The 43,682-nt window shown below is 71.7% G+C and carries 34 protein-coding genes (1 of these 34 running past the window's edge); 10 read left to right on the top strand and 24 right to left on the bottom strand.

Going from position 1 to position 43,682, the window contains the following annotated elements; all coding sequences use genetic code 11:
• Positions 1–776, bottom strand: a 776-nt coding sequence (locus IE207_RS09575) for an acyl-CoA carboxylase subunit beta (RefSeq protein ID WP_308433571.1), incomplete at its 3' end; no start/stop codon positions are given.
• A 274-nt stretch (positions 777–1,050) separates the two neighbouring features.
• On the opposite strand from IE207_RS09575, the gene IE207_RS09570 reads away from it, so the two are divergent.
• Positions 1,051–1,674 carry a YceI family protein gene (locus IE207_RS09570; RefSeq protein WP_190183574.1) on the top strand — a complete coding sequence of 208 codons (624 nt, stop codon included), beginning with the start codon at positions 1,051–1,053 and terminating at the stop codon, positions 1,672–1,674.
• An 80-nt stretch (positions 1,675–1,754) separates the two neighbouring features.
• On the opposite strand, the gene IE207_RS09565 is transcribed toward IE207_RS09570, so the two are convergent.
• The 6 genes from IE207_RS09565 to ureA form a co-directional block, all read right to left on the bottom strand.
• Entirely contained in the window at positions 1,755–3,098 is a 1,344-nt protein-coding gene (locus tag IE207_RS09565) for a hypothetical protein (RefSeq protein WP_190183573.1), read from the bottom strand.
• A gap of 92 nt (positions 3,099–3,190) precedes the next feature.
• A complete protein-coding gene (gene cimA / locus IE207_RS09560; protein ID WP_190183572.1) occupies positions 3,191–4,813 on the bottom strand; it encodes a citramalate synthase in 1,623 nt (540 codons plus the stop codon).
• A gap of 308 nt (positions 4,814–5,121) precedes the next feature.
• Positions 5,122–5,739, bottom strand: a complete 618-nt coding sequence (locus tag IE207_RS09555; RefSeq protein ID WP_190183571.1) for a TetR/AcrR family transcriptional regulator — start codon at positions 5,737–5,739, stop codon at positions 5,122–5,124.
• Between the two features lie 43 nt (positions 5,740–5,782).
• On the bottom strand, positions 5,783–6,817 hold the full coding sequence (locus tag IE207_RS09550; RefSeq protein ID WP_190183570.1) for an agmatine deiminase family protein: 1,035 nt from the start codon (positions 6,815–6,817) through the stop codon (positions 5,783–5,785).
• A gap of 95 nt (positions 6,818–6,912) precedes the next feature.
• Entirely contained in the window at positions 6,913–8,646 is a 1,734-nt protein-coding gene (locus IE207_RS09545; RefSeq protein ID WP_190183569.1) for an urease subunit alpha, read from the bottom strand.
• A complete protein-coding gene (gene ureA / locus IE207_RS09540; protein ID WP_229873497.1) occupies positions 8,643–9,446 on the bottom strand; it encodes an urease subunit gamma in 804 nt (267 codons plus the stop codon). Before ureA ends, IE207_RS09545 begins: the two co-directional genes overlap by 4 nt.
• A 155-nt stretch (positions 9,447–9,601) precedes the next feature.
• Between ureA and IE207_RS09535 the strand changes: the two genes are divergently transcribed.
• Positions 9,602–11,035 (top strand): cytosine permease, encoded by a 1,434-nt coding sequence (locus IE207_RS09535; RefSeq protein ID WP_190183568.1) that lies wholly within the window; start codon positions 9,602–9,604, stop codon positions 11,033–11,035.
• Between the two features lie 68 nt (positions 11,036–11,103).
• On the opposite strand, the gene IE207_RS09530 is transcribed toward IE207_RS09535, so the two are convergent.
• The 4 genes from IE207_RS09530 to IE207_RS09520 all read right to left on the bottom strand — a co-directional run bounded on the left by IE207_RS09530 (position 11,104) and on the right by IE207_RS09520 (position 14,884).
• Positions 11,104–12,189: a branched-chain amino acid aminotransferase gene (locus tag IE207_RS09530; protein WP_190183567.1), complete on the bottom strand. Its 1,086-nt coding sequence runs from the start codon at positions 12,187–12,189 to the stop codon at positions 11,104–11,106.
• 231 nt (positions 12,190–12,420) lie between these two features.
• A complete protein-coding gene (locus IE207_RS09525; protein ID WP_190183566.1) occupies positions 12,421–13,461 on the bottom strand; it encodes a 3-isopropylmalate dehydrogenase in 1,041 nt (346 codons plus the stop codon).
• Positions 13,462–13,601: 140 nt separating this feature from the next.
• Positions 13,602–13,733 carry a hypothetical protein gene (locus IE207_RS33740; RefSeq protein ID WP_268250179.1) on the bottom strand — a complete coding sequence of 44 codons (132 nt, stop codon included), beginning with the start codon at positions 13,731–13,733 and terminating at the stop codon, positions 13,602–13,604.
• Positions 13,734–14,005: 272 nt separating this feature from the next.
• A complete protein-coding gene (locus IE207_RS09520; protein ID WP_190183565.1) occupies positions 14,006–14,884 on the bottom strand; it encodes a LysR family transcriptional regulator in 879 nt (292 codons plus the stop codon).
• 101 nt (positions 14,885–14,985) lie between these two features.
• Here IE207_RS09520 and IE207_RS09515 point away from each other — a divergent pair, with 101 nt between their 5' ends.
• Both IE207_RS09515 and IE207_RS09510 read left to right on the top strand, forming a co-directional pair.
• Positions 14,986–15,999 carry an NADP-dependent oxidoreductase gene (locus tag IE207_RS09515; protein WP_190183564.1) on the top strand — a complete coding sequence of 338 codons (1,014 nt, stop codon included), beginning with the start codon at positions 14,986–14,988 and terminating at the stop codon, positions 15,997–15,999.
• 119 nt (positions 16,000–16,118) lie between these two features.
• Positions 16,119–18,149 carry a phosphocholine-specific phospholipase C gene (locus IE207_RS09510; RefSeq protein WP_190183563.1) on the top strand — a complete coding sequence of 677 codons (2,031 nt, stop codon included), beginning with the start codon at positions 16,119–16,121 and terminating at the stop codon, positions 18,147–18,149.
• Between the two features lie 124 nt (positions 18,150–18,273).
• Here IE207_RS09510 and IE207_RS09505 read toward each other — a convergent pair whose 3' ends face one another.
• Positions 18,274–18,855, bottom strand: coding sequence for a GNAT family N-acetyltransferase (locus tag IE207_RS09505; RefSeq protein ID WP_373304686.1), 582 nt, complete (start codon positions 18,853–18,855; stop codon positions 18,274–18,276).
• A gap of 40 nt (positions 18,856–18,895) precedes the next feature.
• On the opposite strand from IE207_RS09505, the gene IE207_RS09500 reads away from it, so the two are divergent.
• Positions 18,896–19,597, top strand: coding sequence for a nitroreductase family protein (locus IE207_RS09500; RefSeq protein WP_190183561.1), 702 nt, complete (start codon positions 18,896–18,898; stop codon positions 19,595–19,597).
• 51 nt (positions 19,598–19,648) lie between these two features.
• Here the strand turns inward: IE207_RS09500 and IE207_RS09495 are convergent, their stop codons facing one another.
• Positions 19,649–20,095, bottom strand: coding sequence for a MarR family winged helix-turn-helix transcriptional regulator (locus tag IE207_RS09495; RefSeq protein ID WP_190183560.1), 447 nt, complete (start codon positions 20,093–20,095; stop codon positions 19,649–19,651).
• Positions 20,096–20,181: 86 nt separating this feature from the next.
• Here IE207_RS09495 and IE207_RS09490 point away from each other — a divergent pair, with 86 nt between their 5' ends.
• Positions 20,182–21,237 (top strand): quinone oxidoreductase family protein, encoded by a 1,056-nt coding sequence (locus tag IE207_RS09490; protein ID WP_190183559.1) that lies wholly within the window; start codon positions 20,182–20,184, stop codon positions 21,235–21,237.
• Here IE207_RS09490 and pruA read toward each other — a convergent pair.
• Positions 21,185–22,816, bottom strand: a complete 1,632-nt coding sequence (pruA, locus tag IE207_RS09485; protein ID WP_190183558.1) for an L-glutamate gamma-semialdehyde dehydrogenase — start codon at positions 22,814–22,816, stop codon at positions 21,185–21,187. The genes IE207_RS09490 and pruA overlap by 53 nt on opposite strands.
• A 32-nt stretch (positions 22,817–22,848) precedes the next feature.
• Positions 22,849–23,775 carry a proline dehydrogenase family protein gene (locus IE207_RS09480; RefSeq protein ID WP_190183557.1) on the bottom strand — a complete coding sequence of 309 codons (927 nt, stop codon included), beginning with the start codon at positions 23,773–23,775 and terminating at the stop codon, positions 22,849–22,851.
• Positions 23,776–23,974: 199 nt separating this feature from the next.
• Here IE207_RS09480 and IE207_RS09475 point away from each other — a divergent pair, with 199 nt between their 5' ends.
• The gene (locus tag IE207_RS09475) at positions 23,975–25,114 is read left to right on the top strand and encodes a PucR family transcriptional regulator (protein ID WP_190183556.1); all 1,140 of its coding nucleotides are present in this window, start codon (positions 23,975–23,977) and stop codon (positions 25,112–25,114) included.
• 9 nt (positions 25,115–25,123) lie between these two features.
• Here IE207_RS09475 and IE207_RS09470 read toward each other — a convergent pair whose 3' ends face one another.
• Together IE207_RS09470 and IE207_RS09465 are read right to left on the bottom strand one after the other, a co-directional pair.
• Positions 25,124–26,329: a GDSL-type esterase/lipase family protein gene (locus tag IE207_RS09470; RefSeq protein ID WP_190183555.1), complete on the bottom strand. Its 1,206-nt coding sequence runs from the start codon at positions 26,327–26,329 to the stop codon at positions 25,124–25,126.
• 49 nt (positions 26,330–26,378) lie between these two features.
• A complete protein-coding gene (locus IE207_RS09465) occupies positions 26,379–26,984 on the bottom strand; it encodes a TetR/AcrR family transcriptional regulator (protein WP_190183554.1) in 606 nt (201 codons plus the stop codon).
• 102 nt (positions 26,985–27,086) lie between these two features.
• Here IE207_RS09465 and IE207_RS09460 point away from each other — a divergent pair, with 102 nt between their 5' ends.
• The gene (locus IE207_RS09460) at positions 27,087–28,628 is read left to right on the top strand and encodes an MFS transporter (protein ID WP_190183553.1); all 1,542 of its coding nucleotides are present in this window, start codon (positions 27,087–27,089) and stop codon (positions 28,626–28,628) included.
• Between the two features lie 70 nt (positions 28,629–28,698).
• Here the strand turns inward: IE207_RS09460 and serA are convergent, their stop codons facing one another.
• From serA to IE207_RS09430, 6 genes are all read right to left on the bottom strand, one after another.
• Positions 28,699–30,288, bottom strand: a complete 1,590-nt coding sequence (gene serA / locus IE207_RS09455; protein WP_190183552.1) for a phosphoglycerate dehydrogenase — start codon at positions 30,286–30,288, stop codon at positions 28,699–28,701.
• A gap of 306 nt (positions 30,289–30,594) precedes the next feature.
• Entirely contained in the window at positions 30,595–31,596 is a 1,002-nt protein-coding gene (gene ilvC / locus IE207_RS09450; RefSeq protein WP_136214557.1) for a ketol-acid reductoisomerase, read from the bottom strand.
• A 149-nt stretch (positions 31,597–31,745) separates the two neighbouring features.
• Positions 31,746–32,270 (bottom strand): acetolactate synthase small subunit, encoded by a 525-nt coding sequence (gene ilvN / locus IE207_RS09445; protein ID WP_136214556.1) that lies wholly within the window; start codon positions 32,268–32,270, stop codon positions 31,746–31,748.
• Positions 32,271–32,301: 31 nt separating this feature from the next.
• A complete protein-coding gene (locus IE207_RS09440; protein ID WP_190183551.1) occupies positions 32,302–34,188 on the bottom strand; it encodes an acetolactate synthase large subunit in 1,887 nt (628 codons plus the stop codon).
• A 228-nt stretch (positions 34,189–34,416) separates the two neighbouring features.
• Positions 34,417–37,326, bottom strand: a complete 2,910-nt coding sequence (locus IE207_RS09435; protein WP_373304685.1) for a putative bifunctional diguanylate cyclase/phosphodiesterase — start codon at positions 37,324–37,326, stop codon at positions 34,417–34,419.
• A gap of 283 nt (positions 37,327–37,609) precedes the next feature.
• Positions 37,610–38,557 carry a 2-hydroxyacid dehydrogenase gene (locus IE207_RS09430; protein WP_190183549.1) on the bottom strand — a complete coding sequence of 316 codons (948 nt, stop codon included), beginning with the start codon at positions 38,555–38,557 and terminating at the stop codon, positions 37,610–37,612.
• A gap of 73 nt (positions 38,558–38,630) precedes the next feature.
• Here IE207_RS09430 and IE207_RS09425 point away from each other — a divergent pair, with 73 nt between their 5' ends.
• On the top strand, positions 38,631–39,638 hold the full coding sequence (locus tag IE207_RS09425; RefSeq protein ID WP_190183548.1) for an aldo/keto reductase: 1,008 nt from the start codon (positions 38,631–38,633) through the stop codon (positions 39,636–39,638).
• Positions 39,639–39,874: 236 nt separating this feature from the next.
• A complete protein-coding gene (locus IE207_RS09420; RefSeq protein ID WP_190183547.1) occupies positions 39,875–41,080 on the top strand; it encodes a PQQ-dependent sugar dehydrogenase in 1,206 nt (401 codons plus the stop codon).
• 27 nt (positions 41,081–41,107) lie between these two features.
• On the opposite strand, the gene IE207_RS33945 is transcribed toward IE207_RS09420, so the two are convergent.
• Positions 41,108–43,682, bottom strand: the 3' portion of a protein-coding gene (locus IE207_RS33945; RefSeq protein WP_190183546.1) for a helix-turn-helix transcriptional regulator. 491 nt of this gene lie beyond the right edge of the window; only the last 2,575 of its 3,066 coding nucleotides appear in the window; its start codon lies off the right edge, out of view; it ends in the stop codon at positions 41,108–41,110.

Here is a 43,682-nt window from a genome sequence, read left to right as displayed (position 1 = left end):
GGCAGCATCGTGATGAGGTAGCGGACCTCGGAGATGCAGGTCTCCTCGTCGTCGTACGCGAAATGCGCCACGCCCGAGGTCTCGGCGTGCACGTCGGCGCCGCCGAGGCCGTTCTGGGTGATCTCCTCGCCGGTCACCGCGCGGACCACGTCCGGGCCGGTGATGAACATCTGCGAGGTCTCGCGGACCATGAAGACGAAGTCCGTCAGGGCCGGGGAGTACGCGGCACCGCCGGCACAGGGGCCCAGCATGACCGAGATCTGCGGGATGACACCGGAGGCCTTGGTGTTGCGCTGGAAGATGCCGCCGTAGCCGGCGAGGGCGGAGACGCCCTCCTGGATACGGGCGCCCGCCCCGTCGTTGAGCGAGACCAGCGGGGCACCGGCCGCGATGGCCATGTCCATGATCTTGTGGATCTTCGTGGCGTGGGCCTCGCCCAGAGCACCGCCGAAGATCCGGAAGTCGTGCGCGTAGACGAAGACCGTACGGCCCTCGACGGTGCCCCAGCCGGTGATGACACCGTCCGTGTAGGGCTTCTTGCCCTCCAGGCCGAAGCCGCTCGCCCGATGCCGGCGCAACTGCTCGACCTCCCGGAACGAGCCCTCATCGAGCAGCAGCGCGATGCGCTCACGCGCGGTCAGCTTGCCCTTGGCGTGCTGCGCCTCGGTCGCCCGGTCACTCGGGCCGCGTCGCGCCTGCTCCCTGAGGGAGTGCAGTTCGGCCACGCGCCCGCGGGCGTCCGTCGGCTCGCTCGGAGTCTGGTCCACAACGGTCATGTACCGACCTTACGAAGTGACGGGCCGAAAACCCTCCGTTGGTTCCACACAGTCTCCGGAGCGTTCCGCTGTCCGGGCCGGACAGAACCGCCGGAAGATGCACGGACTCCACCAGACGGGGGGTCCGGCCGTTGTGGGAATCCTATAAATCACCCGAGTGGAGGCAGAGAGGTTGAAATTTGAACGAAATAGCCTTAGCGTCGTTGTCGTTGAAGCTTAAACAAAGTTTCGACCGCCGACGGGCCGTCGGCGATACGCCCCCACAGGAGTGATCATGAGCATCTTCACCCGCCGCAGCAGCCGGAACGCCACCGCCGCCACCACCGCGCCCGTCGCCACGCTGGACGTGGACCCGGCGCTCGCGGCCCTCACCGGTGACTACACCATCGACCCGGCGCACAGCAGCATCGGCTTCACCGTCCGGCACGCCATGGTCACCAACGTCCGCGGCGCCTTCTCCGACCACGAGGGCCTGCTGCACCTGGACGGCGCCGACCCGGCCCGCTCGACGGCCTCCATCGACGTGAAGACCGCCTCCGTGGACACCGGCATCGCCGACCGCGACGGCCACCTGCGCGGCGACGACTTCTTCGACTCCGAGACCTTCCCCCTGATGAGCTTCCGCTCCACCGGGGCGGCCGCGCTCGGCGGTGACACGTACCGCATCACGGGCGACCTGACGATCAAGGACGTCACCCGTCCGCTCTCGATCGACCTGGAGTTCAACGGCTCCGCCACCGACGTCTACGGCAACCAGCGCGTCGGCTTCGAGGGCTCCGCGCAGATCCTGCGCTCCGACTGGGGCCTGACGTGGAACGCCGCACTGGAGGCCGGCGGCGTGATGGTCAGTGACAAGGTGAAGCTGACCTTCGACATCTCGGCCGTCAAGCAGGCCTGACCGGGGCGTCGGCCTGATCGGTGCACCTCATCGGTGGGCCCGGTGGTCGGGCCTGATCTGCGGACCGCCCGGCCACAGCGCTAGAAGCCGCCACCGCCGTCGAAGCCGCCGCCACCGCCGCCGTCGAACCCTCCGCCCCCGTCGAACCCTCCGCCGAAGTCGCCCGGGTTGAAGTCGGCCCCGGACACGTCGCCGCCGTCGAAGCCGCCCGCTCCGCCGAAGTCGGAGGCGTACGCGGGGCCGGACATCAGCGAACCGAGCACCGTGCCCACGAGCAGCCCGGGCAGGATGCCTCCGCCGAAGTACCCGCCGGCCCACGGGCCGTACGCCGGACCCGCGTCGTAGTAGGGCCGCGGCCCGTAGTCGGTGTCGACCGTGCGCACCGCAGGGTCCAGGCCGTCGCGCAGCCGCACGGCGTCCGCCGTGCAGACGGGTACCGTGCGGGCCGCCCCGCCCGCCGGGGCCCAGGTGGCGTCCTCGGTGCTCGGGCCGTGTCGCGGGTCGAAGAAGCAGGGCGCCCGGCGCTCGGGCACCGGCTTGCCCTGACGGCGCGCGTCGAGGCGGGCCAGGGCGTAGCGGCCGTCCTCCAGCGCCTGCGTGACGCCCTGCACCTCCTCCGGGTACCGGACCTGCGCCATGATCTGCTTGGCCTTCTCGTACGCGTCCAGGGCCTGCCCGTAGTCCGCGCGCATGGCGTCGTCGGCGCCGGGTTCGCCGGGCCGGAAGTCCAGCCGGTCGAGTTCCTCGCCGAAGGCGGTGATGTCCTCGTCCACGACCACGCCGAGGCGGGCGATCGCGTCGCGGCGCGCCTCCTCCTTCTTCTTCCGGTTGCGCCGGACCAGCGCGTAGGCGCCGCCGCCGCCGACCACGGCCAACGCGCCGAGCGCGACCAGGCCGCCGACCGGGGTGCCGTCGTCGACGCCCGTGTCGCCCCAAGAGGCGGGGGCGCGGCCCTTGGTCTGGGTGAGGGCCTGGTCGACGAAGTTGTTCAGCTCGGTGACCGCGTCGACCGGGCCGCCCGCCTTCACGGCGTCGGTGAGGTTGCGTACGGCGACCCGCGGCATGACGGAGGCGTCGGCCCCGGCGTCGAAGGCGTTGCCGAGGCGGATCGCGTACAGCCCCGTGATGCCCGTCTGGGCCCGGACGGCGCTCAGCAGCCCCTGCGGCGGGAACTCGGCGGTGGCCGGGAGGACCGCGACGAAGACCGGCTTCCCGGCCTTCTCGATCTTCTGGGCCAGCGCGTCGGCCTGCGCCTTCGGCAGCTGTGCCTCGGCGCGGGGGTCGACGTAGACCGGGCCCTTCTTGAGGGCCTGCGCGACGGCTGCGGTTCCGGTGGCGGCGGACGCCTGCGGTACGCCCACGAAGGCGACCGCGAACAGTGCCAGCAACAGACCGGACAATACGGAAACAGGCCTGGTCCTCATGGTCACGACGCTACCCGAACCGGGCCCGTCCCGTGTGAACGGAACATAAGGGCCGCAGGGGGCGGGAGGAGTGCGCCCCTCCCGCCCGGCGGCTACTCGGCCGGTTCGACGCCCGCGCGCAGGAGGCCGTAGGTGAAGGCGTCCTCCAGTGCCTGCCAGGAGGCCGCGATCACGTTCGGTGCGACGCCGACCGTGGACCACTCGCGGGCGCCGTCCGTCGTGGAGATCAGCACCCGGGTCGTGGATTCCGTGCCGTGCTTGCCCTCCAGGATGCGGACCTTGTAGTCCACCAGCTCGAACTTGGCCAGCTGCGGGTAGAACCGCTCCAGTGCCACCCTCAGCGCACGGTCGAGCGCGTTGACGGGGCCGTTGCCCTCGGCCGTCGCGACGATCCGCTCGCCCTTGGCCCACAGCTTGACGGTGGCCTCGTTGGCGTGGGTGCCGTCCGGGCGGTCCTCGACGATCGCCCTCCAGGACTCGACACGGAAGTACTTGCGGGCCCGGCCCTCGGCCTCGGCGCGCAATAGCAGCTCGAAGGAGGCGTCGGCGGCCTCGTAGGTGTAGCCCTGGAGCTCGCGCTCCTTGACCCGCTCCACGACCCGGGAGATCAGCGCGCGGTCGCCGCCGAGGTCGACGCCGAGTTCCTTGCCCTTGAGCTCGATGGAGGCGCGGCCGGCCATGTCGGAGACCAGCATCCGCATCGTGTTGCCGACGCGCTCGGGGTCGATGTGCTGGTAGAGGTCCGGGTCGACCTTGATGGCGGAGGCGTGCAGGCCCGCTTTGTGCGCGAAGGCGGAGACGCCCACGTACGGCTGGTGCGTGGAGGGCGTGAGGTTGACGACCTCGGCGATGGCGTGCGAGATCCGGGTCATCTCGGCGAGCGCGCCCTCGGGCAGCACCCGCCGCCCGTACTTGATCTCCAGCGCGGCGACGACGGGGAACAGGTTGGCGTTGCCGACGCGCTCGCCGTAGCCGTTCGCGGTGCACTGCACGTGGGTGGCGCCCGCGTCGACGGCGGCGAGGGTGTTGGCCACCGCGCAGCCGGTGTCGTCCTGGGCGTGGATGCCCAGGCGTGCCCCGGTGTCGGCGAGGACGGTGGCGACGGTGGCGGTGATCTGCGCGGGGAGCATGCCGCCGTTGGTGTCGCAGAGGACGACGACATCGGCGCCGGCCTCGTAGGCGGTCCGTACGACGGACTTCGCGTACTCGGCGTTGGCGCGGTAGCCGTCGAAGAAGTGCTCGCAGTCGACGAACACCCGGCGGCCCTGTGCGACCAGGTGGGAGACGGTGTCGCGGACCATCTCCAGGTTCTCGTCCAAGGTGGTGCGCAACGCGAGTTCGACGTGCCGGTCGTGGGACTTGGCGACCAGGGTGATCACCGGTGCGCCGGACTCCAGCAGGGCGCGGACCTGCGGGTCCGCGGCGGCGGAGCCGCCGGCCCGGCGGGTGGCGCCGAAGGCGACGAGCTTGGCGTGCTTGAAGTCGATCTCGGCGCGGGCGCGGGCGAAGAACTCGGTGTCGCGGGGGTTGGCGCCGGGCCAGCCGCCCTCGATGAAACCCACCCCGAAGTCGTCCAGGTGCCGGGCGATCGTCAGCTTGTCCGCGACCGTGAGGTTGATGCCCTCACGCTGGGCACCGTCGCGCAGGGTGGTGTCGAAGACGTGGAAGCCGTCGTCGAGGGCCTCTGTCGGCGCAGTCGCCTCTGTCGTCGTCATGCTGGTCTGACTCCTGTCGGATGAGTGGTTCCGGAGACCGGGGATCCACTGCCCCCATCATCGCGCGCTGCCGGACCCCGGCAGGAATGGGCCGGGAAACGAAAAGACCCCTCGCGGGTGCGAGAGGTCTGCGCGCGGGTCTGGGGCACGGTGGCCGCGTTCCCGTGGTTGTTCCACGGCTCAGCGGTCACTGGGGACCGGCGCGCTGCTGGCGATAATCATGAGCTGAGCAGGCACGTCCGCAGTGTGTCACAGGGGTCCACGCGCGCGGACCGACGTCTCACTATGCGAGCGGGCCGCCGCCTGGATCAGGCGGACGGGACCGCGAGCGTCTCGTCCACGAATTCGGTCACGTGGTCGAGGATGTCGCCCCGCCCTATACCGGGCAGGCCGACGGCGACCTGGATGCTGAACCCGTCGAGCAGGGCCCGCATCCGGGCGGCGAAGCGGTCGGCGTCCACGGGCCGGAACTCGCCCCGCGAGATGCCCTCGGCGAGGAGGGCCACCAGGTCGCGGTGCCAGGCGCCCTCGATGGCCGCCTGTCGCTCCCGTTCCCGGGGGCCGGCGTCCTGCGAACGGTTCCAGACCTCCAGCCACAGGGTCCAGTGCGGGTCCCGGGCGCCGTCGGGGACGTAGAGGTCCACGTAGGCCGCGAGCCGTTCGCGCGCCGGACTCCGGCGGGAGAGCAGGGCCCTGCGCTCGGTGCCGAGCGCGGCCTCGCTCCACTCCAGCGTCTGGAGCAGCAGCTCGTCCTTGCTGCCGAAGTAGTAGAGGAGGTGGCCGCTGCTCATGCCGACCTGCCGGCCCAGGCCGGCCATGGTGAGGCCGTCCAGGCCGCGTTCGGCGATCGTGGCCATGGCAGCGACGAGTACGTCCTCGCGCGGCGGGGCGTTCTTCCGCGCCGGCCGTACTCCACCCGCCGCCATGGGCCACTCCTCTACATCGGTCGACCGTGGTCGACCGCCCGGGTCAGACCTTCGGCTGCTGCTGGGTGATGCAGTGGATACCGCCACCCCCGGCGAAAATCGTACGTGCGTCGACGAGGGTCACGGTCCGCTCGGGGAACAGACCGCGGAAGATTTCCGCCGCCTCCTCGTCGCGCGGGTCGTCGAAGGAGCACAGGACGACGCCGTCGTTGCACAGGTAGTGGTTGATGTACGAGTAGTCGACCCATTCGCCGTCCTCCTCCAGCACGGTCGGCGCCGGGATCTCCACGACCTCCAGCTGCCGGCCCTGCGCGTCGGTGGAGGCGCGCAGGATGGCGGCGATGGTCTTGCAGCGCTCGTGGTCTGGGTGGGCCGGGTCGGGCTGGGTGTGGACCATGACCACGCCGGGGCGCGCGAAGGCGGCGACGATGTCCACGTGGCCCTGGGTGCCGTAGGTGCCGTAGTCCCCGGCCAGGCCGTACGGCAGCCAGATGGCCTTGGTGGTGCCGAGGTGGGCGTGGATCTCCTCCTCGACCTGCTGGCGGCTCCAGCCGGGGTTGCGGCCCTCGCCGAGCTGCACGGTGTCGGTGAGGAGCACGGTGCCCTCGCCGTCGACGTGGATGGCGCCGCCCTCGTTGACCAGGGAGGTGCTGTACGTCCGGGTGCCGGTCAGGTCCGAGACGTGGCGGGCGATCTTCTCGTCGTGGCCCCAGCGAGCCCAGTCCTGGGCGCCCCAGCCGTTGAAGGTCCAGTCGACGGCGGCCAGCTCGCCGGCGTCGTTGGTGACGAAGGTCGGGCCGATGTCCCGCATCCAGGCGTCGTCGAGCTCCTGCTCGACCAGCTCTACGTCGTCGCCGACTATCGCGCGGGCGCTCTCGGCGTCACCGGGCGAGACCACGAGGGTGACCGGCTCGTACGAGCGGACCGCGCGGGCCACGGCCCCCCAGGCCTCACGGGCCTCGGCGAGTTCCTGCTCGTTGGTGAAGGTGGGGTTGGGGCTGGGCCAGGCCATCCAGGTGCGCTCGTGGGGCGTCCACTCGGCGGGCATCCGGAATCCGTCGGCGGCGGGCTTCGTCATGAGGGGTCCTTTGGGGGCTGGGCTGGTTCGCAAGCTCGGCTGGTGCGCGGGCCGGGCTGGTCTACGGGCCGGGCTGGTGTACGAGCTGTGCTGATCTACAAGAAGTACAGGCGGTTGAGGGAGACCGAATCTGCCGCCTCGGAGCGCAGCGGGTCACCGTCGAGCGTGACCAGGCCGCTGCGCGCGTCCACATCGACCGCGCCCACCCGGGAGTTGAGGAGGAGGTCCGCGGGGCCGATGCCGCGGGTGCCGCGGACGGCCACCCGGCGCCTGCGCGTGGGCATCTGGTCGGAGCCCAGCGCGGCGGCCGCCGCGGAGACGAAGGCGACGGAGATGTCGGCGGCGGTGGCTCCGTAGGCGCCGAACTGCGGCCCGAGCACGAGCGGTTCGCAGGTGTCGGTGGCGGCGTTGGGGTCGCCGGTGACCCCGTACGCCGGGAAGCCGGACTTGAGGACCAGCTGGGGCTTGGCGCCGAAGAACTGGGGGCGCCACAGCACGATGTCGGCGAGCTTGCCGACCTCGATGGAGCCGATCTCGTGGGCCAGGCCGTGGGCGATGGCCGGGTTGATCGTCAGCTTCGCCATGTAGCGCAGCACGCGGGCGTTGTCGTCGCCCTCGCCGTCGCCGGCCATCGGGCCGAGTTCGCCCTTCATCTTGGCGGCCATGGCGAAGGTGCGGCGGATGGTCTCGCCGGCGCGGCCCATGCCCTGGGCGTCGGAGGAGGTGATGCCGATCGCGCCCAGGTCGTGCAGGACGTCCTCGGCTCCCATCGTCCCGGCGCGGATCCGGTCGCGGGCCATGGCCGCGTCGCCCGGGAGGTCCGGCTTGAGGTCGTGGACGGAGACGATCATGCCGTAGTGCTCGGCGACCGCGTCCCGGCCGAAGGGCAGGGTGGGGTTGGTGGAGGAGCCGATGACGTTCGGCACGCCCGCCATCTTGAGGACGTTGGGGACGTGTCCGCCGCCGCACCCCTCGATGTGGAAGGCGTGGATGGTGCGGCCGTCCAGCACGCGCAGGGTGTCCTCGACGGAGAGGCACTCGTTGAGGCCGTCGCTGTGCAGGGCGACCTGTACGTCGTGCTCCTCGGCCACGCGCAGGGCCGTGTCCAGGGCGCGGGTGTGCGCGCCCATGTCCTCGTGGACCTTGAACCCGCTCGCGCCGCCCTCGGCCAGCGCCTCCACCAGCGGCGCGGCGTCGGAGGAGGAGCCGCGGGCGAGGAAGCCGATGTTCACGGGCCAGGCGTCGAAGGCGTTGAAGGCGTGCCCCAGGGCCCACGGGGAATTGACGCCGACGCCCCAGACCGGACCGAACTCCTGGCCGATGACGGTGGTGACGCCGGCGGCGAGCGAGGCCTCCATGATCCGCGGGGAGAGCAGGTGGACGTGGGTGTCCACGGCTCCCGCGGTGGCGATGAGCCCCTCGCCGGAGACGATCGAGGTACCCGTGCCGACGACCACGTCCACGCCGTCGAGGGTGTCGGGGTTGCCGGCCCGGCCGATCGCGTGGATCCGGCCCTCGCGGATGCCGATGGAGACCTTGCGGATGCCGAGGACGGCGTCGATGACCAGCACGTTGCTGATCACGACGTCACAGGTCTCGCGGACGGCGGCGGCCTTGAGGTGCAGGCCGTCGCGGGCGGTCTTGCCGAAACCGGCCAGGAACTCGTCGCCCGGCTTCTGCGCGTCGTGCTCGACCCGGACGGTCAGGCCCGAGTCGCCGAGCCGGACCCGGTCCCCGGCGCGGGGGCCGAAGACGGAGGCGTACTCGTGCGGGTCGATGTGCCGGCTGCCCGGCGCGCAGTGGTCGCTGTGGGGGGTCTGGCGGCTCATGCCGGGTTCCCTTCCGGGCGAGGGCTGTCGGTATCGGTGCCGGACGCTCCGGCGGCTCCGGGCTGCTGGGGCGCGGGCGTCCCGGCGCTGTCCCCGCCCCCGGCGGACTCCCGGGGCGCTTGCGCGCCCAGGTACCCGCAGGCAGCCGCCCTGGCCAGCGCCTGCGCCTTGGCGCCGGGAGCGTCCAGCGGGCCGTCGACAAGCCCGGCGAAGCCGATGGCGATGCGGTCGCCGCCGATCGGGACCAGGCCGACCTCGCCCTCGCCGTGCGGGTCGAAGCGGACGGAGGAGCCCGCCGGTACGCACAGCCGCATGCCGTAGGCCGCGGCGCGGTCGAAGTCCAGGCGCGGGTTCGCCTCGAAGAAGTGGAAGTGCGAGGTGACGCTCACCGGCACGGGGGCCGTGTTGCGCACCCGCAGGTGCACCACCGGCTCCGGCTGGGGCGCGCCCGGGCCGGGCACGACCGCGCCGGGCGCGTCGTCGCCGAGGCCCACCGCACCGCGGATCGGCGAGGAGACCACCGCGAGGCGGGATCCGTCGTCGAAGACGGCCTCGACGTGGACCTCGGTGACCACGTCGGACACGCCGGGCAGCACGTCGTCGGGGCCGAGCACGCTGCGGGCCTCCTCGATGGCCTCGGCCAGCCGCTTGCCGTCGCGGGCCGCCTCGCAGACCGTGTCCGCGATGAGCGCGGTGGCCTCCGGGACGTTGAGCTGCAGGCCGCGGGCCCGGCGGGCCCTGGCCAGTTCCGCGGCGCCGCGCAGCAGCAGCCGGTCACGCTCCGTAGGGGTCAGCCGCACGCCGATCCACCACCTTTTGAGTCGATGGGTTAGAGCATCACTCTAACTCTTCATTTCGCTGCAATGAAGCATTGACCTGAGACCTGCGCCTAGGTCACATTGAATGTCGCTCAAACGAAGCGCACTCACCCCGCCCTGCACAAGGGAGCTCCCCCATGCCCATCGAACAGCGCGGAGTCGACACGATCCCCGAAGAGGAGCGGACGAGCGGTCCCCGCGACCTGGTCTCGATCCTGCTCGGCTCCAATCTCTGCCTCGGCGTGATCGTGTTCGGCTGGCTGCCCCCGTCCTTCGGACTGGGACTGTGGCCCTCGCTGACGGCCATCGTGACCGGCACATTCGTCGGCATCGCCTTCACCGCGCCGCTGGCGCTGGTCTCCCTGCGGACGGCCACCAACCTCTCCACCTCCAGCGGCGCCCAGTTCGGCGTCCGGGGACGGCTCGTCGGCTCCGTCGTGGGCCTGCTCCTCGCACTCGGCTACACCGCCCTGACCCTGTGGATCGGCGGCGACGTGATGGTCGCCACCCTGGCGCGGCTCGTGGGGCTCCCCGACACCGGCGCCACCCACGCGGTCATGTACGGCGTACTGGCCGCCTTCACCGTGGTGGGTGCCGTCTTCGGCTACCGGCTGCTGCTGCGCATGAGCAAGGTCCTCTCCATCGGCATGGTGGTCCTGCTCGCCATCGGCCTCTACGCCTACGCGCCCGACTTCACCACCGCCGCGCCGCCGGGGACGGAGTACCTGCTCGGCTCGTTCTGGCCGACCTGGCTGCTGGCCGCCGTCGCGGCCGGCCTGAGCGGTCCCGTCGCCTTCATCACCCTGCTGGGCGACTACACCCGCTACATCTCCCCGAGCCGGCACAGCTCCCGCAAGGTCTTCTGGGGTACCTGTCTGGGGCTGGCGATCGGCCTCCTGATCCCGCAGCTGTTCGGCACGTACACCGCGCTCGCCGCCAAGGCCGGCGCCGACTACGCCGGACCGCTCGTCGACGCGTCGCCCTTCTGGTACCTGGTGCCGCTGCTCGCGGCGGCCGCGGCCGGATCGGTGGGCAACGCCGGACTGATGCTCTACTCCATGGGCCTCGACCTGGACGCGATCGTCCCCAGGGCCACCCGGACCAAGGCCACCGTGATCGCCGCCGCCGTCGCCACCGCGTTCGTCTTCATCGGCTCGTTCGAGTGGGACGTCCAGTCCGCGATGACCTCGTTCGTGCTGCTGCTGACCGCGATCGGCACCCCGTGGGCCGTCATCACCCTCATCGGCTACGTCCGCTGCCGCGGGCAGTATGACGCCGACGCGCTCCAGGTCTTCAACCGCCGCTCGGTCGGCGGGATCTACTGGTACCGCGCGGGGTGGAACCTCCAGGCCACCGCCGCCTGGGCGATCGGCGCGGGCGTCGGCCTGCTCGCGGTGACCACCCCCTTCTACGAGGGCCCGCTGCTGGCCCTGACCGGCGGGGTGGACTGCTCCTTCGTCCTCTCCGGCCTCGCCGGCGGGCTGGCCTACACGGTCCTGACCGCACTCAGCGGCGACGAGGCGCCGGCTCCCGCCGCCGAGAGCGCCGCCGAGGAGCCCGTCGCGGCGTAACCCCCGGCGCTCCGCATACGAAAGGGCCGCCCCGGCGTTTCGGGGCGGCCCTTCGTGCGTAGGCGGGATCAGCCGAGCGGGTGCATCCAGCCGTGGGTGTCGGCGGTGTGGCCGGTCTGGAGGTCCAGCAGCGCCTTGCGGAGCTTCATGGTGACCTCGCCGGGCTCGCCGGTGCCCTGGGTCCAGTTGGCGCGCTCCGACTTGACCGAGCCGACCGGGGTGATGACGGCGGCGGTGCCGCAGGCGAACACCTCGGTCAGGGTGCCGTTCTCGTTGTCGCGCTTCCAGTCCTCGGTGCTGATCCGGCCCTCCTCGGCGGTGTAGCCGAGGTCGCGGGCGATGGTGAGGAGGGAGTCACGGGTGATGCCCGGGAGGAGCGAACCGGTGAGCTCGGGCGTGACGATGCGGTCGCCGTACACGAAGTACAGGTTCATGCCGCCCATCTCCTCGATCCAGCGGTGCTCGACGGCGTCGAGCCACACGACCTGGTCGCAGCCGTGCGAGGCGGCCTGGGCCTGGGCGACCAGGGAGGCCGCATAGTTGCCGCCGGTCTTGGCCGCGCCGGTACCGCCCTTGACGGCGCGGACGTACTCCTCGGAGAGCCAGACGGAGACGGGCTTGACCCCACCGGGGAAGTACGCGCCGGCCGGCGAGGCGATGACCATGAACAGGAACTCGTTGGCCGGACGGACACCGAGGCCGACCTCGGAGGCGAACATGAACGGCCGCAGGTACAGCGAGGCCTCGCCCGAGTCCGGCACCCAGGCGCGGTCCTGCGCGATGAGGGCGTCGCAGGCGGCGATGAACAGGTCGGCGGGGAGTTCCGGCATCGCCATGCGGCGCGCGGAGGCCTGGAAGCGCTCGGCGTTGGCCTCGGGGCGGAACGTGGCGACGGTGCCATCGGGCTGCTTGTAGGCCTTGAGGCCCTCGAAGATGGTCTGCGCGTAGTGCAGGGTCATGTTCGCCGGGTCGATCGACAGCGGCGCGTACGGGACCAGTTCGGCGTCGTGCCAGCCACGGCCCTCGGTCCACTTGATCGTCACCATGTGATCGGTGAAGTGGCGGCCGAAACCGGGGCTGGCCAAGATCGCCTCGCGCTCCGCGTCGGACAGGGGGTTCGAGGAGGGCTTCAGCTCGATGGTGGGCGTCGTCATGAGTGCTTGTCCTTCACCGTTTGTGTATGGCGGACCGCGCTCACGCGTACTAGGACGTCCGAGCTTCCCCGTATACCGCGGCCTCGCGTTCGATTATCGCGCGCGAGGTGTCCTCGGAGAAACGGGGTGATGCGGCCCAGGGGAGATGGTGGCACCCGGGGCCGCGCAGGAGAAGCCGCCGGGTGCGGTGATCGCGACCCGGCGGCTTCCTGGGTGTGGAGCTCTGCCGGGTCAGCCGGCTACGCGCGTGGCGAGGGCGTCGCCGATGGCGTCGGTGGAGCGGAAGGTTCCGTCCCGCTCGGCCAGGTCGGCGGAGACCGCTTCCTCGATGCGGACGGCCTGGGCCTCGTAGCCCAGGTGGCGCAGCAGGAGGGCGACGGAGAGGATCGTCGCGGTCGGGTCGGCCTTGCCGGTGCCGGCGATGTCCGGGGCCGAGCCGTGGACGGGCTCGAACATGGACGGGAAGGCGCCGGTCGGGTTGATGTTCCCGGAGGCGGCCAGGCCGATTCCGCCGGTCACGGCCGCGGCCAGGTCGGTGAGGATGTCACCGAAGAGGTTGTCCGTGACGATGACGTCGAAGCGCTCGGGCTGGGTGACGAAGAAGATCGTCGCGGCATCGACGTGCAGGTAGTCCGTGGTGACCTCGGGGTACTCCCGGCCGACCTTGTCGAAGATGTTCTTCCACATGTGGCCCGCGTACACGAGGACGTTGTTCTTGTGGACCAGCGTCAGCTTCTTGCGGGGGCGGGCGTTGGCCCGCTCGTAGGCGTCACGGACGACGCGCTCCACGCCGTACGCGGTGTTGATGCTGACCTCGGTGGCCACCTCGGCCGGGGTCCCCGTCCGCAGGCTGCCGCCGTTGCCGGTGTACGGACCTTCGGTGCCCTCGCGGACCACGACGAAGTCGATCTCCGGACGGCCGGCCAGCGGTGTGGCCGTGTTGGGGAACAGCTTCGAGGGCCGCAGGTTGATGTAGTGGTCGAAGGCGAAACGGAGCTTGAGCAGCAGCCCTCGCTCCAGGACCCCCGAGGGGACCGAGGGGTCGCCGATGGCGCCCAGCAGGATCGCGTCGTGGTGCCCCAGGGCTTCGAGCTCCGCGTCCGGGAGGGTCTCACCGGTGCGGTGCCAGCGCTGGGCGCCGAGGTCGTACTCCTTGGTCTCCAGCTTCACATCCTGGGGCAGGACCGCGGTAAGGACCTTGAGGCCCTGAGCCACGACTTCCTGGCCGATGCCATCACCGGGGATCACTGCGAGATTGATGCTGGTCGACATGTCGGAACCGTACTCCCTGTCCCAGCCCTCAGACATCTTCCGTCCACCATGTGGACCTGTGGGCGAGGAGCGTCCGGGTTGCGGCCCGGGCGGCGGGGCCGGGACGGGAGGGGTGACGGCGGGCCGCGGGGACCCGGGGCTCAGTGGCCCGTGGAGCCGCCGTTGTCGCGGCGGTCCAGTGCGCGCTGGAGGGCGGCGGCGGCGTTCTTGCGGTCGACGTCGGCCGTGGAGGAGTGGCGGACGCGGCGGACAGCGGTGGTGGTGGGGGTCATGGTGATCGACTCCTTGAGATCACGGCGTGGCCGGGCCACGGATGAGGGGTTCCTTCAAGGCGCCGGAAGAGGCGGGGAGCGGTGCGCCGCAGGGGTTGCCTGCCAAGGGGCGCGCGCTCTCGACCGCCATTCGCCGGATCGGCGAGACGTTCGGCTCCTACAAAGCTAGGGCAGGCGCCGCTGTCTGTCTCCGCAATTACTCGGGCTTCCTAGTATCTGAGACGAGGCCGGCTCGATCGGAGCGCTCCGGTGGCCGTGTCACGGCTCCGTTTTCAGCCTCTGTCCGAGCGGAGTTCCCTGATCAGAGCCCTGACGGCGAGGGTGGACGCCGATTCCGGTGTGGTGACGTATCCCACCCGTCTCATGGGCCTCCCGGGTCCCAGGTCGGCGATCTCGACGGACTCGCCCGCCTCCCGCAGGGACAGCTCGGGCAGGATCGCCATCCCCAGCCCCCGGCCGACCATGGTCAGCACCATCCCGTCGTCCTCCGCCTTGACGGTGGCCCGCGGGATCCAGTCCTGGGCCGCCCACCAGGAACGGGTGTAGGAGCCGCAGTTCTCGTCCCAGTCCAGCAGGGGCAGCGTCCTGGGATCGGGATGTCCCGCCGGATGGACCAGGGAGTACGCCTCCTCGGCGATCAACCCGCTCAGCAGGCCGGGCGGCAGCTCCGCCGAGCCCCCGAGGGTGGCGATGGCGAGGTCGGCCCGGCCCGCCAGCACCTCCCCGGTGGTGCCGGCACCGAGCTCGCGCACGACCCGGACCTCGGGGCTCAGCCCGGGGTGGCGGGCCGTGAGGCGCTCCAGGGCGGGCGGCAGCAGGTGCAGGGCCGCACTGCGGAACGCCGCGATGCGCAGCGCCCCCTCGACCGCCTCGGCCGGGGGCCGTCCGGCGCCACGGGCTTCCGTGCCGAGCACCTCGTAGAGGCGCAGGATGCGCCGGCCCAGGCTGACGGCCCGCTCGCCCGCCGGGGTCGGCACCGCCCCGGCGCGCCCGCGCTCGAACAGCACGGCGCCGACCTTGGCCTCGCTGCCGCGCACGGAGTGGGAGACGGCCGACTGGCCGATGCCGAGCGCGGCGCCCGCGGCGGAGAAGCCGCCGGTCTCGGCGACGGCGACCAGGATGCGCAGTTCCTGCGGAGCGAGCTCGGCCACGCCTGCTCTCACCTCGTTCTATGAGCGGGATTCATGGATGTGCGGCTTCCATGAGCCCAACCCCCTGCCGGGGCCCGTGATTCCTTCCTACGGTCGCTGCCATGACCACACAGACCGGCTACGCCGTCCACCAGATCGCCCGCCCCTCCGGCTTCCCGCTCGCCACCGACTTCGCCCGCGTGCGCACCCCGGTCCCCTCCCCCGCCCCCGGGACCGCCCTCGTCCACAACCTCCTGCTCTCCGTGGACCCGTACCATCGCGGGCTGATGGACGGCGGTGACGGCGGCTTCGAGCTGAACAGCCCGCTGGAGGGGCGCGCGGTCGGCCGGGTCACCGCCTCCCGGGACCCCGGGCTGGCCGAAGGCGACCTCGTCTTCCACCGGCAGGGCTGGCGCACCCACGCGCTGGTCACCCTGGGCGCGGACGGCAGCCGCAAGCTCCGGGGCCACGAGGGCGTCCCCTTGGAGGCGTACCTGTCCATCCTGGGCGGCACCGGCTTGACCGCGTACGCCGCCCTGACCCGGACGGCGGCCCTGCGCGAGGGCGAGGACCTCTTCGTCTCCGCCGCCGCGGGCGGGGTCGGCACGGCGACCGGGCACATCGCCCGCCTGCTCGGCGCCCGCCGGATCATCGGCAGCGCGGGTTCGGCGGCCAAGGTCGCCCACCTGACCGGCGAACTGGGCTTCGACGCCGCCTTCGACTACCACGACGGCCCGGTCGGCGAGCAGCTCGCCGAGGCCGCACCCGACGGTATCGACGTCTACGTGGACAACGTCGGAGGGGACCACCTGGCAGGGGCGATCGACGTGCTGCGCGAGTTCGGACGGATCGCCTGGGTCGGCGGGATCTCGATGTACAACGGCGACCGCTCCCCCGCCGCGCCTCGCAACCTCTTCGAGGTCGTACACAAGTCACTGCGGCTGGAAGGGGTATTGGTTCGCCATCACACCAATCTGCAGGACGAGCTGGAGGAGTTCCTGGTCCCGCACCTGCGCAGTGGGCGGATCGGTACGGATACCACCGTTGTGCAGGGGTTCGAGCACACGGTGGACGCCTTCCTCGGCCTGCTCCGCGGGGACAATCTGGGCAAGATGCTCGTTCGCGTCGACGGCTGATTCCGGCCACCCGGAAGTTCACCGACTTCTTACCGCACGGATGTAGACCTTTGGTCCGGCGCCCGCCACTCTTTCGGTCAACGTGCCAGCAGGGCACTTGAGTTGGAGGCGAGTAGCCAGTGACACCGATCAGCCGCAGAGGTTTCGTGGGTATCGGCGCCGGGCTGGTGGCGGGGGCCGCCCTGCCCGCGGTCACGCCGACGACGGCAGCCGCGGCCGCCGCGACCGGCACGATCACCGATGTGAAGCACGTGGTCATCCTCATGCAGGAGAACCGCAGCTTCGACCACTACTTCGGCAGGCTGAGGGGTGTCCGCGGCTTCGCCGACCGGGCGGCCGGCAACATCCCGGGCGGCTGGGGCACCTTCAACCAACCCAACTGGGGCGGTCGCCAGTACCCCTGGAAGCTGAGCGCCACCCCCGCGGCCGGAGGCGTGGACGGCGAGACCCTCGCCCAGTGCAACGGCGACCTCCCGCACAGCTGGACCTCGCAGCACGCCGCCTGGAACAAGGGCCGGATGGACAACTGGGTCACCGGCGTCGGCAACACCCGCACCCTCGGCTACCTCGACCGGGGCGACATACCCTTCCACTACGGGCTCGCCGACAACTACACGATCTGTGACGCCTACTTCTGCTCCACCCTCAGCGCGACCGGCCCCAACCGCACGTTCCTGTGGAGCGGCAAGGTCGACGCGGGCAGCAAGGACGGCGGCGACGAGTCCGGCCTGACCTGGGAGACGTACGCCGAGGCCCTCCAGCGGGCCGGGATGAGCTGGAAGGTCTACCAGAACGCCCAGGACAACTACGGGGACAACGGCCTGGCCTACTTCAAGAAGTTCACCGACGCGGCCCCCGGCAACCCGCTGTGGGACCGGGGCATGGCCTCGGTCCCCAAGGTCACCGGCTCCACCCCCGACGACATCGCCGCGGCGATCCGCGCCGACGTGGTCGCCGGCACCCTCCCCCAGGTGTCCTGGGTCGTGGCCAGTGAAGCCTTCTCGGAGCACCCGTACGCGCCTCCCGGCGACGGCGCGCACTTCGTCGACCTGGTCTACCGGGCGCTCGCCGCGAACCCGGAGGTCTTCGACTCCACGGTCCTCTTCCTCAACTACGACGAGAACGACGGTTTCTTCGACCACGTCGCGCCGCCCATCGCCTCGCCCGGCACCCCCGGCGAGTACATCGACGGCACCCCGATCGGCCTCGGCTTCCGCGTGCCGATGATCGTGATGTCCCCTTGGACCCGGGGCGGCTGGGTCAGCTCCGAGGTCTTCGACCACACCTCCGTCCTGCGCTTCATGGAGACGTGGACCTCGGCCCTGGGCACCCCGGCCACCTGTCCCAACATCAGCGCGTGGCGCCGCAAGGTCACGGGCGACCTGACCGGGGTCTTCGACTTCGCGCACCCCGTCTACGGGGTCCCCTCCGGGCTGCCTTCGACGGCGAAGGTCATCGGCCAGTCGACCTGCGGCCCGCTGCCCAACCCCGCGCCGCAGGACAACGCCCTGCCGGCACAGGAGGCCGGGACCCGGCCCGCGCGCTGCCTTCCGTACCAGGTCAACGGCAACCTCGACCGCTTCGAGTTCGGGGCGGCGGGCAAGATCCTGGCCTGGTTCTCGATGACCAACCAGGGGGCGCAGGCGAAGCAGGCGGCGCACTTCTCGATCCACCCGCACCAGTACCGGGACACGGCGGCCTGGCAGTACACGGTCGACGCCGGCTCCACCGCGACGGACTACTTCAACATCGGGCTCGGCAGCGGCTCCGGCAAGTACGACATCTCGATGTACGGGCCCAACCGCTTCCTGCGGCGTTTCATCGGCGATGCGTCGAAGGCGGGCAAGTCGGTGGAGGTCGCGGCCCGCTACGCGGTGGAGCCGGGCACGGGCAAGACGGCCCTCTACCTCAAGATGACCAATGCCTCAGCCGGGCCCGTCACCTTCACGGTCCGCTCGAACGCCTACCGCACGGACGGCCCGTGGACGTACACCGTCCCGGCGAACTCCTCCCGCGAGGACTACTTCAACGCGGTCGCGTACAGCAACGGCTGGTACGACTTCACGATCCTGGCGGACTGCGACGGCACCTGGTCGCGCCGCTACACGGGCCACATCGAGACGGGCTCGCCGAGCATCTCGGGCTCGTAGGCACCGGCCCCCGGGGCCATTGGCACCCGGCCCGGAACAGGCCCGGCCGGAGTACGCCCCGCCCACAGGCTCCCCGGAGCGCCCCGCCTAGTGCTGTCGCCGGGAAGGTTTGCCGGCCACAGCACTAGAGGACGTCCCCGTCGCGCCAGTCGAAGTCGAGCCGCCCGGCGGGGTCCGGCCGGACCCCGCCGGGCGGCGACCACACGTACGTGGACCCCTCCTCGTCGGGGAGCCGCAACACCCCCTCCGGGGCGAGCACCCCGATCGGCCCCGGCCACGCCGACCAGCCGCGGCCCAGGTAGAGCCCGGCGCCGGCCTGCGACGCCGACAGGGCGCCGAGCACGTAGGCCCGTGCGATCACCGCCTCCAGGCCGGCCATCACGGCGCTCCCGATCCCGCTGCGCCGCCGGTCCGCCCGGACGGCCACGGCCTCGACGTACCCGGTGCGCAGCGCCCTCCCCCGGTGCAGCACCCGGCGCTGGACCACGCTCCCGTGCGCGACGAGTTCGCCGCCCTCGTACACCAGGGTGTGCATCCCGCCGAGCGCGTGCTCGAAGTCCTCGTCGGTGAAGTCCCCGTCGAACGCGGCGTCCAGCAGCGCCCGGACCTCCTCCGGCGTTCCGGGCGCCAGTTGCGAGGTGTGCGCGAGGACTGTCCGTGTATCGGTCATGGACCCAGTGTCTCCCGGCCACGGATCGACCGGCATGTTCCTGGCCTCCCCGCGGCCGCCCGCGCACACTCGCTGCATGTCCTCCGAGACCCAGCAGTGGACCCCCACCCACGGCGATCCGTACCGGCCCGTCCCCTACCGGCCCGAGCGGATGCCGACCACCGAATCCCTGGCGCGCGCCGCGCAGTTGCGGGCGCGGATGGACGAGCGGCGGACCGTACGCCACTTCTCCACCGACCCCGTGCCGGAGCAGGCCGTCCGGGACGCCATCGCCTGCGCCGCGACCGCCCCCTCCGGCGCGCACCAGCAGCCGTGGACGTTCGTCCTGGTCAAGGACCCGGACGTCCGCCGGAAGATCCGAGCCGCGGCGGAGCAGGAGGAGCAGGTCTCCTACGACGGCCGTCTCGGGGAGGAGTGGCTCGCCGCGCTGCGCCCGATCGGCACTGACGCCGTCAAGACCCACCTCACCGACGCCCCGGCCCTGATCGTGGTCTTCCAGCAGCGCTACTGGCTGGGGCCGGACGGCACGAAGCACAAGCACTACTACGTCGACGAGTCGGTCGGCATCGCGGTCGGCATGCTGCTGTCCGCGCTCCACCTGAGCGGGCTCGCGGCGCTGGTCCACACCCCGAGCCCGATGCGCTTCCTCTCCCAGGTCCTGGACCGCCCGGAGAACGAGAAGGCCTTCGCCGTCGTCCCGGTCGGCTACCCCGCGGACGACTGCGAGGTCCCGGACCTGGTGCGCAAGTCCTTGGACCAGGTCCTGGTCGAGGTCTGAGGACTCCGCCCCCGGGCCCTGCCCGGACGGTCTTCCCGCGCCGGACAGGGCCTAGGAGGCGTCGTGGATCCGGCCGAGCAGCGCCAGCAGGGTGTCCCGCTCCGCCGGTTCCAGCGGCGCGAGGAACTCGGCGTTCGCCGCCTGCGCCAGGGCCGTACAGCGGGCCAGCGCGTCCGCGCCGGCCGGGGTGAGGCTGATGGCGTTCTTGCGGCGGTCGGCGGGATCCGGCGTGCGCAGGACGAGGCCCGCGCCCTGGAGGTGGTTCAGCAGGCCGACGAGGTCCTTGGGGTCGATGGCCAGCCGGCGGCCGAGGTCGGCCTGGGCGAGGGGGCCGTACTCGTCCGTCGCCGCGAGTACCGCGTGGTGCGCGAGCCTCAGCCCCTCCGCGGCGAGCGCGTCGGCGACCAGTGCCCGGCCGTGGGCGGCCACCCGGCCGACGAGCCAGGTCGGCAGGGTCTGGATGTGGGCGAGCGCTGAGGTCGTGGGCGCCGGGTTCATGGGCAGAGCCTATCCGAAAACCGTTGGACATCCCCACGACTTTCGATACCGTTGGGCGACCCAACGAAAACCGTGGAGGAGGTTCCGTGCTGCGTGTCCGGTACGAGGTCAACGGCGGCCCCCAGGTGCTGTTCGGCGAGGAAGCCGAAGTCCCCCGCCCGTCGGCCGGTGAGCTGCTGGTCCGTGTGGAGGCGATCGGTGTCACCCTGCCCACCGTGCGCAAGGTGCGCGAGAGCAGCGAGCCGATGCCGCTGGGCGGCGAGGTCGCCGGCACCGTGGAGGCCCTGGGCGCCGACGTGACGGGCTTCGCCGTCGGCGACCGGGTGACCGGGCTCTGCTTCGCGCAGGCCTATGCCGAGTTCGCCGTCCTGCACACCGCCATGGCCTCCCGCATCCCCGAGGGCGCGAGTGCCGTCGAGGCGATCGCGCTCGTGCGCAGCGGCCTGGTGGCGCGCGGGGCGTACGAAGCCGCGCGCCCGGAGCCCGGCGAGTCGGTCCTGGTGACGGCGGCGGCCAGCGCCACCGGCACCCTCGCGCTCCAGTACGCCAGGGCTGGGGGCGCCGGGCGGGTGGTGGCGGCCGTGAGCGACCCCGCCAAGGGGGACTTCGTCCGCTCCCTAGGCGCCGACGAGGTCGTGCTGTACGAGGACGCCGAGTGGGGAGACCCGTACGACTTCGTCCTGGACGGTGTCGGCGGCGACCTGCTCTCCCGCGCCGTACGCTCCCTCGCGCCCGGCGGCCGGCTGGTGGCCTTCGGCTCCGGCGGCGGCACGGTGGAGGCGTACGAGCTACTGGTCCGCGGCGCGTCGGTGATCGGCTTCCAGATGCGGGCGATCGCCCTCGGCAAGCCCGCGCTGTACGCCCGCTGGCTTCGCGAGGTGTGGCAGATGCGGGACGCGGGCACCCTGCGCGCGTCCGTGCACGAGGAGATCCCGCTGGCCGAGGCGGCCCGCGCGCACACGGTGGTCGAGCGGCGCCGCAACCTCGGGAAGGTGGTGCTCGTGCCACCCTTCTTCCCCGGACATGGAAACCGCCCCCGCTCCGGGCTTGGGGGTACCGGAACGGGGGCGGGGTTCAGCGGGGGGGCGGTCAGCCCATGTGGGGGTACGCGTAGTCCGTGGGCGGGACCAGCGTCTCCTTGATGGAGCGGGTCGAGGTCCAGCGCAGCAGGTTCGACGCCGCGCCGGCCTTGTCGTTCGTACCCGAGGCGCGGCCGCCGCCGAAGGGCTGCTGGCCGACGACGGCGCCGGTCGACTTGTCGTTGATGTAGAAGTTGCCCGCCGCGAAGCGGAGCTTGTCCATCGCGTCGGCCACCGCGTAGCGGTCCTGGGCGATGACGGCGCCGGTCAGGGCGTACGCCGAGACCGACTCCATCTGCTCCAGCATCGCGTCGAACCGCTCGTCCTCGTAGACGTGGACGGCCAGGATCGGGCCGAAGTACTCGGTCGTGAAGACCTCGTTCGCCGGGTCCGTGCACTCGATGACGGTCGGGCGGACGAAGTAGCCCTCCGAGTCGTCGTAGCTGCCGCCCGCGACGATGGTGCAGGTCGGGTCGGCCTTGGCGCGGTCGATGGCGGCCTTGTTCTTGGCGAACGAACGCTCGTCGATGACGGCGCCGATGAAGTTCGTCAGGTCGCGGACGTCACCCATGGCGATGCCGTCGACCTCGGCCGCGAAGGCCTCCTTGAAGCCGTCGTTCCAGATCGACGCCGGGATGTAGGCGCGGGAGGACGCCGAGCACTTCTGGCCCTGGAACTCGAAGGAGCCGCGGGTCAGCGCCGTCTTGAGGATGTCGCGGTCCGCGGACGGGTGCGCGACGACGAAGTCCTTGCCGCCGGTCTCGCCGACCAGGCGCGGGTAGGACCGGTACTTCTCGATGTTGTTGCCGACCGTCTTCCACAGGTACTGGAAGGTCTTGGTCGAGCCGGTGAAGTGGATGCCCGCCAGCTCGGGGTGGTTCAGGGCCACCTCGGAGACGGCGATGCCGTCGCCCGTCACCAGGTTGATGACGCCCTTGGGCAGACCGGCCGCCTCCAGGAGCTCCATCAGCAGGACCGCGGAGTGCGTCTGCGTCGGGGACGGCTTCCACACGACCACGTTGCCCATCAGGGCCGGGGCGGTCGGCAGGTTGCCGGCGATGGCCGTGAAGTTGAACGGGGTGATCGCGTAGACGAAGCCTTCGAGCGGGCGGTGGTCGCTGCGGTTCCACACGCCGGCGCTGTTCGCGGCCGGCTGCTCCGCCAGGATCTGGCGGGCGAAGTGGACGTTGAAGCGCCAGAAGTCGACGAGCTCGCAGGGGGTGTCGATCTCGGCCTGCTGGGCGGTCTTCGACTGGCCGAGCATGGTGGACGCGGCCAGCTTCTCGCGCCAGGGGCCGGCCAGCAGGTCGGCGGCGCGCAGGATGATCGCGGCGCGGTCGTCGAAGGACATCGCGCGCCAGGCCGGGGCGGCGGCCAGGGCGGCGTCGACGGCCTCCTGGGCGTCGGCCTCGGTGGCGTTGGCGTAGGTGCCGAGCACCGACTTGTGGTCGTGCGGCTGCACGACGTCGAAACGCTCGCCGCCGCCCATCCGCTTGACGCCGTTGATCGTCATGGGAAGGTCGATCGGGTTCTCGGACAGCTGCTTGAGCTGGATTTCGAGACGTGCGCGCTCCGGGCTGCCGGGTGCGTACGAGTGGACCGGCTCGTTGACCGGCGCGGGGACCTGGGTCACAGCATCCATGGGGCTGGTAACTCCTTGAGCTAGTTCTGGACCTAGTTCTTGGTGATCATCGAGCGGAGGAAGAAGAGGAGGTTGGCCGGCTTCTCCGCCAGGCGGCGCATGAAGTAGCCGTACCAGTCCGTCCCGTAGGCGGTGTAGACACGCATCCGGTGGCCCTCGGCGGCCAGCCGCAGGTGCTCCTCGCCGCGGATGCCGTACAGCATCTGGAACTCGTACTCGTCCAGTTTGCGCCCGGCCGCCCGCGCGAGCTCCTGTGCGATGGCGATCAGACGCGGGTCGTGGGACCCGATCATCGGGTACCCCTCGCCCTCCATCAGGATCTTCATGATCCGGACGTACGCCTTGTCGATCTCGGCCTTGTCCTGGTAGGCGACCTCGGCGGGCTCCTTGTAGGCGCCCTTGACGATGCGCACGCGGCTGCCCGCGGCGGCCAGGCGCCGGGCGTCGGCCTCGGTGCGGAAGAGGTACGCCTGGATCACGCAGCCGGTCTGCGGGAAGTCCCGGCGCAGCTCCTCGTGGATGGCGAACATCGAGTCGAGGGTGGTGTGGTCCTCGGCGTCCAGGGTGACGGTGGTGCCGATGGCGGCGGCGGCCTCGACGACGGGGCGGACGTTGGCGAGCGCCAGCTCGTGGCCGCCCGGGAGCGCCTGGCCGAACATGGAGAGCTTGACGGACATCTCGGCCTTGTCGCCCAGGCCCAGGGCGCCGAGCCGCTCGATCAGCTCCAGGTAGGCGTCTCGCGCGGCGTGGGACTGCTCCACGGTGGTGATGTCCTCGCCGACCACGTCGAGGGTGACCTCGAGGCCCTTGCGCGTGAGGTCCTCGACGATCGGGATGACCTGGTCGACCGTCTCACCGGGGATGAACCGGTTCACCACGGGCTTGGTCACGGGGGCGGCAGAGACGATTCGGCGCATCTTGTCGCTGCGCGACGCGGCGAGGATCGCGGGACCCAGCACGGGGCACCTCCAACGGGTGGCAGAAGCGGACATACGATCCGTCGCCGGATGGGCGGGGGACGTAAGAAAAACGCAAGTAAAACCACCGTGAAACCTAAGGATCTCCACGATCCTCTGCTATCGACAGCTGTCACGCATCCGTGGCGGCTATCTCATACACATGTCTGACGGCCGGTTCCGGGGGTGGGAGAATGTGCGGGTGAAGGGCGATTACCAGGACCTGGTGGACGAGATCTCGGCGCTGGTCGGCGCACCGGCGACGCTGGAGAACCGGGACTTCCGCCTCATCGCCTTCGGCGCGCACGACAGCGATGACGATCTCGCCATGGACCCGGTACGCACCCGTTCGATCCTCACCCGGCAGTCGACGGCGGCCGTCCGCGCCTGGTTCGAGGCGTTCGGCATCGCCCGCGCCACCGGACCGGTACGGATCCCGGCGGCGCCGGACGCGGGGGTGTTCCGGGGCCGGATCTGCCTGCCGGTGCGGTACCGGGGCGTCGTGCAGGGCTACGTGTGGCTGCTGGATCCGGAACCCGGATCGGGCGCGGGACCCGGCCCGGCGGCGCTGGCCTCCGCCATGGAGGTCGCCGAGCGGATCGGGGTGCTGCTCGCGCAGGAGGCCAGGGCGGGCGCGGACCTGTCGCGGGAGTTCCGTACGGCGCTCACCGCCGGCCGGGGCTGGGAGCGGGAGATGGCGGAGTCCGCGCTGCGCTCCGCCCTCGGCCCGGACGGCGACGGCCTGCACGCCGTGGTGTGCCTGACCCCGTGGGCCGGGGAGGCGCCGGGCTCGGTGCCGGGCGTGGCGGCGGTGTGCGTGGCGCCGTCCCCGGGCGCGCCCGGCCTGGCGCTGCTGGTCAGGCTCCGCTCGGCGGACGCCCTGACCCCGGCGGAAACGGTGACGGCCCGGCTGCTGACCCGGGGGGGCGGGGCGAGCGCCGGGATCGCGGAGCCCCGGCGCGGGACCGCGGGGCTCGCCGATGCCTGGTCGCAGGCCTGGGCGGCGGCCCGGGCGGCGGCCGCCCAGCCCCGGCTCGGCCCGGTGGCGCGGTGGTCGGCGATCGGCCCGTACCGGATGCTGGCCACGCTGGCGACGACCCCGCCGGACGACCCGGCGACCCGCCCCCTCCTCGCCCCGGCCCACCGCGAACTGGCCCGCACGGCCGAGGTCTTCCTCGACTGCGCGGGCCAAGCAGGCCGCGCGGCGGCCGCCCTCGGCATCCACCGCCAGACCCTGTACTACCGGCTGGGCCGAGTGGAGCTCCTGACGGGCCTCGACCTGGACGAGGGCGAAGACCGCCTCCTGCTCCACATGGCCCTCAAAACGGCCCGCCTGCTCTGACCGGGGCGGCTACTTCGACGCGAAGGGGCCCCTCTCGCCGAAGGCGTGCTCCGCGAAGCGGTCGCCGATGCGGCGGTGGCCGGCGGCGTCGGGGTGGAGGCCGTCCGGGAGGGGGAGTTCGGCGAGGTCCGGCTCTCCGTAGAGGGCGCGGCCGTCCAGGTAGTGCAGGTTGGGGTCCTCGGCCGCCCGGGCCGCCGTGATCCGGGCCAGCTCGTCCCGGATGACGCCCAGCGTCAGCCGCCCGGCGGCGCGCTCCGCCGGGTCGCCCGTCGCCCGGAACCGCAGCGTCCCGCCCTCGAACTCCGGTGCCAGGGGCCCGGGGGTGTCCTCCTGGACCGGGCACAGGATCGGCGAGACGACGAGCAGCGGCGCGCTCGGGTGCCCCTCGCGGAGGGTGTCGAGGAAGCCGTGGACCGCCGGGCCGAAGGCGCGCAGCCGCATCAGGTCGGTGTTGACCAGGTTGATGCCGATCTTGATGCTGATCAGGTCGGCGGGGGTGTCCCGCATGGCCCGCGCGGTGAAGGGGTCGAGCAGGGCGTTGCCGCCCAGTCCCAGGTTGATCAGCTCCACGCCGCCCGCGCGCGCGGCGACGGCCGGCCACGTCCCGGTCGGACCGGAGTCCCTCGAACCGTGGCTGATCGAACTGCCGTGGTGCAGCCACACCCGGCGGCCGTGATCGGCCGCCTCACTGACGGGCGCGTCCGTCCGCAGGGCCACCAGCTCGGTGATCTCCGCCTGCGGCAGCCAGATCTCGATGTCCTTCTCCCCGGCGGCCAGCCCGGTGAACCGGACGGTGGTGACCGGTCCGGGTTCGGTCACCGCCGATCCGGCCATCATGTCGACGGTGCGCACGTTCCCGCCCGCGGCGATGGCCCGGGCCGTCAGACGCCCGTCGACGACCAGCTCGTACAGGCCGTCCGGTGGCGTCGGGGCGTCCCGGTAGACCACCTTCGTTGGCAGCACGTCCAGTTCGACGGCGGTGGCACGGGTGCGGAACGCGAGCCGCACTCCGGAGGGCTGGGACTCGACCATGGCGAGGTAGGGGTCGGGGCACTGCCGGCGCGCCCGGCCCGGGAGCCGGTGCGGGAGCAACCCCCGGGCGGTGCGTTCCAGTTCGAGCGCACCGCGCAGGATGTGGGGTCCGACAGGGGTGGTGGTCCAGTCCGTCACTTTGGCCTCCTTAGGGGGTGACCAGCGACGATAGCCACACGGCATGACCGGGCGCCGCACGGTTTTCCCCCGGTTCCCCCGACCGCCGCGCCCGCTACGCGTCGTCGTCGCCCTTCGCCCGTGCCCCCGCGGCCCGGAAGATGCCCTCGGCGGCCATGCGCATGCCCTCGGTGAACTCCTCGGCCGTGGCCGCCGATTCGGGGTCGAAGATCCACTGGATCATCAGGCCGTTCAGGAGCGCCTGGTAGAACGCCCCGAGGGTGCGCACCTCCCGGTCCGTCAGCTCCTCCTCCGGCCTGCCCGTCATGAGCGCGATCATTCCCTTGCGCCCCTCGCCCTGCGAGGCTGCGAGGAGTTGGCGCAGCTGCGGCAGCCGCTCGCCGCCCAGTGCGACCTCCATGCTCGCCGCCCACAGCGGACCGCTCTGCTCGTGCCCGGACACGATGCCCTCCCACACCGAGCGGAACCGTTCCAGCGAGCCGTCCTCGCCGACCCTGTCGGCCGTCCAGGTGTCGCCCCACTGCTGGATGAGTTCGATGTAGGCCTGGGTCAGCAGCGCGTCCTTGGAGCCGTAGTGGTAGCCGATGGACGCCAGGTTCGTACCGGAGGCGTTGACGATGTCGCGCGCGGTGGTCCGCACGAAACCCTTCTCCATCAGGCACTTCTTCGCGCCCACGAGCAGATCTTCACGATGTCCCATGGCCGCAGCATAACAAGACAAGCGTCATAGACGAGTGTCTCTGACGAATGTTCCACACAGACGTACTAGACAAGCGTTTATGACGTCTGTACATTGCTTCTCATGACGAACCCCGCTGCTACAGCACGCCTCGCCGGCCGCCGTGAATGGATCGCCTTCACCGTCCTCGTGCTGCCCCTGCTCCTGGTCTCGATGGACGTCTCCGTCCTCTACTTCGCCATCCCCGCCATCACCCGCCAGCTGGACCCGAGTTCGACCCAGCAGCTGTGGATCTTCGACAGTTACGCCTTCGCCCTCTCCGGACTGCTCATCACCATGGGTTCGCTGGGCGACCGGATCGGCCGCCGCAAGCTGCTGCTGATGGGCGCGGCCGCCTTCGGTCTCGCCTCCGTCGGCGCCGCCTACGCCACCAGCCCGGAGATGCTGATCGCGGCCCGCGTACTGCTCGGCATCGGCGGTGCGACCCTGATGCCGTCCACGCTGGCGCTGGTGCGCAACCTCTTCCAGGACGCCAAGCAGCGCGGCCAGGCCATCGCGATCTGGTCCGGCGTCATGACCGGCGGCATCGCGCTCGGCTCCGTGATGAGCGGCCTGCTGCTGAACCACTTCTGGTGGGGTTCGGTCTTCCTCATCAACGTCCCCGCGATGCTGCTCCTGCTGCTCCTGGTCCCCGTGCTGGTCCCGGAGTTCAAGGACCCGGCCCCCGGCCGCTTCGACCTGCTGAGCGTCCCGCTGTCGACGGCCGCCGTCCTGCCGCTGGTCTACGGCCTCAAGGAGATCGCCGCCGAGGGGTTCGAGCCGCTCTACCTCGGCTGCGTCGCGGTCGGCCTGGTCTTCGGCTACGTGTTCCTGCGCCGCCAGCGCACCCGTGAGGACGCCATGATCAGCCGGGCGCTCTTCCGGGGCCGCGGCTTCGGCGCGGGCATCGGTCTCAACACCGTCGCCGCCTTCGCCATGATGGGCTCCGCCTACTTCACCACCCAGTACCTCCAGTCGGTCCTGGGCATGGGCACGCTCGAAGCGGCCCTGTGGAGCCTCGCCCCCTCGCTCGCCATCGGCGCCGCCGCCCCCGTCGGTGCGGCCATCGCGCAGAAGACCGACCGGGCCCACGTCATTGCCGGCGGGTTCGTCCTCGCCGCCGCCGGGTTCGCCCTGATGGGGTTCCTCGACACCGACTCGCTGGTGTTGCTGCTGGTCGCGGCGGGTGTCCTCGCCTCCGGCATCGTGACGGTGATGTCCCTCGTCTCCGACATGGCGCTGGGATCGGCCCCCGCCGAGAAGGCCGGTTCGGCCGCCTCGCTGCTGGAGACGGGCCAGGAGTTCGGCGGGGCCCTCGGGATGGCGCTCCTCGGCAGCCTCGGGACCGCCGTCTACCGCGGTGACCTGGACGGCGCGGACCCCGCCGTACGGGAGACCCTGGGCGGCGCGGTCGCGGTGGCCCAGCGGCTCGGCGGGGACGCGGGCGGGCAGGTCCTGACGCTGGCCCGGGAGGCCTTCGTCCACGGGATGCGGTACGCGGCCTGGGGCGGCACGGCGCTGCTGCTCGCGGCGGCGGTGTTCGCGGTGGTCTCGATGCGGGGTATCGGAGCTCCTGCCCCGGCCGCGGCGGAGCCGGCCGAGGCTCCCGGAGCCCTCGCGCACTGAGCTTCGTAGAAGAAAAAAGCGGAAGGGCCCGGGGGAACACCCGGGCCCTTCCGCTCAGTCGTACGGCGGATCAGGTGAGGCTGACCGTGCGCGCCGAGACGGCGCCGATCTCGGCGGCGATGTCCGCGAGGACGTTGACCGGGACCTCGGCGTCGACCGTGAGCACGCCGAGCGCCTCGCCGCCCTCCTCGGCGCGGGCGACCTGCATGCCCGCGATGTTGAGGCCGGCCTCGCCGAGGATGCGGCCGACGGTGCCGACGACGCCCGGGCGGTCGGCGTAGCGCAGGACGATCATCTGGTCGGCGAGCGCGAGGTCGAGGTCGTACTCGCCGATGCCCACGATCTTCTGGAGGTGCTTGGGGCCCGCGAGCGTGCCGGAGACCGAGACCTCCTGACCGTCCGACAGGGTGCCGCGCACGGTCACCACGTTGCGGTGGTCCGGGGACTCCGAGCTGGTGGTCAGCCGGACCTCGACACCGCGTTCCTGCGCGAACAGCGGCGCGTTGACGTAGGAGACCGTCTCGTCGACGACGTCCTCGAACACGCCCTTGAGGGCGGAGAGTTCCAGCACCTTGACGTCGTGCTGGGTGATCTCGCCGCAGACCTCGACGTCGAGGCGGACCGCGACCTCGCCCGCGAGGGCGGTGAAGATGCGGCCGAGCTTCTCGGCGAGCGGCAGGCCGGGACGCACGTCCTCGGCGATGACGCCGCCCTGGACGTTGACCGCGTCGGGCACGAGCTCACCGGCGAGGGCGAGGCGCACCGACTTGGCGACCGAGACACCGGCCTTCTCCTGGGCCTCGTCCGTGGACGCGCCGAGGTGCGGGGTGCAGACGACCTGGTCGAGCTCGAACAGCGGGGAGTCCGTGCAGGGTTCCTTCGCGTACACGTCCAGGCCGGCGCCGGCGACGCGGCCCTCCTTGATGGCCGAGTACAGCGCGGCCTCGTCCACGATCCCGCCGCGGGCGGCGTTGACGATACGGACGGACGGCTTCACCTTGTGCAGGGCCTCGTCCCCGATGAGACCGAGGGTCTCGGGGGTCTTGGGCAGGTGCACGGTGATGAAGTCCGCGACCTCCAGCAGCTCGTCCAGCGTCAGCATCTTGACGCCCATCTGGGCGGCGCGCGCGGGCTGTACGTAGGGGTCGTACGCGACGACCTTCATGCCGAAGGCCGACATGCGCTGGGCGACCAGGACGCCGATGCGGCCGAGGCCGACGACGCCGAGGGTCTTCTCGCTCAGCTCGACACCGGTGTACTTGTTCCGCTTCCACTCACCGTTCTTGAGGGCGGTGTTGGCCTGCGGGATGTTGCGGGCGGTGGCGACGAGCAGACCGCAGGCCAGTTCGGCGGCGGTCACGATGTTCGAGGTCGGCGCGTTCACGACCATCACGCCGGCCTTGGTGGCGGCGGAGACGTCGACGTTGTCCAGGCCGACACCGGCGCGGGCGACGACCTTGAGCTTCTTCGCGGCGGCGATGGCCTCGGCGTCGACCTTGGTGGCGGAGCGCACCAAGATCGCGTCGACGTCGACGATCGCGGGCAGCAGTTCCGCGCGGTCGGCTCCGTTGACGTGCCGGATCTCGAAGTCGGGGCCGAGCGCGTCCACGGTGGCGGGCGACAGCTCTTCGGCGATGAGTACGACAGGTTTCGAGCTCACGTGGGTCCTCACAGGTCCAGTGCGGACGGCCGTCCCGACGGCCGCAGGCGGTGGAGGGGGTAGCCGCGTGGAAGACGCACGACACTGTGGGCCTGACGCGTTGTGTTGAGCAGTGTAGTGGCGCTTCCGGGCCGGAACTCCGCCTGTACGGAAGGATCACCCGTCCGTGATTGGCCGGGGTGGACAACCGGCGGCTTCTGAGGGTGGCGATCCGGCCGGATGGGCTCCGCGGCGACACCGCGGCGGCCCGGGCGGGTGATGCACCGCGGGGCCGGGACCAGGTCCCGGCCCCGCGGCCTCACGAGATCAGCTCTCGTCGTTGTCGACCCAGCTCATCAGCTTGCGCAGCTTCTTGCCGGTGGTCTCCAGCAGGTGCGCCTCGTCGGCCTTCTTGTACTCGTTGTACTTCGGCAGACCGGCCTTGTACTCGGCCATCCAGGTGTTGGCGAACTCGCCGCTCTGGATCTCCGCGAGGACCTTCTTCATCTCGGCCTTGGTGGCGTCGGTGATGATCCGGGGGCCGGTGATGTAGTCGCCCCACTCGGCGGTCTCGGAGACCGACCAGCGCATCTTCTCCAGGCCGCCCTCGTACATGAGGTCCACGATGAGCTTGAGCTCGTGCAGGCACTCGAAGTACGCGATCTCCGGCTGGTAGCCGGCCTCGGTCAGGGTCTCGAAACCGGCCTTGACCAGGGCGGACGCGCCACCGCAGAGGACGGCCTGCTCACCGAACAGGTCGGTCTCGGTCTCCTCGGTGAAGGTCGTCTTGATGACGCCGGCGCGGGTGCCGCCGATACCGGCCGCGTACGAGAGCGCGAGCGCGAAGGCGTTGCCGGTGTAGTCCTGCTCGACGGCGGCGATGCAGGGCACGCCGCGGCCTTCCTCGTACTGGCGGCGGACCAGGTGGCCCGGGCCCTTCGGCGCGACGAGGGCGACGTCCACGTTGGCCGGGGGCTTGATGAAGCCGTAGCGGACGTTGAAACCGTGACCGAAGAAGAGCGCGTCGCCGTCCTTGAGGTGGTCCTTGACGGACTCCTCGTAGATCTCGGCCTGGAGCGGGTCCGGGGTCAGGATCATGATGACGTCGGCCCACTCGGCCGCCTCGGCCACGGGGAGGACCTTGAGGCCCTGCTCCTCGGCCTTCGCCTTGGACTTAGAGCCTTCCTTCAGACCGACCACGACAGGGACGCCGGAGTCGCGCAGCGACAGCGCGTGGGCGTGGCCCTGGCTGCCGTAGCCGATGACCGCGACCTTGCGGCCCGCGATGATGGACAGGTCGGCGTCGTTCTCGTAGAACAGCTCGGCCACTGGGATATCTCCTTGGTGCGCTGGTGTTGCTCCCACCGTACGGCGGGGAACGGAATGTGAGTTTCTCGGTCTCGCCATGCGGGCGGCTTGCGTGTCGTCGCCGGGTCACCGGCGAGTCACCGCGCGAGGCCGCCGCGCGGGGCGATCGGTCAGGCGCTGCGGTCGAGCGCGCGCAGGCTGCGGTCCGTGATGGACCGGCCGCCACGCCCTATGGCGATCGTGCCGGACTGCACGAGCTCCTTGATGCCGAAGGGTTCCAGCATCTTGAGCATGGCGCCGAGCTTGTCGCTGCCGCCGGTGGCCTCGATGGTGACGGCCTCCGGGGAGACGTCGACCGTCTTGGCGCGGAACAGCTGGACGATCTCGACGATCTGGGAGCGGGTCTCGTTGTCGGCGCGGACCTTCACCAGAACGAGTTCGCGCTCGATGGCGCTGTGCGGTTCCAGCTCGACGATCTTGAGCACGTTGACCAGCTTGTTCAGCTGCTTGGTCACCTGCTCCAGCGGAAGGTCCTCGACGTTCACGACGATGGTGATGCGCGAGATGTCGGGGTGCTCGGTGACGCCGACCGCGAGGGAGTCGATGTTGAACCCGCGGCGGGAGAACAGCGCGGCGATCCGGGCGAGGATGCCGGGCGTGTTCTCGACCAGGACGGAGAGCGTGTGCTTGGACATGTGGGGCGTTCTCTCTCTCGGCTCTCTCGGCTCAGTCGTCTTCGTTGTCGCCGAAGTCGGGACGGACGCCCCGGGCTGCCATGACCTCGTCGTTGGAGGTGCCGGCGGCGACCATCGGCCACACCATGGCGTCCTCGTGGACGATGAAGTCGACGACCACCGTACGGTCGTTGATCGCGTTGGCCTCGGCGATGACGCGGTCCAGGTCCGCCGGGTCCTCACAGCGCAGCGCGACGCAGCCCATGGCCTCGGACAGCTTGACGAAGTCCGGGACGCGGGTGCCCTGGCGGGGGGCGATGGACTCGCCGAGCTGGGAGCCGACGGTGTCGTGGCCGGTCTCGTCCGCGTGCAGGACGGTGTTGGAGTACCGCTGGTTGTAGAACAGGGTCTGCCACTGGCGGACCATGCCCAGCGCGCCGTTGTTGATGATCGCGACCTTGATCGGGATGTTGTTCAGCGCACAGGTGACCAGTTCCTGGTTGGTCATCTGGAAGCAGCCGTCGCCGTCGATCGCCCAGACGGTGCGCTCGGGCATGCCGACCTTGGCGCCCATGGCGGCCGGGACGGCGTAGCCCATGGTTCCGGCGCCGCCGGAGTTCAGCCAGGTGCGGGGCTCCTCGTAGTTGACGAAGTGCGAGGCCCACATCTGGTGCTGGCCGACGCCGGCCGCGTAGATCGTGTGCTCGGGGGCGAGTTCACCGATGCGCTGGATGACCTGCTGCGGGGAGAGCATGCCGTCGGCGGGCAGGTCGTAGCCCAGCGGGTACGTCTCGCGCCAGCGGTTGAGGTCCTTCCACCAGGCGCTGTAGTCGCCGGCGCCGCCCTCGGTGTGCTCGGCCTGGACGGCCTGGATCAGGTCGGCGATGACCTCGCGGGCGTCGCCGACGATCGGGACGTCGACCTCTCGGTTCTTGCCGATCTCCGCGGGGTCGATGTCCGCGTGGATGACCTTCGCGAAGGGGGCGAAGCTGTCCAGCTTGCCGGTGACGCGGTCGTCGAAGCGGGTGCCGAGCGCGATCAGCAGGTCCGACTTCTGCAGCGCGGTGACGCCGGTGACCGAGCCGTGCATGCCGGGCATGCCGACGTGCAGGGGGTGGCTGTCGGGGAAGGAGCCCAGCGCCATCAGGGTCGTACAGACGGGAACGCCCGTCAGCTCGGCGAGCACCTTGAGCTCGGCGGTCGCGCCGGACTTCATGACGCCGCCGCCGACGTACAGGACCGGGCGCTTGGCCTGGCAGATGAGCTTGGCGGCCTCGCGGATCTGCTTGGCGTGCGGCTTGGTGACCGGCCGGTAACCGGGGAGGTCGTGGGTGGGCGGCCAGGAGAAGGTCGTCTTCGCCTGGAGCGCGTCCTTGGCGATGTCGACGAGGACCGGGCCGGGGCGGCCGGTAGAGGCGATGTGGAACGCCTCGGAGATCGTCCGCGGGATGTCCTCGGCCTTGGTGACCAGGAAGTTGTGCTTGGTGATCGGCATGGTGATGCCGACGATGTCCGCTTCCTGGAAGGCGTCGGTGCCGATCGCCTTGGAGGAGACCTGGCCGGTGATCGCGACCAGCGGGACGGAGTCCATGTGGGCGTCGGCGATCGGGGTGACCAGGTTGGTGGCGCCGGGGCCCGAGGTGGCCATGCAGACGCCGACCTTGCCGGTCGCCTGGGCGTAGCCGGTGGCGGCGTGGCCGGCCCCCTGCTCGTGGCGGACCAGGATGTGACGGACCTTCTTGCTGTCCATCATCGGGTCGTAGGCGGGAAGGATGGCGCCGCCCGGGATGCCGAACACGGTGTCGCACCCCACCTCTTCGAGAGAGCGGATGAGGGACTGCGCACCCGTGACGTGCTCAACTGCGGCGGACTGCTGTCCACCCGTACGGGGCCGCGGCTGCGGATGGTGGGCCCCGGTGGCCTGGTCGGTCATCGGCATTCTCTTCTCGAAGCTGAGGGTTTTACGAGGAGCGGGAATCCCCCGGACCGTGGCCGGGGGCGTGTGCCAGTGCAACAAAAAACCCCTCGTGCCGGGAGGCAAGCGAGGGGAGCGCGTCGGGCGTTGTGGAGCGGGGATATACCGACCCCGGCTTCAGCCGACGCGCTTTCCAAGTACGAGAATTCGGGTGCGCATGGCATTGACCCTCCCTCTGGCGGGAGGTCGATGTCAAGTAGGTGGGACGGGCGTCTCATTATGTGAGCCTCTGAGGGTGACCATCGAGCCACTGGACGAGCCGCCGGCCAAGGCGGGCTGGGCCAGCGCGCCCGGTACTGGGAACGTACCGCGCACGAGCGTGCGCCGCAGCCTGTATTCGTCGAGTGGCCCCGAGAAGGCCATTCCCTGGCCGTGGGTGCACCCCATCGAGCGCAGCGCCATGACCTGCTCGGGAAGATCCACCCCGTCGGCCACGGACTGCATGCCGAGGTCGTTTGCGATCCGCAAGAGCCCTGCGGTGATCTTGTGGAGGCGGGGGGACTCGACCACGCCCTCGACCAGGCCGCGGTCCAGCTTGAGCATGTCGACGGGGAGGCGGCGCAGGGCGCTGATGGCCGCGTAGCCGCTGCCGAAGCCGTCGAGCGCGATCAGGACGCCGAGCCTGCGCAAGGCCGCCAGGCGGCGCTCCAGCTCGTCGAAGGGGACTCTGGGGTCATTGTCGGCGAGCTCGATCACCAGCGCCCCGGACGGCAGTCCGTGGCGGTTCAGCAGGGCCTCCACGGAGGCCGCCGGTGCGCCCCGGTCCAGTAGCCGTTCGGCGGTCATCCGGACGGCCACCGGGACGTCGTGCCCGGCCCGGTGCCGCTCCGCGGCCTCCTCCACGGCCTCCTCCAGCAGCCAGCGCCCCAGCTCGCCGGCGCGCACGGACGCGGCCCCGGCGAAGGTGCCCGCGGCGCCCGGGGAGACGGCGCGCGCGCCCTCGCCGGCCTCGGCCACGCGCAGGAATTCGGCCGGGGTGAAGAGGATCCCCTGGGCGGAGCGCCAGCGGGCCTGCGCGGCCACCGCGGTGACCTCCCCGGTGGCCAGCGACACCACGGGCTGGTGCAGCAGGGCGAACTCACCCTCGTGGAGCGCGGTGCGCAGCCGGCCGGCCAGCTCCGCCTTGCGTACTACTTCGGTCTGCATCTGCGGCGCGTACAGCTCGACGCGGTCCTTGCCGCCCGCCTTGGCCCGGTACATCGCCAGATCAGCGTTGCGCATCAGGTCCGAAGGGGTGATGCCGGGTTCCGCGAAGGCCACCCCGATGCTGGCGGCGACGCGGACCTCGCTGCCGGAGATCCGGTACGGCTGGGAGAGCGTGGCGCGCAGCCGGTCGGCGATCTCCCGCACCTGGTATTCGCGGGCGCTGCGGTCACGGCTGCCGTCGCCGAGGATCAGGGCGGCGAACTCGTCCCCGCCGAGACGGGCCGCCGTGTCCCCGGCGCGGACGGAGTCCTGGAGGCGGCGCGCGGCCTCGACGAGCAGTTCGTCACCGGCCTGGTGCCCGATGGTGTCGTTGACCGCCTTGAAGCCGTCGAGGTCGATGAAGAGCACGGCGCTGCTGTGGTCACCGGCCCGGCGGCCGGTGAGGGCCTGGCGGACGCGGCGGGTGAACAGGGCCCGGTTGGGCAGGTCGGTCAGCGCGTCGTGCTCGGCGCTGTGCTGGAGCTGGGCCTGGAGGCGGACCCGCTCGGTGACGTCGCGGCTGTTGAGGATGAGGCCGCCCTGGTGGCGGTTGACGGTGGACTCGACGTTGAGCCATTCGCCGCCGCCCGACCTGAACCGGCACTCGATGCGCGTCGTGGGTTCCTCGGCGGGCGGCGTGGCGAGGAAGCGGCGTACCTCGTGGACCACGCGGCCCAGGTCGTCGGGGTGGATCAAGGTGGCCAGTTCCGTACCGACGAGGTCCTCCGCCTCGCGGCCGTAGACCCCGGCGGCGGCGGGGCTGACGTAGCGCAGTGTGCCCGTGGGCGCGGCGATCATGATGACGTCGCTCGAACCCTGGACCAGGGAGCGGAAGTGGTTCTCCTTCTGGGCCAGTTCCTGGGTGAGCGCGATGTTGTCGAGGAGCATGATGCCCTGGCGGATGACGAGGGCGAGCACGACCGTGCAGCCGGTGAAGACGACCACGCGGTCGACTTTACGGCCGTCCACGACGTTGTACAGGATGCCCAGCGTGCAGACGGCTGCCGCGAGGTACGGGGTGAGGGCGGTCAGCGATCCGGTGATGGGGCGGCTGACCGGGCGGTCGCTCCTCGGGTGCCGGGGGACGACGGGCCCGGGGTGGCTGCGCCCGGCGCCCCAGGGCGCGTACGCGAGCAGCAGCGAGCCGGCGAACCAGCCGGCGTCCAGCAGCTGCCCGGACTTGTACTCGGCGCTGAGCAGCGGTGAGGTGAACAGGGCGTCGCTGAGCACGGTCAGGGCCAGCGCCGCGATGGCGGTGTTGACGGCGGACCGGTTGGTCTCGGAGCGCCGGAAGTGCAGGACCAGGACTATCGAGACGAGCGCGATGTCCAGGATCGGGTAGGCGAGGGTGAGCGCGGCGCTCAGCACGCTGCTGGGGGTCCCGGACTGGGCGGTGCGCGCGGCGTTCGCCAGGGCCAGGCTCCAGGACAGGGTCAGGAGCGAGCCGCCGATGAGCCAGGAGTCGAGCCCGAGGCAGACCCATCCGGCCCGGTTGACGGGGCGTTTTGCGAGGACGAGCAGGCCCACGATCGCGGGGGGCGCGAAGCAGAGGAAGGCGAAGTCGGCGAGCGAGTGCTTGGGCACCTCGGCGCCGAGGACCACCTCGTACCAGCCCCAGACGGCGTTCCCGCAGGCGCCCATGAGGGACGAGAAGGCGAAGAGCAGCCATGCGGGGCGCTCGCGCGGATCGATGGTGCGCGCGTAGCCGTAGCAGGAGACGGCGGCGAGTAACGCGCCCCCGCTGAGCCCGAAGTCGCCCATGAAGTCGGCCACTTGCTTGGAGCCCCAGCCGAGGGCGGATCCGACGGCGTACCCGGCGCAGGCGGCGGCGAGGAGGAGCTGCATCGCCAGGCCCCTGCCGCGGCCTCCGCCGCGGCCGGGCGGGCGGGTCAGGAGCGCCGCCCCCGGGGCGCTCACCGGCCCCCCTCGCAGACTGCTCCCGGGCCGGCCCCGTCCCGGCGCCGTCGCTTCCGGCGGCTGTGCCGCAGCGCGTCCTTCGTCCATTGGCCGTGCATCGCCCGTCGCCCCCCAAATGGTCCGATCACTCCCCAGCGCCAGACGTTCGTGGCGCAGCCCCTTCTTCCGGACGATACACCACTTTCGTCACTCAGCGACATAGAGTCTCTACTCTCCGTGACCAGCGGGAGGGTTGTGGCCACTGCGTGCATCCAGGTGAATGCACATGGTTACCATCCTGCCCTCAGTCGGTGATCAACACCGTGTTCTCCACGGGTTCCCCCGCGGCGAAACGGGTGAGCTGGCGGGCGACCAGGCGCTTCGCCCGTGGCTCGAACGCGCTGCTGCTGCCCCCCACATGAGGCGTGATCAGGAGGTTCGGGGCGTGCCAGAGCGGGTGCCCGGCGGGCAGCGGTTCCGGGTCGGTGACATCCAGCGCCGCGCGCAGCCGCCCCGAGCGCAGCTCCGTCAGCAGTGCCCCGGTGTCCACGACCGGCCCGCGGGCCACGTTCACCAGCAGGGCTCCGTCCTTCATGGCACCGAGGAACCCGGCGCCCGCCAGGCCCCGGCTCTCCTCGGTCAGCGGCATGCACAGGACCACCACGTCCGCGTCCGGCAGCAGCCGGGGCAGCTCGGCGAGCGCGTGCACCGGACCGCGCGGCGCGGAGCGGGCCGAGCGGGCGACGCGCGTGATCCGCCGGCATTCGAACGGCTCCAGCCGGTCCTCGACGGCCGCGCCGATCGAGCCGTAGCCGACGATCAGGACGGACTTGTCGGCGAGCGCCTCGTAGAAACCGGAGTGCCACTCCTCGCGGTCCTGGCCGCGCACCATGCCCGGGATGCCGCGCAGGGAGGCGAGGATCAGGGTGAGGGACAGTTCGGCGGTGCTCGCCTCGTGGACGCCGCGCGCGTTGCACAGCCGTACGCCGGAGGGCAGGGCGTCGACGCCGGGCAGGACGTGGTCGATGCCGGCCGTCAGGGTCTGCACGACGCGGATCGCGGGCATGCCGGCCAGGGGGCGCAGGGTCACCGCCGGGGACTTCATGTAGGGCGTGACGTAGAAGACGCAGGGCCCCGGGTCGGCCGGGAACCGCTCCTCGCCGTCCCAGAGCCGGTAGCGGAAGCAGTCGGGGAGGCCGTCGACCTCTGCGGCGGGGAAGGGGAGCCACACGTCCCCGGTCGTTGCAGTCATGATCACGAGGCTATGCGAAGGCATCGCGATCAAGCCGTTAGTTTGAGGGCCGGACCGGGAGGGGGACGCAGGGGTGGAGCGCAGGTCGATCGGGGCGGGACCGCTGACGGTGGGCGCCATCGGGCTCGGCTGCATGCCGATGAGCTGGGGGTACGCACCTTCGCACCGCCGGGGAGAGGAGTCGCTGCGGACCCTGCACACGGCGCTGGACCTGGGGGCGAACCTGCTGGACACGGCCGATGTGTACGGGCCGTTCACCAACGAGCTCGTGCTCGGGCGCGTGCTGCGCGAGCGGCGCTCCGAGGCGTTCGTCTCCGCCAAGGTGGGGCTGCGGGCGGGCGAGCAGCACGTGGTGGCCGACGGGCGGCCGGGGTACGTGCGGCGGGCCTGCGACGCGTCGCTGCGGCGGCTGCGGACCGACGTCATAGACCTGTACCAGTTGCACCGGGTGGATCCGGACGTCCCGGTGGAGGAGACGTGGGGCGCCATGGCGGAGCTGGTGGCAGCGGGCAAGGTGCGGGCGCTCGGGTTCTGCGCGCTGGGGGCGGCGGCGGGTCCGGGGGCGGGACGGCGCGGGGACCGCGGGTACCGGGCGACCGTGCGGCATCTGGAGCGGGCGCAGCAGGTGTTCCCGGTGAGCGCGGTGCAGGCGGAGCTGTCGGTGTGGTCGCCGGAGGCGGCGTGGCAGCTGCTGCCGTGGTGCGCGGCGCGGGGGGTGGGGCTGCTGGCGGCGATGCCGCTGGGCAGCGGTTTCCTGACGGGGACGCTGCGGCCGGGGGCGGGCTTCGAGTCCGAGGACGTGCGGGCCCGGCACCCCAGGTTCACGGCGGACGCGATGGCCGCGAACCAGGTGCTGGTGGCAGGGCTGCGCAGGGTGGCACGCGGGCACGGGCCGGAGGTGACCGCGGCGCAGGTGGCGCTGGCTTGGGTACTGGCGCAGGGGCCGCACGTGGTGCCGGTGCCGGGCGCGGACCGTGCGCACTGGGCGGCCGAGAACGCGCGGGCGGTGGAGGTGCGGCTGACGGCCGCCGATCTGGCGGAGATAGCGGGGCTGCCGGCGGCGGTGGGGGCCTGGGACTGAGCGGGCCCCGCTCGGGCGGGCGTTGCGGGGGGCGGTTCCCCGGGCCGCCCGGACATCCACTCGATCGAGTGTACGAGCGACGGAACTTCGGGTATGGCCGTGGCTGTTGAGTCAGATGGAAGGGCACGGACACAGGACCGGAGGGGAGCAGGGCGATGCGATACGGACGGGGACCGGCGGGGACGGCGCAGGGCCGGGGGCGTGCGCGATGGTTCGGGGAGGTACCGCAAGCGCACATGCCGTACGAGGGCCCGCGCGCCCGGCCCCGAGGAGCACTGGCGGCTCTCGCCCTGGCGGGGTGCGGGGCTCTGCTGGCGGCTGGATGTTCCCCGCCGGGCGGCACCACCGCCCGGCCGGGCACCTCACCACCGGACGCGGCGGCCACCGGGCGGGCGACGGCTGCCTCGGCCGGCCCGTCCGGCTCCCCGCAGGCTCCGGCGCCGCCCGCGAAGGGGTCGGTGACCGTGACGGGTGAGGTGGCCAAGGACCTGGAGTCGCCGTGGGGCGTGGCGCCGCTGCCGGAGGGCGACGTGCTGGTGGCCTCGCGGGACAAGGGGACCATCAGCAGGGTGCAGGTGGGCACGGGCACGGTGACGCAGATCGGCAAGGTTCCGGGGGTGGCCCCGGGCGGTGAGGGCGGACTGCTGGGGCTGGCCCTGTCCCCCGCCTTCGCTTCGGACCATCTGGTGTACGCGTACTTCACGACCGAGTCGGACAATCGCATCGCCCGGATGCGGTACGACCCCGCTCGCTCACCGGGGCAGCAATTGGGCGCTCCGGACACCATTTTGCGGGGCATTCCCAAGGGCGTCATACACAACGGCGGCCGTATCGCGTTCGGCCCGGACAAGATGCTTTACGCCGGGACCGGGGAGACGGGTGACACGGGGCTCGCGCAGGACAAGAAGTCGCTCGGCGGCAAGATCCTGCGGATGACCCCGGACGGGCAGCCGGTGCACGGCAATCCGGAGCCTGACTCCGTCGTCTACTCCTACGGCCACCGCAATGTGCAGGGGCTGGCCTGGGACAGCGGCAAAAGGCTGTGGGCGTCGGAGTTCGGCCAGCACACCTGGGACGAGCTCAATCTCATCGAACCGGGCGGCAACTACGGCTGGCCGGAGGTTGAGGGGAAGGCGGGCAGACCCGGCCTGCGGGATCCGGTGGCCGTGTGGAAGACGGACGAGGCCTCGCCGAGCGGGATCGCGTGGGCGCAGGGCTCGATCTGGATGGCGGCCTTGAAGGGCGAGCGGCTGTGGCGGATCCCCTTGTCGGGGGCGGCCCCGGTGGCGGAACCGGAAGCCTTCCTCCAGGGCGTGTACGGCCGGCTGCGGACGGTGGTGGCCCTGGGCGGGGACAGATTGCTGCTGGTCACGAGCGAGACCGACGGGCGGGGGTCGCCGTCCGGCGGCGACGACAGGATCCTGACGCTGACGGTGAGGTGAGCGCCCCGGCAGTATCCGGCGGGGCTTTCACCCCCGGCCGGATACGGCCGGGGCGGGCGGGGCCGGGTGGAGGGCCGGGCCGAACAGCCGCAGCCGGTGGGCGACGGCGGCCGCCTCACCCCGGCCGGAGACGCCCAGCTTGGCCAGGATGTTCGAGACGTGCACGCTCGCCGTCTTCGGCGAGATGAACAACTCCTCGGCGATCTGCCGATTGGTGCTGCCCGTCGCGACCAACCGGAGCACGTCGCGCTCACGGCTGGTCAGGCCGAGCGCCTCGGCCGGGTCCGTATCCGGCGCGGCCGGCTGCCCGGCCGGTTCGGCGGCGGTGAGCGGGAGGCGGGCCCGCTGCGCGAGCAGCACCAGGCACTCGCTCAGCCGGCGGGCGCCCAGCAGCTCGGCGGTGGCGTACGCGTCGCGGAGCAGGGGCGCGGCCTGTTCCCGGTCGCAGCCGGCCGCCAGCCGGGCCTCGGCGAGCCGGTGGCGGGCCCGGGCCAGCAGGTAGGGGCGGTCCAGCGGGGAGATCGCCTGCACGACCGAGGTCCAGTCGCGGACGGTGTCCTTGTCCTCGGCCCGGAGCAGCTCGGCCCGGAGGTACTCGGCGTGGGCCTCCCACACCGGCACCGGGGTGGCCAGGTTCCGGGCGGCGTCGCGCAGGACGGCCACGGCGGCGTCGCGGCCCGCGTCCGCGGCGGGCAGGCCCCGGGCGTCGGCTTCCGCGGTGGCGGCGGCCAGGAGCAGCGGCCAGGCGTAGCGGTGGTGGCCGAGCGGGAAGCCGGCGGCGATCGCGTCGGCGACCTCCGCGCGGACGTCGGCGATCCGGCCCTCCCCCGCGGCAAGTCCGACCGCGAGGCGGTACAGCGGTATGCGGTGCTGCGGCTGGGTGTCGTGCGTGCCGAAGTGGGCGTGGGCCGCGGCGAGCTGCGTCGCGGTCTCGCTCAGCTCGCCCCGGGCCAGGGCGAGGTAGGCCAGGCGGGCGGCGCCGGAGCCGCGCGGGGCGGCGCTCTGGCCGACCCGCAGCGTGCGCCTTGCCGCCTCGGCGGCCTCGTCCCAGCGGCCCAGGCTGTACAGGCTCTCCGCCATGTTCCCGAACATCCAGGCCTGGATGTCCAGCAGCCGGGCCTTGCCGACGAGTTCGGCCCCCTGCTGGGCCAGTTCCACGGCCTCCGCGGACCTTCCCAGGCTCTCCAGTTGGGAGCTGAGGTTGATGTGGGCCCGGCCGGCGAGCATGAAGTAGCCGAGTGCGGAGGCCCGCTCCTTCACCTCGGCCATCACCGCGAGGCCCCTGTCGCGTTCCCCGGAATCGGCGAGCAGGGAGCCCATGGTGATGCGGGCGTTGAGCTCGATCTCCTCGGCGCCGACCATGTGCGCGTACTCGACGGCCCGTTCGGCGGCCTCCAGGTTGCCGGGGCCGGGGTTGTGGAGCATGCCCCAGCCGGCGGCCCGGACCAGGACCTGGGCGTGCACGTGCGACGGGGGCAGCCCCTGGACGAGTTCCTGCGCTCTGGCGAGTTCCTCCCACCCGTCGCCCCGGCCGAGGCCGGCGACCAGAGAGGAGCGCTCGTTCCAGAACCAGGCGGCCCGCAAGGGGTCGTGGTCCTCTTCGAGGAGCCGCAGCGCCATCTTGGTGATCTTGAGGGCGCGCTCGCGTTCGCCGCCGAACCGGGCCGCGACGGTCGCCTCCGCGAGCAGGTCGAGCCGGGCGAGCGGGGTGGTGGCCGGGTCGCAGCCGCACGGGGGGTACACGTCGGTGTAGTCCACCGGGCGCAGGGCGTCGCGGACTTCGGCGGGGGCGCTCTCCCACAGGTCCAGGGCGCGCTCCAGCAACCGCAGCTGTTCCGAGTAGGCGTGCCGGCGCCGGGCGGCCACCGAGGCGGCGAGGACCGCGGGAAGCGCCTTCGCCGGATCGTTGGCGTGGTACCAGTAGGTGGCCATCCGGATGACCCGCTCCTCGGCGCGGACCAGCGAGTCGTCGCCTTCCATGGCTTCGGCGTAGCGGCGGTTGACGCGGGCCCGCTCCCCGGGCAGCAGGTCGTCGCTCACGGCCTCGCGCACCAGCGAGTGGCGGAAGCGGTAGCCGTCCCCGTCGGGCGTGGCGAGCAGGATGTTGGCTCCGACGGCGGCCCGCAGGGCCTCGATCAGCTCGTCCTCGGTGAGTCCGGCAACGGCCCGCAGCAGCGGGTACTCGACGGTGGAACCGCCCTCGGCGACGATGCGCACCACACGCTGGGCGGCGTCGGGCAGGACCTCGACCCGCACGAGCAACAGGTCGCGCAGGGATTCGGTGAGCCCGGCGTGGCAGCCGCTCGCCCGGCAGGCGACGAGCTCCTCCACGAAGAAGGCGTTGCCGTCGGATCGCTCGAAGACGGAGTCGACGAAGCCCTCGTCGGGCTGGGCGGCGAGGATCCCGGCGAGCTGGCGGCGTACTTCCGCCCGGTTGAAGCGGGACAGTTCGATCCGCTGGACGGTGCGCAGACGGTCCATCTCGGCGAGGAGCGGGCGCAGCGGGTGGCGGCGGTGGACGTCGTCGGCGCGGTAGGTGGCGACGATGACGAGACGGCCGCTGACCAGGGTGCGGAAGAGGTAGGCGAGGAGGTGCCGGGTG

Source organism: Streptomyces cirratus, from assembly GCF_014650775.1.
Classification (GTDB): Bacteria; Actinomycetota; Actinomycetes; order Streptomycetales; family Streptomycetaceae; genus Streptomyces; species Streptomyces cirratus.
The sequence above is the reverse complement of the archived record's forward strand: the minus strand, read 5'-3'. Positions and strand labels throughout refer to the sequence as shown.

What these genes read in the sequence shown, in the direction of transcription:
- IE207_RS09550 (WP_190183570.1), bottom strand. Translation starts at nt 6,817, where the DNA reads ATGACGAAGCCCGCCGCCGACGGATTCCGGATGCCCGCCGAGTGGACG.
- IE207_RS09535 (WP_190183568.1), top strand. Translation starts at nt 9,602, where the DNA reads ATGCCCATCGAACAGCGCGGAGTCGACACGATCCCCGAAGAGGAGCGG.
- IE207_RS09505 (WP_373304686.1), bottom strand. Translation starts at nt 18,855, where the DNA reads ATGCCGGTCGATCCGTGGCCGGGAGACACTGGGTCCATGACCGATACA.
- IE207_RS09420 (WP_190183547.1), top strand. Translation starts at nt 39,875, where the DNA reads ATGCCGTACGAGGGCCCGCGCGCCCGGCCCCGAGGAGCACTGGCGGCT.
- IE207_RS09565 (WP_190183573.1), bottom strand. Translation starts at nt 3,098, where the DNA reads ATGAGGACCAGGCCTGTTTCCGTATTGTCCGGTCTGTTGCTGGCACTG.
- ilvN (WP_136214556.1), bottom strand. Translation starts at nt 32,270, where the DNA reads ATGTCCAAGCACACGCTCTCCGTCCTGGTCGAGAACACGCCCGGCATC.
- IE207_RS09470 (WP_190183555.1), bottom strand. Translation starts at nt 26,329, where the DNA reads ATGCCGTGTGGCTATCGTCGCTGGTCACCCCCTAAGGAGGCCAAAGTG.
- IE207_RS09545 (WP_190183569.1), bottom strand. Translation starts at nt 8,646, where the DNA reads ATGAGCCGCCAGACCCCCCACAGCGACCACTGCGCGCCGGGCAGCCGG.
- IE207_RS09430 (WP_190183549.1), bottom strand. Translation starts at nt 38,557, where the DNA reads ATGACTGCAACGACCGGGGACGTGTGGCTCCCCTTCCCCGCCGCAGAG.
- IE207_RS09500 (WP_190183561.1), top strand. Translation starts at nt 18,896, where the DNA reads ATGTCCTCCGAGACCCAGCAGTGGACCCCCACCCACGGCGATCCGTAC.
- IE207_RS09440 (WP_190183551.1), bottom strand. Translation starts at nt 34,188, where the DNA reads ATGCCGATGACCGACCAGGCCACCGGGGCCCACCATCCGCAGCCGCGG.
- IE207_RS09460 (WP_190183553.1), top strand. Translation starts at nt 27,087, where the DNA reads ATGACGAACCCCGCTGCTACAGCACGCCTCGCCGGCCGCCGTGAATGG.
- pruA (WP_190183558.1), bottom strand. Translation starts at nt 22,816, where the DNA reads ATGGATGCTGTGACCCAGGTCCCCGCGCCGGTCAACGAGCCGGTCCAC.
- IE207_RS09555 (WP_190183571.1), bottom strand. Translation starts at nt 5,739, where the DNA reads ATGGCGGCGGGTGGAGTACGGCCGGCGCGGAAGAACGCCCCGCCGCGC.
- IE207_RS09465 (WP_190183554.1), bottom strand. Translation starts at nt 26,984, where the DNA reads ATGGGACATCGTGAAGATCTGCTCGTGGGCGCGAAGAAGTGCCTGATG.
- IE207_RS09495 (WP_190183560.1), bottom strand. Translation starts at nt 20,095, where the DNA reads ATGAACCCGGCGCCCACGACCTCAGCGCTCGCCCACATCCAGACCCTG.
- IE207_RS09525 (WP_190183566.1), bottom strand. Translation starts at nt 13,461, where the DNA reads ATGTCGACCAGCATCAATCTCGCAGTGATCCCCGGTGATGGCATCGGC.
- cimA (WP_190183572.1), bottom strand. Translation starts at nt 4,813, where the DNA reads ATGACGACGACAGAGGCGACTGCGCCGACAGAGGCCCTCGACGACGGC.
- IE207_RS33740 (WP_268250179.1), bottom strand. Translation starts at nt 13,733, where the DNA reads ATGACCCCCACCACCACCGCTGTCCGCCGCGTCCGCCACTCCTCCACG.
- IE207_RS09515 (WP_190183564.1), top strand. Translation starts at nt 14,986, where the DNA reads ATGACCACACAGACCGGCTACGCCGTCCACCAGATCGCCCGCCCCTCC.
- IE207_RS09530 (WP_190183567.1), bottom strand. Translation starts at nt 12,189, where the DNA reads ATGACGACGCCCACCATCGAGCTGAAGCCCTCCTCGAACCCCCTGTCC.
- IE207_RS09570 (WP_190183574.1), top strand. Translation starts at nt 1,051, where the DNA reads ATGAGCATCTTCACCCGCCGCAGCAGCCGGAACGCCACCGCCGCCACC.